Source organism: Limosilactobacillus ingluviei DSM 15946 (assembly GCF_001435775.1).
Lineage (GTDB): Bacteria > Bacillota > Bacilli > Lactobacillales > Lactobacillaceae > Limosilactobacillus > Limosilactobacillus ingluviei.
This window is the reverse complement of sequence record NZ_AZFK01000042.1, coordinates 39,694-95,371: the sequence shown is the minus strand read 5'-3', so window position 1 is coordinate 95,371 and position 55,678 is coordinate 39,694. Positions and strand designations below refer to the sequence as shown.

Here is a 55,678-nt window from a genome sequence, read left to right as displayed (position 1 = left end):
TTGGCATGGTAAGTTAACGCCACCGCGTTTAACTTGATCGTAATCCCCCGTTCCCGCTCTAATGGCATGTCATCCAGGATCTGATTTTTCATTTCCCGCTTACTGATTGTATCCGTCATTTCCAAAATCCGGTCTGCTAAGGTCGATTTCCCATGATCAATGTGGGCGACAATCGAAAAATTGCGGATCCGTTTTTGGCGTTCCTTCATTGCTGCTAAATCCATTTCACCAGGCTCACTTTCTTATCGCATTTTCTAACTATTTAGTATACCAAAATTTAACGGACAAAGAAAAAGGGACCGGTTAAGTCCAGTCCCCAATTCAAATTTAGTCATCAAAGGCATCGCGCAGCTTATCAAAGAAACCGCCTTTGTAACCCTTCACGTCTTCACCAGAAGCCGCCGCAAAGGCCAATAAGGCTTCTTTTTGCCGCTTGTTGAGGTTTTGCGGTGTCTTAACGTGGACGGTAACGTGTTCATCACCGACCCCTTTCCCGTTGACAAATGGCACCCCTTTCCCCCGCAAGCGGAAGTTGGTTTCGGATTCCGTCCCGGCCGGAATCTTTAAATCAACATCACCGTGGACGGTCTTAACCTTGATTTTGTCACCAAGGGCCGCTTGGGTAAACGAAATGTCTTGGTCGACATAAATCGTCGTGCCATCCCGCCGGAAGTCCCGACTTGGCGTCACCCGAAAGACAATGTATAAGTCCCCGTACGGGCCACCGTTTTGGCCAACTTCCCCTTGGCCTTGCAAGCGCATTTGTTGGCCATCGTCAACCCCAGCTGGCACCTTCACCTTTAATTCATGCCGTTCACTCACGTGACCTGCGCCATGACACTTGGTACATTGGTCCCCCGGTTGGACTTCCTGACCGGTCCCATGACAAGTCGGACAAACTTCTTGGGATTGCATCATCCCCATCATCGTTTGCCGTTGGTGCAAGATGTAGCCTTGGCCGCCACATTGGTGACAAGTGACCGGACTCTTGCCCGGCTTGGCCCCAGTTCCGTGACAAACGTCGCATTGGGCATCACGATTGTACTTGATCGTCGTTGCCTTCCCCTTGATCGCGTCCATAAATTCCAGGGTCATCGTGTATTGCAGATCACGCCCTTGTTGTGGCGCCCGCGGATCGCGCCGCCGGCCACCGCCAAAGAGGTCCCCAAAGAGATCAGAAAAATCACCAAACCCTTGCGCACCGCCAAAGCCTTGCCCAAAGCCTTGTCCGCCAAAGCCCCCTTGGGGGCCAGCGGAGCCAAACTGATCGTATTGGGACCGCTTTTGGGCATCACTCAGCGTTTCGTAAGCTTCATTAATGTCTTTAAACTTTTGTTCCGCCCCTGGTTCATGATTGACATCCGGGTGGTACTTCGCCGCTAATTTCCGGTAAGCCCGCTTAATTTCAGCGTCCGAAGCATCCTTTTTGACGCCCAAAATGTCGTAGTAATCTTTCTCTGCCATGCTTTTTCCCCTTCAACTTTGCTGTGATCAATTCCGCTGGTCCTCGCACCACAACTTGATAACTCACAAAAGAGGTTGGGTAGCTACTCAACCTCTTTTGCCTAGCCGGTCACCAGCTTACTTTTGGTCTGGGTTGACTTCTTCAAAATCACCATCAACCGTCTTGCTATCGTTGTTGCCTTGCCCATTGTCATTGCCAGAAGTTGGGTTGCCTTGCCCCGCTGCCCCGTTTTGTTCTTGGGCTTGTTGGTAAAGCTTAACCGTCAAGTCTTGGATAATCTTGTTTAAGTCATCCTTCTTGGCCTTCATGGCTTCAATGTCGTTGGCATCCTTGGCCTTTTGTAATTCTTCCTTGGCGTCCTTGGCCTTTTGAATTTCGTCAGCGGAAACCTTACCGTCCAATTCCTTTAAGGTCTTGTCGGTTTGGAAGAGCAGTTGATCCGTTTCGTTGCGAACATCGGCTTCTTCCTTCTTCTTCTTGTCGGCTTCGGCGTTGGCTTCGGCATCCTTCTTCATCCGTTCGATTTCTTCGTCGGATAAGCCGGAGTTGGACTTAATCGTAATGTTTTGCTTCTTGTGCGTCCCTTGGTCTTCGGCCGAAACATTTACAATCCCGTTCTTGTCGATATCAAAGGTCACCTTGATTTGTGGCACCCCACGTGGTGCAGGCGGAATATCCGTCAATTGGAAGTTCCCCAGCGTCTTGTTGTCCGCTGCCATCGGCCGTTCCCCTTGCAGAACATGGATATCAACGGCTGGTTGGTTATCAGCGGCCGTGGAGAAGATTTGACTCTTGGAAGTTGGAATCGTGGTGTTGCGGTCAATCAACTTCGTGAAAACCCCACCCATGGTTTCAATCCCCAGGGACAGTGGCGTAACGTCCAGCAGAACCACGTCTTTAACGTCCCCGGTCAGGACCCCACCTTGAACGGCAGCCCCTAAGGCCACGGCTTCGTCTGGGTTGATGGAGTGGTTTGGTTCCTTGCCCGTCAATTCCTTTACCATTTCTTGTACGGCTGGAATCCGCGTTGAACCACCGTTTAAGATCACTTCATCGATGTCAGCGAAGGTCAAGTCCGCATCCTTCATCGCGTTGAGGACTGGTTGCTTGGTCCGTTCCACCAGATCGTTCGTCAGTTGGTTGAATTGAGCCCGGGTCAACGTCTTTTCCAAGTGCAGGGGGCCATTTTCACCAGACGTGATAAATGGCAGGCTGATTTGCGCTTCTTGCACCCCGGACAGATCCTTCTTTGCCTTTTCAGCGGCATCCTTCAGCCGTTGCAAGGCCATCTTGTCTTGGGACAGGTCAATCCCGTTTTCAGCCTTAAATTCAGCGACCAGCCAATCCATGATCTTTTGGTCAAAGTCGTCCCCACCAAGGTGCGTGTCCCCGTTCGTGGACAAGACTTGGAAGACCCCGTCCCCTAATTCAAGGATGGAAACGTCAAACGTCCCCCCACCAAGGTCGTAAACCAGGATCTTTTCATCTTTTTCTTGCTTGTCTAAGCCGTAAGCCAACGATGAAGCAGTTGGTTCGTTAATGATCCGCTTCACGTCCAAACCGGCAATCTTCCCGGCATCCTTCGTTGCTTGCCGTTGAGCATCGTTAAAGTAGGCTGGCACCGTGATGACAGCTTGCGTAACCGTGTCGCCAATGTAGTCTTCGGCATACTTCTTCAGGTATTGCAAAATCATCGCTGAAATTTCTTGCGGCGTGTATTGCTTCCCTTCAATGTCAACCGTGTAGCCGGCTTCACCCATGTGGCTCTTGATCGACTTAATCGTGTTCGGGTTGGTAATTGCTTGGCGCTTGGCCACTTCCCCAACTTGAACTTCCCCGTTCTTAAAGGAAACTACGGACGGGGTCGTCCGGCCCCCTTCAGGGTTGGTAATAATCTTTGGTTCGTTACCTTCCATTACGGCAACGGCAGAATTGGTCGTCCCGAGGTCAATCCCGATAATCTTGTTACTTGCCATTTTCTTACCTTCTTTTTTCTAAAATTATTGTGCAACAATCACCATGGCGGGCCGGAGTACCCGGTCCTTTAACACGTAGCCCGCTTGCAGGACTTGGACTACCGTGTCCGGTGTTTGACCATCCGCAACCGGTACTGTTTGAACCGCTTGGGAGGTTTGGGGATCAAACGGCTTGTTAAGCGCGTCGATTTCTGTTACCCCATGGTCCTGCAAAGCTTTTTCCAGGTGATCGTGAACCATTTGAATGCCCTTTTTCAATTGTTGGCCGCTTTCGTCGGTCACTTCAATTTCCAAAGCCCGCTTCAAATTATCTAAGACCGGCAAAATCCCCTTGGCGAGGTCTTGCCCATCGTATTTTAACAGTCCTTCGCGTTCCTTGGCAAAACGCTTGGTCATGTTTTGAATTTCAGCTTGGGCCCGCAAGTACTGGTCGTCTTTTTCCGCGATCTGTGCTTGTAAGTCTGCCACTTGCTTGGCCAAGTCCGTTTGTTGCTCTTCTGCGGATGCGGCTTGCGCTTCGGTCGTTGCTTCCTCGGCTTGCGCCGCAGTCTCTGCTGCTTGAGCGGCGGATTGTTGTGCCGCTTGCTTTTCTTCTGCCATCTAACCCCTCCTAGGAATCATAGTAATGATGATAGTAGTTTAACAACCGTTTTGCAAGTTCATGGCGAAAGGCATCCACCAACCCAATCGTGCGGGCATATGACATTTGCGCCGGCCCTAAGACGGCAATGATGCCTTCCCCATATTGATCAACCTGATACTTCGCCGTGATCAGCGCATAGTCATCTAACAGCTTATCCTTGGCGATTTCCGAACCAATCTTGACGGTTACCTCATCACCCGCGGTATCCAGATCAATCATTGACGACAAACGCTCACTTTGGTCCAGCAATTCATAAATCGCCTTCATCGCTTTGCCATCCTTATGCTCGTCCATTCCCAAGAGATTAAACCGGCCGCCAACGTAAAAGCGCTCGCCGGCAGCCCGGTTCACCACCGTATCAAAGATCCGCAAGAACCCTTCTGGCTGTGCCAAATACTGGGTCAGCTGCACTGGAATGTCTTGATTGAGGCGCTTGACCACTTCAGTCAGTGGCAAGCCCACCAACTGATCATTAATCAAGCGGATCACTGCTTCCAACGCTTCTGGATCAACGCGTTTGGGAATCGTAAAGGATTGGCTTTCAACTTCGCCACTATCCGTCACTAAAATCCCCAAGACGCGGGAATTCCCCAGGTCCACCAATCGAAACCCACTCAACCGCACATTTTGCTGTTCGGGCTTCAGGGTAAACGCGGTATATGACGTCAAGTTGGATAAAATCTCTGCCGAATGGGAAACAATTTCATCAATCTTTTGGAATTCCGTCCCCAAGGAATTGTGAATCATTGCCGAATCCGTTGCGGAAATCATCGCTGGATCCAAGAGGTGATCAACATAATAGCGATACCCCTGCTTGGAGGGCACCCGTCCCGAAGAAGAATGTTCCTTTTTCACCAGCCCTTCATGTTCGAGGACCACCATTTCATTACGAATCGTCGCCGAACTGACTTTAAAAGGCAATACCTCCGCCAAAAGCTTGGAGCCGACCGGTTGACCAGTGACGGTGAACTGACGTACAATCGCCTGGAGGATCAACTCTTGCCGTTGTGTTAGCATCTCATCACTTCCTTTTAGCACTCTTGGTTGCTAAGTGCTAAACACAATTAATAATATACCAACCTCACCGGTAAAAGTCAACAAAAGTCAAAGTATTTGGAGAAATTTTATGTCACAAGAAAAAGCGCGCTATATCAAGCCCCAAAGTGCCGTCGAGGCCATGGAGCTGATTCAAAAGCTCTTTAATCAATACCGTAATGCCCCCCTCACCCAAGAATTACTGACCTACCACCTGAATTTACTGACCCGGCTGCAAACCGACATCAAAACCGCCGCCGAACAAGCCGGCGATCCCAAACTGTTGACGGGCTTGCAAACGATGACGGCAGCGATGCAATCGTGGTCGGGGATTCGCTTTAGCGGGCGGCCCTTTCCCGGGAAGTTGCGCCACTTTAAATTAGACACCGATTCCCACCCGCACTTTAAAACCCAAGTGCACAAGATCAAAGGGACTGCCAGCCACCGTAGTAAGCGGCATTAATAGACTATAAACGCCCAGCCTTCACCACCATGAAAGCTGGGCGTTTGGTTTAAGCGGGTTTCACAATCGTCCAGGTGGCTTCACCTTGGCGATTGACCAGTTGCAAGCGTAATGGCAAAGCCGCTTGCTGGGCAATACTCAGCGCTTGGGGATGGATTACCTGCGCCCCGGCCGAATGCGCCAATTGTTGATAGGTCAAAGTCGTCGTTAACGTCGGCCCCGCGACTTGCTTTAACCGCAGTGACTTCGCCGGACTCACATCGACAAACAAATCCAACCGTTGGGCCCCAAAAGCTGCCGCTAAGACCGCCGCCGTAATGTCCGAGCCGCCCACTTCCAGGGTTGTTAATTGTCCCGCCGCATTTTGGCCTTGAAAGCCGGCCACCACGACGACCTGCGCATCAGACGAAAAGGCCTGTTCAATTGGTTGCTTATCCAAGCGCGCAATTTGGGCTTTTTGATAATGATCATTAGTATAGATCCCCGCTTGCGGCCCGGTTAGCCCTACCACGTTTAAGCCTTGCTGACGCATTTCGTTGACCATCAAGGACATCGCAATCACTTCCCCCGTGCCGACCAACTGGGCTAATTCACGCGGTTGTAAAGCACTAAAGTCACCCCCTACCAACTTTTCCAGGCTGGCCGTTGCATACGGTTGGGCGGGTCCCTTAGGGGCCGAAACCACCGCAATTACCCGGTGGCCCGTCGCGAGGACTTCTTTTACCTGACGGATTGCCAATTGGCGGGTCGTCACGTCTTGCATGACCTTACCACTAAACTTTTGGACAATTAAATTCTCCATCCTGTCATCCCCTTAACTGGTTTTATCCCCATTAAACCCTAAAATTCTAACCACTTTATGGTGCTTTGCTTAAGATTCAATTAATCCCCTGAACGACAACCGGGAGGGCGCCACCACATCAGCGATTACGCCCTCCCGGTTAATAAATTTAAGCTAAAATTTGGCGGGCCGCGCGTTCATCCGCGTGCAATTGTGCCACCAGCCCGGCCACGTCAGCAAATTTCTCTTCGCCACGCAATCGTTGTACCCATTCGACTTTCACGTGCTCACCATAAATATTGGCCGCAAAGTCAAAGAGGTAGACCTCAATGGTCTTTTGATTATGCTCGCCAAAGGTCACGTTATAGCCCACGCTGGCCATGCCTGGGTACCAGTGGCCATCAACCCAAAAGCGGACCGCATACACCCCGACGCTTGGCAAGCGCTCCGCCGGATTCCAAGCCACGTTAGCGGTCGGAAAGCCTAAAGTCCGTCCGCGGGCAAAGCCATGGACGACAATGCCCGTCGTTTGGTAATGATACCCCAGCAAAGCATTCGCTTCTTGCACTTGCCCTTCATCAATCAGGTGGCGGATTCGAGTTGAGCTGATTTTTTCCGCCCCCGCACTTTGTTCGGTCACTTCAATTACTTTAAAGCGCCCTGCCGCATAAAAGGGCAGGCGGGCCATGGTCGCCACATCCTTGGGCCCATAAGTGTGATCAAAGCCCGCAACAACGACTACCGCCCCCATGGCCACTAAGTATTGATCCACAAAGGCTTGCGGGGAGAGGGCCCCAAACCGCGCCGTAAAATCGACTAGGTAGACCCGGTCAACCCCTTGTTGCGCCAGCAATTCTAATTTACGCTCCGGCGTGGTTAGATAATGGACGCCCGCCGGAAAAGCTGAGTAGACAATCCCCGGCAACTTGTCATAGGTCAAAACCGCCAGCGGCAAATTTCGTTGCCGCGCTTCAACTTGCGCGCGTTGGATCACCGCCTGATGGCCCCGGTGAACCCCATCAAAAAAACCCATTGCCAAGACCACCGGTCCCGCTGGCAATTGATCAGTTTGCAAGGGATGATGAATTCGGTATACTTCCATTGCTTAATCCTCGTCTAAATCAATCATCTTCAATGGCTTGTAGACCGTCCCCTTTAGTTGGTACAAGGCCCGCAGCCGCTGTTGATAAAATAATGCCACTTGCGCGGGCCGTTGGTCAAGACTGGCCTGGGGCAACCAGCCCCCGTGCTTTACCGTTTGCCACTGTTCCGGCGTCAATTCGTGGGCGGGCCAGTCACGCACCGCGTAGGCCAACGGATAGAGATTTAGTAATTGAGCACTCATCTGATCTTGGACATCAGCCAAGCTCAAGGTTTGGTCCAGTTCAAACCCTCCGCTTTTTAACCGGGTTAAGCTGGCCATCGTTCCCGGGTAGCCCAAGGCTTTCGCCAGATCCACCACCAAGGTGCGGACGTAGGTCCCCTTGGAACAATCCACGATGAAGCGGACCCGTTGGGTTTGGGTAGCCGGATCATACGATGTCGCCGTCAACTTAAAACTGGTAATCGTCACTTGCCGCTTGGGGCGTTCAACGGTTTCGCCCGCCCGGGCATATTCATACAGACGCTTACCGTTCACTTTCACCGCCGAATACATCGGTGGAATTTGGGTCAGCGGCCCCACCATTTTTTGCATCGCCGCTTCAATCGTGGCGGCCGGAATCGGGGCCGTCACCGGAGCCGTAGCGATGACTTTACCAGTTAGATCCTCCGTCTCCGTCGCTTGGCCGATTAACAGCTCACCGGCGTATTGTTTTCCTGAGGCCATCAACAGGTCAACCAGCTTCGTTGCTTTGCCCACACAAATTGGCAATACCCCGGCCACCTCGGGATCCAAGGTCCCCGAATGGCCAATCTTTTTTTCATGTAAAATGCGGCGCAACCGACTTACGGCATCAAAGCTGGTCATGCCGCGTTCTTTATACAGTGGAATAATTCCGTCCATCTCATTCTTCCTTTCGCTTAAGCAAAAGGCGGTGCCAACCCGCGTCAGCACCGCCTGAATAAGTTAATTAGAGCTCGTTTTTCCGGTGCAATTCCCGCAGCAACTCATCAATGCGATTGCCGTATGCAACGGAAGCATCTTTTTCAAACCGAATCTGGGGCACTTTAAAGATGTTCAAGCGCGGTCCCAATTCACTCCGTACTAAGCCGGTCGCCTTATCCAACCCGGCTTGCGCTTTTTCGTTTACGGAAGCCTTGTCAGACAACAAGCTATAATAAATCGTCGCTTGTTGCAAATCACCGGTCACATCCACCCCGGTAATCGTGACGTCTTGGACCCGGGGATCCCGGACCCGCTTTAACAAAATATCGTCCACTTCACGCTGGATCAATTGCGCCAAGCGTTCTGCCCGGTAACGTTTGTTTGGCATAAGCTGCCTCCCTTCATTTCAAAGTGATTCACTGGTCAATTATTCAACCGGTACTTCTTTCATTTGGTAAGCTTCGATAACATCCATTTCCTTGATGTCGTTGTAGTTTTGAATCGTCAAACCACATTCGTAGCCCTGCTTGACTTCCTTGACATCATCCTTGAAGCGCTTCAAGCTGCCCAGTTCGCCATCGTAGATCACGACCCCATCACGCACTAAGCGCACCTTGGCATCGCGCGTAATCTTCCCGGACGTGACCATCCCACCGGCAATCGTCCCGATCTTGGAAGCCTTGTAAATCTGCCGCACTTCAACTTGCCCGATCGTCTCTTCTTCGTAAACCGGTTCAAGCATCCCCTTCATGGCGTCTTCGACTTCTTCAATCGCCTTGTAGATCACCCGGTGCAACCGAATGTCGATTTGGTTGGCATCTGCTTCGCTCTTGGCATTTGGCGTTGGGCGAACATTAAAGCCAATGATAACGGCGTTGGAGGCTTCGGCCAGGGTCACGTCAGATTCATTGATCGCCCCAACGGCCTTGTGAATAATGTCCACCCGGACCCCGTCAACCTTGATCTTTTGCAGACTTTGGGCCAATGCTTCGACGGACCCTTGGACGTCAGCCTTGATAATGATCGGCAAGGACTTCATTTGGCCCTTTTGCATCGTGGCAAACAGGTTATCCAAGGTAACGTGGCTGGTCCGGGCCCGTTCTTCGTCTTGCGCCCGCTTAGCCCGTTCTTCCCCGGCCGCCCGGGCCGTCTTTTCATCTTCAAAGACCACAAAACGATCCCCGGCTTCTGGGACGGCGTTTAACCCGGTAATTTCCACCGGCGTCGATGGCGTGGCTTCCTTGATCCGCCGCCCATTTTCGTTGGTCATCGTCCGCACCCGACCAAAGGTATTGCCGACCACGATTGGGTCCCCGACGTGTAACGTCCCTTGTTGAACCAAGAGGGTCGCCACAGGGCCGCGGCCTTGGTCCAATTGGGCTTCGACCACCGTCCCGACGGCCCGTTGGTCGGGGTTGGCCTTTAATTCCAACATTTCGGCTTGCAGCAGAATCATGTCCAACAGCTCATCAATGTTCTTCCCAAACTTCGCGGAAATTTGAACAAAGATCGTGTCACCACCCCAGTCTTCCGGAATCAAACCGTATTCCGTCAGTTGGGTCGTCACGTTGTCAGGGTTAGCGCCGGGCTTATCAACCTTGTTGACCGCCACAATAATTGGCGTTTCGGCTGCTTTGGCGTGGTTGATGGCTTCGATCGTTTGCGGCATTACCCCGTCGTCAGCTGCGACCACTAAGACCGTAATGTCGGTGATGTTAGCCCCCCGAGCCCGCATTTCAGAGAAGGCCGCGTGCCCCGGCGTGTCCAAGAAAGTAATCACTTGGTCGTTGTAATTAACTTGGTACGCCCCGATGGCCTGCGTAATCCCCCCGGCTTCTTGGGCCGTCACGTGGGAGTGACGAATGTTGTCCAACAAGGTCGTCTTCCCGTGGTCAACGTGACCCATAACCGTCACAACCGGTGGCCGCGAAACTAATTTAGCTTCATCTTGATCCGCCACGTCAAAGAACCGATCCAAGTCAGCGATATCTTCTTGGACCTTTTCCTTTGCTTCAATTCCGTAATCGGCCGCCAGGATTTCAATCGTGTCCTTTTCCAGGGATTGGTTTTGGTTCACCATAACCCCCAGCATAAAGAGCTTCTTGACAATTTCTGCGGCTGGCCGGTGTAAGACTTTAGCCAAGTCTTGGGCGTTCATCCCATCCGTGTATTCTAATACGTCTGGGAGCGGCTTATCCTTGCGTTGGGTTGGTTGCTTCGGTTGAATATTTTTCATCCGTTGGTTTTGCCGGTTCTTCTTGCCCTTTTTGTTTTTCTTCCCGTTCTTGTTGCCAAACCAGTGAACCCCATTGTTGTTGCCACCGTTGTTGGCTTTCTTATCGTGACCACCCTTGGCCGCCCCATCATGTTTGGCCTTCTTTGGTTGATCAGCCTTTGCCGTTGGCTTGGTTGAGGCTGGTTTTGGCGTCGACTTGGGGGTTGGCTTAGCGGCTGGTTGCATCAAGCTGCGCAGTTGCTTGGCTTGATCCGGCGTCACAGAAGACATGTGGCTTTTCACCGCCATTCCGTGATCATTCGCCAGCTTGACCAGGTCCTTGCTTGGCATTTTGAGTTCCTTTGCCAATTCGTAAATTCGTTCCTTAGCCATAGGTTCACGCTCCCTTTTGATTATTGATTAAGTAGTTTTTGAAACTGGTTTGCAAACCCCACCTGCTTGATCCCAATTACCGTCCGGGCTTGACCAATTGCCCCGCTTAATTCTTGCTTGGTAAACAATTGGCAAACGGGGGCGCCATAGGTTTGCGCCTTGTCAGTGACCTTTTTAGTCGTGGCCGCGCCGGCGTCTTGCGCCAGAAAAACCAATTTGACTTGGTGGGCTCGTAAGCCCTTAATCACTGCGCCTTCGCCCGTGGTGATTTGGCCGGCCCGGCGAGCCAGGCCTAAGAGGTTGAGGATTTTGAGCTGATTATTCATTGCCAAACAGCTTTTGGCGGGCCGCTTGGTGATCAGCGTACTGAATTAATTCATCGTAAAAGTCAGGGTTTAGCGTGACCCCGAAGACCTTATCAAAGGTCTTTTCGCGCTTGGCCCGTTCAGCAATCGCCACATCGATGCCCACGTAGGCCCCACGGCCAGGCTTCTTACCAGTTGGATCCAGCGAAACCTCACCTTCCTTATTCTTTACGACCCGGATCAACTGCCGCTTAGGCATCATCTCACCAGTAACAATATCTTTGCGCATCGGTACTTTTTTCTTTTTCATTCTTTTCACCCCGCTGCTTGCTTGAATAGTTTGTTAATTGAGTGGTTTATTCACCGTCAAAGGCAAATTCATCCGTTTGATCGGCAGGCATTTCCATTTCGGATAATGGCTTAATGTCTAATTTGTAACCCGTCAATTGGGCCGCTAAGCGAACATTTTGCCCCCGCTTCCCAATTGCCAAGGAGAGCTGGTTGTCCGGCACAATCACTGTGCAACCATGGTGCACCCGTTGCCGCACTTCACCATCTTCTCCCATCGGTTCTAATTCTTCCACTTCGCCATTGTTTTCGTCAAATAATACCCCTTTAACTTCAGCAGGGTTGAGGGCATTGCGAATGAACATTTCCGGTTCGTCTTCAAACTTGACGATATCAATGTTTTCGCCCCCTAATTGGTTGACGATGGCTTGGACCCGTGCCCCCCGTGGTCCGACACACGTCCCAACCGGGTCAACATTGGCATCGCGGGAGAAGACGGCGACCTTCGCACGGTCCCCGGCTTCACGAACAATCCCCTTGATTTCAACGATCCCTTGGCTGATTTCTGGGACTTCCTTTTCAAACAAGCGCTTCAACAGGTCGGGCGCCGTCCGAGAAACAAACACTTGTGGGCCGCGGGTTTCTTCCAAGACCCGGGTAACGTAAACTTGGACCCGGTCGTGAACCCGGTAGCGCTCGTTTGGCATTTGGTCGTGCTTGTTCATTGCCGCTTCGACCCCATCACCCAAGTCAACGTAGATGTAACGCTTGTCTTCACGCGCTACTTCACCGTCAACTAAGTCGTCTTGCAGGCGCTTGTACTTTTCGTAAACAATCCGCCGTTCCTCTTCCCGCAGCTTTTGCAGCACGACATTCTTCGCCGTTTGGGCCGCAATCCGCCCGAAGTCCCCGGGGGTAACTTCCTGACGCAAATCGTCCCCTAATTCGTAACCGTGACTGATTGCCATGGCATCCCGCAAACTGATTTCTTCAATTGGGTTGGCCACTTCTTCGACCACCTTTTTGAACACGTAGACCTTAAAGGCCCCCGTCCGGTCGTCGATCACCGCTTCAACGCGGGCATTGTTGTCATCATAGTTCTTCTTGTAGGCGTTGGCTAAGGCATCCGTTAAAGCTTCAACGATCACTTCTTTTTTGATGCCCTTTTCTTTTTCCAACACATCCATCGCTGCCAACAATTCTTGATATTGATTGTTTTTCTTCTTGGCTGCCATTTTTATCTCCTAATTATTCTTCGCATTCCACGATTTGTCACTGCGTTAAAATTTAATTGCCAAGCGGGCCTTGGCGACTTTATCCCGGGGGATTACCACGGTCTTGTGCCGCGTCTTATCAAGGTAATCTAAGGTCAATTCCGTTGCCGTCAAAGCAATCAGCGTGCCTTCGTAGACCTTGTGGCCCTCAATTGCTTGGTAGAGCGAAACGTGGATGTAGTCATTCACGGCCCGTTCAAAATCCCGTTCGTTGCGCAATGGCCGCTCAGCGCCCGGGGAGGAAACTTCTAAGAAGTAAGCTTGCGGAATCGGATCAGGATCACATTCATCCAAGGCTGCGCTCAGCTGATCACTCACCATCGCACAGTCTTCTAACGTAATCCCGCCGTCCTTATCAATGTAGACCCGGAGGTACCAACTCGGCCCTTCCTTTTCAAATTCCACGTCGTAGAGTTCAAATTGGTGGTCAGCCAAAATGGGATTAACCAGTTCCGTAACGGTTTCGATTACACTACTCACAGTTTTTTCACCTCCAGTTTAATTGCAATAAAAAGAGCGAGCATCCCTGCTCACTCCCTTCCGAAGTTATTACCACTTAATAGTTTACCATCGTCCGCGCTGCTTGACAAGCATACGAACCAGTCATTTCGTCCTTAGAACACAAAAAAGTCGGCAGCTCACGCTGTCGACTTTTTCACTATTCAGCATCAGCAACTGGGTAAACTGATACCTTCCGCTTGCTGCGGCCCCAGCGTTCAAACTTAACAACGCCGTCCACCTTGGCAAACAGAGTGTCGTCGCCACCACGACCCACGTTTTCACCTGGGTTGATGTGCGTCCCACGTTGACGGTAGATGATTGAACCTGCCGTTACCATGGAACCATCAGCGGCCTTAGTCCCTAAACGCCGACCAGCAGAGTTCCGGCCGTTCGCAGTGGAACCACCCCCCTTGTGGTGGGAGAAGAATTGAAGATCCATTTCCATAAGCATTACTTTCACCTCCAGCAGTGAATTTTAAATCTCAAACATTTTTACTTCAATGTATTGATCATAGCGTTCCGCAATGTCAATTATGCCATTTTGAAACGCCGCTAACAAGAGTTGCGATTTTTCGTCCATGCCAACTTCCGTGACCTCAAGATAGCCACCGTTGACATTGTCACTTTGCACTTGGGGAACTTGGGACGTAAAGCGTTCCAAGCTATTAACGGTATTGATGGCCAAAGCCGAAACCCCAGCACACACAATATCTAACCCTTCCGTGGCAAAGTCCGCGTGTCCTGTCATTTTAAAACGGGTAATCTTTTGATCCTTAAGGTAGAACGCCGTCTTAATCATCGGAAATTCTACTCACTTAGGCGTTGATTGCGTCAATCATAACCTTCGTGTAAGGTTGACGGTGACCCTTCTTGTTGTGGGTGTGCTTCTTAGGCTTGTACTTGAAAGTTACAACCTTCTTTTCCTTGCCTTGCTTTTCAACCGTCCCTTCAACAGCAGCGCCGTCAACGAATGGCCTCCCAACCTTAACGTCGTCACCGCCGACAAAAACAACCTTGTCAAAAGTTACCTTGTCACCTGCTTGGGCGTCCAGCTTTTCAACGTAGATCGCTTGACCAGCTTCTACCTTGTATTGCTTACCACCAGTAACAATAATTGCGTACATTTTGTGCACCTCCTTAATTCTTAGACTCGCCAGGATAAGCAGCGCAAAGCTTTAAAACTTACCACCGTGCGGTTGTAGTTGTCTGGTTCACAAATACAACATTGAAATTTTAGCAAGCTTGCTCGCCCCCGTCAACCCCTCCCAATAAAAAAACGCTGAAATTTTCAGCGTTAGCAGTTAGGCAGGTTGGATCCCTAATTCAACTTGCAGTTGGGCATCAAAGAAAGTCGTTACCGGGGCCGTCAAGCCTTCGGCCCCATTGAGCATTTTAGCCACGTTAAGCGTCATATACCGGGAAGTGTAGACCAATCCTTGGTCTAACCATCGTGAAATGACGCCTAAGACGGCCGAAACCACGAAATCAATTTGCAGTTCCAAAGGCACCGCACTATGGTCAACCGGGAGCCGGGTTTCGCGCACGTAGGCCATCATTTCCCCTTGCAGGCGCTCAAACAGCTGGTCATAGAACCGCTCGCCAACCGACTTGCCCAACAAGACGGTAAACACATCGGCATTCTGCTCAATGTAAGCAAAGGCACACTTGAGCGAAAAGACCCGGGAAGCACGCCGATCAGGCGGGGTAATCATCACATTGGCAAACAAATCATCAATAAAATCCTGCAGGGCCGTTTGAATAAAGTCCTGCTTGTCCTTATAGTGGAGATAAAAGGTCCCTCGGGTAATGTGCGCCGTCTCGGTAATCTTTTGCACACTGATACTCGACAAGGATTCGCGTTGCATCAAAGACACTAAGGCCCGGCGCAAGTTGTTCCGGGTTTTGATGACCCGGGGATCCATTTTTTTGGTTACCATTGGTTTCCCCTCCGTTCTGCTTGGTTTTCTGCTTGCAGGAGTTAATCAGCCAAGCTACTGGTCACCCCCGTCTTCCTCATCCGTTGTATAAATTGAATTACCGGTTTTATTTGACAATTGGCGGTTTTATAATATACTGATATAAGTTTGGGACGATAGCTCAACCGGATAGAGCATTGGTCTTCTAAACCAAAGGTTGTGGGTTCGATTCCCACTCGTCTCATTTAACCTCGCCCGCCACGTTGGCGTTTTTATTTTTCGATCCATTAAAAGCGCTTTCATCTAGTGATTATTGTAACATATAATTTTCGTAATTGCCATTTGTCATTGGACAATTTTTCCAAATCTGCCCTAACAACGGAGCATTCCTTTGACAATTCGGCGCAAATCTGTTTAAAAAACGGGAGTTGGCAAACTACTTAGTTTACCAGCTCCCGTTTTAGTTTAGCCTTGTTGAATAGCCGTTTCTAACGCAATCTTGATCATATCATTAAAAGTCCGTTCGCGTTCTTCCGCGCTGGCTTTTTCTTCCCCAAAGATCAAATCACTTACCGTCAGCACCGACAAAGCCTTAAAATGCAGTTTGGCGCCCAACAAATACAGGCCGGCGGATTCCATTTCCGTCCCCAAGATCCCGTAATCCGCCAACTTTTGCATGTCCAATTCGTCGTTGTAGAAGCGGTCCGCCGCAAAAATGTCGCCGACTTTGACCTGAATGCCTAACTTTTCGGCTACGTGGTACGCCGTGTCCAGCAATTCAAAGTTGGCCAGGGGCGCATAGTGCACGCCGGGGCCAAAGGTATTGGCGGTCACGGCTGAATCCGTCGTCGAACCAGACGCTAACAAGACATCCCGCACGTGCACATCCGGGGCCATCCCCCCGCATGAACCCACCCGAATAATGGTCTTGACACCATATTCGCGCACCAGCTCATTAATGTAAATCGACATTGAGGGAATCCCCATGCCGGACCCCTGCACAGAAATGCGGTGACCCTGATAAGTCCCCGTGTAACCAAAGGCATTCCGGACCCGGTTAACCTGCTTGACATCCGTCAAGAAAGTTTCGGCAATGTACTTGGCCCGGAGGGGGTCCCCCGGTAACAAAACTGTTTCAGCGTAGTCGCCCGCTTGGGCTTCAATATGCGTACTCATGCTAATTTCCCCCATTCTCAATTAATTCGTCAGCTGGGCTAAGAAACTAGTCCCGACTCCATTGCCGGCCACCCCGAAGTTCGCCAGAATGGTGGCCCCTAAGTCAGCGTAAGTTGCCCGCTGCCCCAGGTCAATGTCTCCATGCTTCATGGATGGAGAATAAGCCAACAATGGCACCACTTCACGGGTATGGTCCGTACCTTGGTAGCATGGATCATTACCATGGTCGGCCGTAATCAGCAATAAATCATCCGGCCGCAAGTTGGCCAAGACCGTCCCCAAGCGCCGGTCAAAGTCCATTAAAGCCTGCCCAAAACCGGCGGGATTTCGGCGGTGACCATACATGGCATCAAAATCGACCAAGTTGGTAAAGCAAAAACCGGTAAAATCGGTCTGCATCACTTCGTCCACGTGATCCATCCCGTCCATATTGCTTTCATTGTGGTAACCCTTGGTAATGCCATGACCCGAGAAGATATCATTGATCTTGCCAATCCCAATCACGGCGAGCCCCGCATCTTTTAGACGATCCAAATCAGTCGCCCCGGTTGGTTCTAATGAAAAGTCGCGCCGGTTGGCCGTCCGCGTGAAGTGATCCTTATCGAGCCCAACGTATGGCCGTGCAATGATGCGACCTACCGTGTATTCCGGCCCGTTGACCAGCGTCCGGGCGAATTCACAAATCCGGTAAAGTTCGGCTAACGGAATTACCTCCTCATGCGCCGCAATTTGCAACACGGAGTCCCCGGAAGTATAGACAATTAAGTCCCCCGTGGCCATTTGTTGTTCACCATAATCTTTGATGACTTCGGTCCCCGAATACGGTCGGTTCACGATTACCTTGCGCCCCGAAAAGGCCTCCAGTTGCTGAATAATGCTGGCCGGAAAGCCCTTGGGGAAGGTCGCTAACGGGCGTTCAACTGGCAGGCCCATCATTTCCCAGTGCCCATCCATGCTGTCCTTGCCCGCAGAAATTTCGACCATCCGCCCGTAGGCCCCCTTGGCCGGGTGGGCGACCGGGACCCCTTCAATTGGGGTCGCATGCAGATTACTCAAGCCCAGTGAAGCCAAATTCGGCAAGGCCAACTTGCCCGCAAAGTGGTGTCCAACGTGACCCAAAGTATCGGCCCCTTGATCCCCAAAGGCGGCGCCATCCGGGGCTGGCCCAGCCCCCACCGAATCCAACACAATTGCAAAAACGCGTTTGTAAGTCATCGTGTCCGCCTTCTTTCGCTACTTACCTGCTGCCAGTGATTCTTCCAAAATTGCTACGGAAGCTGAAACCCCTAACCGATCGGCCCCAGCGTCAATCATCGCTTCGGCTTCGGCCAGGCTGTGAATCCCCCCGGCAGCTTTAATCTTAAAGTCGGGACCAACGGTTTGCCGCATCAACTTAACGTCTTCGACCTTGGCGCCCCACTTCGAGAAGCCCGTCGAAGTCTTCACGAAATCAGCCCCAGCTTGGACCGTTAATTGGCAAGCGCGGACCTTTTCGTCATCAGTTAGCAGGCAATTTTCGATAATTACCTTCAGCAATGCCCCCTTGGCATGGGTTGCTTCAGCCACGGCTTGAATGTCAGCCGCCACCACTTCATCATGACCAGCCTTTAATTCACCGATGTTGATTACCATATCAACTTCCGTCGCCCCGTCATCGATCACTTGGTTGGTTTCAGCCACCTTGATGCTGGTGGCGTTGGCCCCCAGGGGGAAGCCGATTACCGCACATGGGTTTACCGTCGTTTCCGCTAAGGCCGCGCTGACTTTCTTCACCCAGTATGGGTTAACGCAAACCGACGCCGTATTGTACTTGATCGCCTCTTGAATCGTTTGATCAATCATTGCTTCCGTTGCGTCTGGCTTCAGCATCGTGTGATCCATGTATTTTGCTAATTGTGCCGTTGATAATTCCATTTTTTGAAACCCCTTTCAAACTTGGTACCACTCTAGTATAACGAAATCATCGTTAATAATCTAGCAAATTTTGCAAACGATTTCACAAAATTGATCATTACGCAACAATTTGGGGCTTTTGACGGAGCAAATTCTTAACAATTGTTTAAAATCGCCCCCATTTTGGCCTTCTGAATTGCAAACTCGTCCTTTTCGATCGATAATTTATTTATAGCAATAATTTATTTGTGGGGTGATTATAATGTTGCCATTATTTATCATTGTTGCCATTTTAGCCGCCGCACTTGGTTGGCAGTTGCTTTTTGGCTCTTCCCAAGCAAACGAAAAAGAGCACGGGACCCACGGCCAGCAACGCCAGGCTTAATTAATAACAAAGAGGTCGGGAAAAACGCTGTTTTTCCCGACCTCTGTTGCTTTTATTTGACCGCGGTAAAAGTTTCTTGCCCGTCCTTGACGGTGTACATTGCTTGATCGCTATTAGGCGCCATCAAGCTCAAGGAGTACCCAGCCCCTAAAATCTTTTTGAGTTGAGCGGAGGTTTGCTGCAAGGATTTGGTCAGCTTCGGCCAGCCAATCTGCTCGGCCTGACTAGGGTCATCCAAGACAGCTTGCAAGGCCTTTTGCTCATCGCCGGCCGCCGGCTTGATTTGATAAGTCTTGCTGGCTTGATCAAAGCCAACGGTCCCGAGCTTACCATAGGCCTTTTGCAATTGACCAAGGAGGGCATTTTCCTTGCTGCTTTGATCGGCCCCAGCCGTCTTCATCGCTTGATTGCCAACCGCTAATGAGGAAGTGGCCGTTTGGGCGGTCGCTTGACGGCTGGTGGTCGACGAAGAACTGGCCCGGTGGTGACCGGTAAGCGCCCCCCAGGTCCCAACCCCCGTCAGAATCGCGCTGAGCAAGACCAAAAAGGTGGCCCACTTCCATTGTCCATACCGTTGCCATGAATTAAGCAGGTAGAAGATGCTCAACAGCAGCATCAATCCCCCAAAGATCGCTAATAAAATCATTTTTTCACCTTTTTTCTAAATTAACCTTCTTTTTTGCCAACTTCCCGGTACAATTAATAGTATCTTGAAATTGGAGGCATTTACGATGCGAATTTACCTAGCAGGACCCTTCTTCTCACCAGAACAAATTGCCCGGATCGAAAAGGTCGAAGCGGCTTTGCGCCAAAATCCCACGGTCGACAGCTTCTTCAGTCCCCGGCAATCTGACGAAAATGATGCGCCCAGCGCTGAAGTCGGCAGCCCCGCTTGGGCCAAGCAAATTTTTGCCAAGGACGTGGCCGAAATCGACCAAGCTGATGCCCTGGTGGTCGTGGCTGACTACGTGCATGCCAACGTTGACTCTGGCACGGCCTTTGAAGTCGGCTATGGCTACCATGCCCACAAACCGCTGATTATTCTCCAAGAATTAGCAGATGAACCATTAAACCTAATGATTGGCCAAGCCGCACACTACTACACCCAATCAATTGCCAGCTTGGCCACGTATGACTTTTCGACCCTGCCGAGCAATGAATTCACGGGTAAAACCTTCTAGCCCCAAGCCGAAAAAAGCATGTCACCTACTGGTTGACATGCTTTTTTGTTAGTATTCCATCAACGCTTTCACGTCGTAGTCTGCCAGCTTAGCGCGGCCGTTGAGGGCCTTTAATTCAATTAGGAAGGCCGTCCCAACAACGACCCCACCCATTTTTTCGACCATTTCAATCGTGGCCCCGATCGTACCACCCGTTGCCAACAGGTCGTCGACCACCAAGACCCGTTGGCCCGGCTTAATGGCGTCGGCTTCCATTTGCAGAGTCGCGGAACCATATTCCAAATCGTAGCTGGCGCTGACCGCTTCTCGCGGCAGCTTCCCCTTCTTGCGGGCCGGGGCAAACCCCACCCCTAATTCGTAAGCAACTGGGCACCCGACGATAAAGCCCCGGGCTTCCGGACCAACCACCATATCAACGTGCTTATCCCGTGCGTAGGCAACAATTTCATCCGTGGCTTGCTTAAAAGCTTGGCCATCCGCCATTAACGGCAAAATGTCCCGGAAGATAATCCCCTTTTCCGGATAATCCGGCACACTTGCGACATAATTGTGTAAATCTAAAGACATACAGATCTCCTCTAATTGGCTAACGCCTGCTGAACCCAGTGCTGCAACTGCGCCGTACTGCTCGTAAGCAAGACTTGCTCGACTTCTAAGCGGGCTGCCCGCTGGCGATAGCTCATAGTTTGTGTTAAATCCGCCCGTGTAATTTCGTCAACCGGTGCTAAAACACCACTCTTTATTGTAACAAATCTCAACTCTAAAAACACATGAATCATGAAAATTAACTGTTCATTATTCACCCGTAAGTAATTGGCCAGTTGGCTGCCCATTCGATTGAGGTTGACCGCCTGTTGGCGAATGGTCTGATATAAGGCCACAAACTGCTGGCGATTCGGCATCCCGGCCTGATGAAGCGGTTCCCGCGAATAACACAGCCACCGTAATTTCGCCGCGGTCTTGGCATTTTGGATAATCGCCGTGACGGTTGCCAAATCCGGTGGACAATCCACGATGACCACCGTTTGGTCCGTTAAATCCATCGTTTGGGCTTGGTGCGCACTCACCACCTGGCCCGCCGCGTTGCCCGTTAAGTTTTCCCGTAACTGTTGATTAAACGTCACGTAAACCGCGGTTTCGGCAAACATCGGCGCAATCAAGCGGGACACGCGGGCATCTTCGACCACCGGTCCCGTGGTGCGCTGGTCTTCCAGCAACAGTTGCAGACTGGTTTGCCCCCGCCACTGATTCAAGTCCAACTTAACGGCCAGTTCTGGCACCGCAGCTTGAAAGACCGGCGCCCAGTCCGCGTGGTTAAAGGCCACCACGGCCACTTCACCGGCGGGCGTGGGCAGGGTAAATTTGAGGTGCTGCTGCTGTTTGCCCATCGTCTGCACCGCCCCGATTTGTTGCGGCCGCACTAAAAAGACGGGCTGCTCATTCTCCGGACCAAAGGGCGCCAAACGTTGCAATTGCCGATAAAAATCAACCGTCAGCTCTTGGGCCGTCAATTCCCCCGCTAAGGTCAAGGTGGGCTTGGTCTGACCATCAAACTGCTGTGCTGTGGCCGCTGCTTGCAATACCGCTTGTAAGGCGTCCGTTTGTACCACCTCAAACGACAGGCCACACGCCAAGGGGTGCCCCCCAAAGGCGACCAGCAAGTCGCGGTGCGCATCCAAGGCGTCAAACAGGTTAAAGCCCGCCCGGCTGCGCCCGGAGGCCTTAGCAACGGTTTCCCCTTCATTTACGCTGGCAATAATCGTCGGCTTCCCCGTGGCTTGTAAGATATGACTGGCCACAATTCCCAACACCCCTTGGTGCCAGCCGTGGCCGACCAGCAGCAAGACTGGTTGGTCCTTTTGCGCGGGGCTTTGGGCCATCGCCAGGGCCGCCGCCGTCACTTCTTGCACGAGGGCCTGCCGTTTTTGATTGCAGTCGTCAACCACTTGGGCTAACTGTTTGGCCCGGTCTTCGTCTAACGTCGTCAGCAGTTCAACCCCTTGGTTGGCATCTTGCAAACGCCCTAAGGCATTCAAACGGGGGGCCAATTGAAAGCCCACTTCCTGGTCCGTCAGGTGGGCTTCATCCGCATTGGTCAAGGCCAACAGCTCATGCAAGCCAATTCGCGCCCCCAGGCGTAATTGTTGCAAGCCCAAGGCAATCAACGCCCGGTTTTCCCCGGCTACCGACACGACGTCGGCGATTTCGCCGATCGCCACTAAGTCTAACAGCTCCGTTGGAAACTCTTCCAACAGCGCCCAAGCGACCTTAAAGGCCACCCCGACCCCCGAGAGGTCGCCACCCGGGTATTCATCACCGGGATATTGGGGATGGACGATCGCCACGGCTTCCGGCAATTCAGCTGGCAAACTGTGGTGGTCAGTAATCACCACGTCCACCCCTTGGGCGTTGGCGTAGGCGATCGCTTCTTGACCCGAGACCCCATTGTCGACCGTTAAAATCAGCTGGGTGCCAGCTTCAATTAAGCGTTGGTACGCAGCTTGGTTGGGCCCATAGCCGTCCTTAAACCGGTCCGGCACGTAATAATTGACGTTGGCGCCCACCGTTTCTAAGGTTTCCACCATTAACGCCGTACTGGTGATCCCGTCGGCGTCATAATCCCCGTAGACCGTAATTAATTCCCCGGCTTCGATGGCCTGCATCAATCGGTCGACCGCGGGGGCCATATCATGCAAGGCGGTGGGTTCTTTAATCATTTGCAACTGGGGTTTTAAAAATTGCTGCGCCTCAGCTAAGGACGTACAGCCCCGGTGGACCAAAAGCTGCGCCAGTAGTGGCGGCAGATCACATTGCTCTGCAATCTGTGCGGCCAATGGCGTCTTGGTTAACGCTAATTGTTGCCATTCATAATTTGTCTGTGCCAATTCATCACCCCAATTGCTTAGTTACAGTTGCTGCCGATTTTGTTGATAATCAAAGACCTTCTTAATCGTCCAATCACCTAGCCCCGGAAAAACCTGGTAGAGCCACGAAAGTTGCGCCGTGTAAGCCGGGACGTTGATTTCCCGGCGCTTATAGCCCACGCTGTCCCAAATCTGCTTCGCCAGTTTTTCGGGCGAAATAAACATCCAGGCCGGGAAATGGGCCGCAAAATGTTGGTCTGGATCCGCTTGAGCCAAGAAATTCGTCTGCACCGGGCCGGGAGTAACCGTTAAAACCTGGACCCCAAAGTCCGCCACTTCCATCCGTAAGATATTGCTGAAGTGGATTAAGGCCGCCTTGGTGGCCGAATAAACCGCGCTGCTTGGCACCGGAATTTTGCCGCTTAAGGCCCCGATATTGATAATCGCCCCAAACCCTTGGTCCATCATTTGCTTGGCCACGGAGCGACTTAGGTACATGGCGGCCAACAGGTTAACGTTGGTCATCTTGGCCATCGCCGCTTGGGACTGCTTGGTAACTTCCACCAATTCTCCCGTCCCTGCTGCGTTGATCAAGACGTCAATTTCACCAACTTCATGGCGCACTTTGGTCAAGACATCATCAATAGCATCGGGATCCGTTAAGTCCAAGGGAAACGAAAAGGCCGGCCGGCCCGATAAAATCATGCACCGGGTGGCCAATTGGCGCAAAACGGCTGCTTGGCGGGCACACACAATCACAATTGCCCCCCGCCGAGCCGCTTCCAGGGCAATCGCCTGGCCAATCCCCCCGGAACCACCAGTGATCAGTACAACCTTGTTTTTCAGTGAACGCAGTGCTTTTAACCGCCGCATCATGCCTCAGTCACTTCCTTTTACTTGAGTGGAATGTCAATTTCTTCAAAATCCTTGACCACCCGGGTCGCCGGGAAAATTTCCCGTACTTGATAGGCCAATTGGGTCGCCGCTTTGCCAACGTAACGGGCGGAAATATGATTAAGCAGTAATTGCCCCACCTGCGCTTGCTTGGCCACCTGGGCCGCCTGCGCACTGGTGGAATGATAATAGTTATGCGCTAGGCGCGCTTCATTTTTAGCAAAGGTGCTTTCATGAACCAAAACATCGGCGTGCGCGGCTAAGGCCAACGCCGCCTTGGTCTTGCGTGTGTCACCCAAGATCGTCACGATCCGGCCCTTTTGCGGCGCCCCAATAAAGTCGTGGCCATCCAAAGTCCGGCCATCGGGCAGGGTCACCGTTTGCCCGGCCTTTAATTGGCCGTAAACTGGTCCCGCCGGCACCCCGAGGGCCTGCAGTTTTTCAACTTGCAACTCCCCGGGGTGATCGTGCTCTTCAATTCGGTAACCAAAGCAGGCAATTTTATGGTCCAAGCGCTTGGCCGAAACAGTAAAGGTCGCATCCCGGAAAATTTCCCCGTCATCCGTCAATTCCACAAACTTCAAGGGGTAAGACAAGCGCGACTCACTGACCCGCAACGCCACTTGGACATATTCTTTAATCCCCTTGGGGCCATAAATGGTTAACGGCTCATCGCCCCCCTGAAAGGAGCGCGAACTTAATAAGCCCGGCAACCCAAAGATGTGGTCCCCGTGCAAGTGGGTAATAAAAATCTTTTCAATTTTGCGCGGGCGAATTGTCGTCCGCAAAATTTGGTGCTGGGTCGCTTCACCCACATCAAACAGCCAGATTGTCTTCCGTTCTTCTAGCAGCTTCAACGCTAAACTGGAGACATTTCGTTGTTTGCTGGGCGACCCCGCGCCAGTGCCTAAAAATTCAATCTGCATAGCCAACCCTCGTTACTGAATAAATTCAAATGCAAAGTCTTCGATCCGCACCAGATCCCCATCCTGGATTCCTTTGGCCCGTAAGGCTTCATCAACCCCCATGTGCCGCAATTGCCGTGCAAAACGGAGTTGACTTTCTTCGTGCGTCAAGTCGGTCATCTTAAAGAGCCGTTCCAATTTCGCCCCGCTTAAGACCCACGTGCCATCGGGATCGCGGTCGATCGTAAAGTCCGGTTCATTGGTTGTGGCTTCAAAGTCGTAGTTGACGCTTTCTACTTCATCATGACGCAGGCTGTCAAAGGCCGGCGTTTGATCTAAGAGGTTCGCCGTCTTCTTCATTAATTCCTGAACCCCTTGGTGGGTAACCGCGGAAATTTCAAAAATTTCAGGTTGGTGCGCTTCTTGGGCTAAGGCAGCTTTAAACAGTTCCAGGTTGGTCGCGGCCTCAGGCAGGTCCATCTTCGTAGCAACCACAATTTGCGGCCGCTTCAATAATTCGGGGTCATAATTGGCTAATTCATGGTTGATCGCATGGTAGCGTTCAATCACTTGGTCAGGATCTTGACTCCCCATGTCCACCAAGTGCAATAAGACCCGGGTCCGTTCAATGTGGCGCAGGAACTGCAAGCCTAATCCGACCCCCTTAGAGGCCCCATCAATCAACCCTGGCATATCGGCCATCGCAAAGTCGCGTCCGTCTGGCAGCATCACCATCCCCAGGTTCGGCACCAGGGTGGTAAATTCGTACGCCGCGATTTTCGGCTTCGCGCCGGTAACGACGGAGAGCAAGGTCGACTTCCCAACGGACGGGAAGCCCACTAAGCCCACGTCCGCCAGCATCTTGAGTTCTAATTCCAGGTTCCGTTCTTCCCCTGGTTCCCCGTTTTCGGCAATTTCTGGCGCTGGGTTCTTCGCGGAAGCAAAGCGCATGTTCCCCCGGCCCCCGCGACCACCTTTGGCGACGACCAAGGTTTGGCCTTGTTCCACCAAGTCACCTAAAATCCGGCCACTGTCCAGGTCGCGGACGGTGGTTCCTTGCGGCACGGCAATCACCGTATCTTCAGCCGCCGCCCCGGTCATTTGCTTACTCATCCCATTTTGCCCGTTTTGGGCCTTAAAAATGCGGTGGTAACGAAAGTCCATTAACGTCCGTAAGCCTTCATCGACTTTGAGGATGATACTCCCCCCGCGACCACCATCGCCACCAGCGGGGCCTCCGTTCGGCACATACTTTTCGCGCCGAAACGCGACCATCCCATTGCCCCCCTTACCAGCGTGTACTTCAATTTTAATTTGATCCACAAAGGTTGCCATGTTTATTCTCCGTTCTTTTGTCGTTGCTTTCAATTATATGGGAAAAGGCAGACCCCGTCAAAATCAGTCGTGACTGCTGCCCTTGTTGACGGCCGCCTTTTTTTGCAAGGAAACTTTAATTAACTGGGCGGTTTTGGCATTAATCCCCAGCGCCCGAATTTGCTCCACCGAAGCCGTCGCAATCTTATCAATCGAGCCGAATTCTTTCAAAAGTTTCGTACGGGTGCGCGGCCCCACCCCCTTGATCTCATCCAAGCGGGAACTCAAGGAGTGCTTGGTATGGACCCGCCGGTGGAAGGTAATCGCAAAGCGGTGGACCTCATCTTGAATCCGTTGGACCAAGTAAAAGCCCTGACTGCGCGGATCTAAGTGGACCGGGGTCGCCGCTTTGCCAAACAGCAAGTCGGCCGTTTTGTGCTTATCATTTTTGACCATCCCCACCACCGGAATCGCCAAGTCCAATTCGTTTTCCAAGACATCCTGCACCGCCGCCATCTGGATTGCCCCGCCATCCATAAAAATCAAATCCGGCAACGGTTGGCCTTCCTTCAATAACCGGCTGTAGCGGCGCCGGATCACTTCCTTGGTGCTGGCCGTTTCGTCCGCATGATCAATCACCGTGGTCAACTTATACTTCCGGTATAACTTTTTTTCCGGTTCCCCATCAACAAAGACGACCATCGCCGAGACCGGATCGGCCCCCTGGATATGTGAATGGTCAAAGGCTTCAATCGTATGTGCCGCAGGCAAGCCCAGAGCATCGGTAATTTCTTTCATCGCCCCGGTGGTCTTTTGCTTGTCCATCGCGAGCAAGCGGAATTTTTCCTGAAGGGCCAACGCCGCGTTCTTTTCGCCCATGGCCAACAGGTCCCGCTTTTCCCCCCGCTGGGGCGTCCGCACCGGGATCCCCAAAATCCCAGCGATTTCCGCATTTGGCAAGCCCTTGGGCACAAGGAGTTCCTTGGGCAAAATGTTGTTCTTCCGTTGGTAGAATTGCAGAATGAAACTGGTCATTTCTTCGGCGGCACTGTCGACCACCGGAAAAAGCCGTTTTTCCCGCTTCATTAAACGGGCTTGACGAATAAAAAAGATTTGCAGCGACAACCAGCCCTTGTCAAAGTAGTAACTGATGACGTCGCGCGGGGTCTTATCATGGGAAATGATTTTTTGCTTTTCAACCGTCACTTCAATGTAGTGCAACTGGTCGCGCAACTCCGCCGCCCGCTCAAATTCTAGAGCCGCGGCCGCCTGTTCCATGCGCTGGGTTAGTTCGGCCTTAATTTGCTTGGTATTCCCGTTTAAAAAGGACTTCAGGCGTTTGATCTGCGCCGCGTATTCGGCTTCTGGGACCGTCTTAAAGCAAGCCCCCAAGCATTGACCCAAGTGGTAGTACAGACACGGCCGGCCCTGGTAGCCACTGCAGCGGCGCAAGGGGTACACTTTTTGGAGCAAATGGACCGTTTCTTCAGCCGCATAGACATTAGGATAGGGGCCAAAGTAAGCGGCCCCATCGTTTTTGATCTGACCGGTAATCTGTAGCTGCGGGTCCCGTTCGTTGGTAATCTTAATGTACGGATACCCGGTCCCCCGCTTTAATTTAATATTAAAGTAGGGCTGGTGCTTTTGGATCAGGGTAATTTCTAACAGGAAGGATTCCTTATTCGTCGAAGTGACAATCGTTTCAAAGTCGGCCACCGTGGCCACCATTTTGGCGACCTTGCCGGTATGAGAGCTCTTAAAATAGGAGCGGACCCGGTTTTTTAAATTTTTGGCCTTGCCGACGTAGATAATTTCCCCGTGGGCATCCTTCATCAGGTAACAGCCGGGAGCATCGGGCAGCAGGGCCAATTTGTGTTCTAAGTATTCACTTGCCATCGTTTTCCTCGCTTCCCCATAATCTTACTGCCTTTATTGTAACGACTTGCCCGCCGCAGGGCAAAAGCCGGGCTTGTAACCCCCAAAATTAGTCGATGGGCCACAAGCATGATAAAATAGGACCTAGTCAAAGACAATCAGTACCAACAAAGGAGGAATTACATGGGCTTAGTAACACGCCGACAGGACACTTTGGATCGCTTGTTTGAAAACTTCGCCATCGACCCGAAGCATCCTGATAAAACCGCACCCAAGCAACCAGAACAACCAGCTAAGGACGCTAAAAAAGCAGAACCAGCTGAGCACAAACAAGCTTAACCGACCATGAAAAGGGACTGGGAGAAAACACCGTTTTCTCACCAGTCCCTCTTTATTTTTATCCGCCCCCGTTGGCGTGGACAAACGCCCCTATTTGCGGCGATCAAACCCATGCGGGTAACGCTTGTTTAAGGTGGCAATATTGGCCTGTGCGACTTCATCAAACGGAATGTCGGCCCACTCGGCTACTTGCGAAAGGTACCATAAGACATCCCCCATTTCGTGAATCAGCTGTTGCTTATCGAGGGGCTTACCCTTGAAGGTGTAGCTCTTCACCAAATCGACGACCTGGCCACTTTCCCCCGCCAAGCCCAGGGCACAGTTGGTGAGGACCTGTTCATTGCCGTACAAGGTCCGCTTGGCGGCTTCTTGATACTCATTAAATTCCATTGCTACTTAACCCCCGTTTGTTGACTAATCCAATCCCAAACCTGCTCCTTGCCCAGACGGGTTTGGGCCGAAAAGAGGATCAATGGCGCGCCAGCTTGCATTCCCAAGGCTTGCCGCACCTGCTTTTCAATGCGGTTGTACTGACTGGGCTTGAGCTTGTCAACTTTGGTGGCTACCACCAAAGTGGGGACCTGGTAATAGGTCAGCCACTGGTACATGGCAATGTCGTCATCCGTCGGCACATGCCGCCCGTCGACTAATTCAATGACCCCCTTGAGTTGGTCCCGGTTGGTCAAGTAGTGTTCGATCATCTTCCCAAACTTTTCCCGTTGCTTTTTGGAAACCTTGGCATAACCGTAACCTGGCACGTCGACAAAGTACAAGGCTTCTTCTACGTGGTAGAAGTTCAGGGTTTGGGTCTTGCCGGGTTGACTGGAAGTGTGGGCAAAGTTCTTCCGGTTGATCAAGACATTCGTCAGTGAAGACTTCCCCACGTTGGACCGCCCCACCAGGGCAATTTCCGGCTGTTGGTCGGTGGGGTATTGGTCTTCTTGGACGGCGCTAATGGTAAGTTCGACTTGATTTACGTCCATCCTAATCCCCCTATGATGCTTGTTGATCGTCCATCACGTATTCCGGCGCCGCATGTTCCACCACGCTGGCCTTGGTGATGACCACCTTCTTGACATCTTGACGGCTCGGCAAATCAAACATGACATCACGCATGACGTCTTCAATGATCGACCGCAACCCCCGGGCCCCGGTATTACGGGCAATCGCTAATTTGGCCATTTCTTGCAGGGCTTCCGGGGTAAATTCCAACTGGCTGCCGTCTAAGCGAATCAGTTCTTGGTACTGCTTAACCAACGCATTCTTTGGTTCGGTCAAAATCCGGATCAGGTCGGCTTCATCCAGCTTTTCCAGCGCCGTCATGACGGGCAGCCGGCCAATAAATTCCGGAATCAACCCAAACTTTAACAGGTCCTCTGGAATCACGTGTTGCAAGATGTTTTTGTCCGTAACATCATTGATTTCCCGCGAATCAGTCCCAAAGCCGATCGTCTTATCGCCGAGCCGTTCCTTGACGATACTTTCAATCCCGTCAAAGGCGCCCCCGACAATAAAGAGGATGTTTTTCGTGTCGACTTGGATGAATTCTTGTTGCGGGTGCTTACGGCCGCCCTGCGGTGGCACGTTGGCAACGGTCCCTTCCAAGATCTTCAGCAGGGCTTGTTGGACCCCTTCCCCTGAAACGTCCCGGGTAATGGAGACATTCTCGCTCTTCTTGGCAATCTTATCAATTTCGTCGATGTAAATGATCCCTTTTTCAGCCCGTTCTACATCGTAATCGGCGGCTTGGACCAACTTCAGAATGATGTTTTCCACGTCTTCACCGACGTAGCCGGCTTCCGTTAAGGTCGTTGCATCCGCAATTGCAAAGGGCACATTTAAAATCCGCGCCAGGGATTGGGCTAAGTAGGTCTTCCCGGACCCGGTCGGCCCGATCACCGCGATATTGGATTTTTGCAGTTCCGTATCGTTATTATCCCCAGTCGTCATCGCATTGACCCGCTTGTAGTGGTTGTACACCGCTACGGCCAGGGTCTTCTTGGCATCCTTTTGCCCGATCACGTAATCATCTAATTGCGCCATAATTTCGGCTGGCGTTGGCACTTTGAACGTGCCCGTTTGGCTGGCATCGTCGGCTAGCTCTTGGGCAATAATTTGTTGGCAAAGTTCGACACATTCGTCACAAATGTAGACCCCCGGGCCGGCGACAATTTTTCTGACTTCGTCTTGTGATTTGCCACAAAAGGAGCAATGCACATTTTGTTCCGTGTTTGTATCTTCAAACATTCACTTTTCACCTTCCTAATTCCGCGCCGATCCTCGTAAACTGGCCGGCTTCATCCCGGGCCAATTTCAGGCGCTTGATCATGCCTTCTATCTTAGCAAACCCGTCGTTGAAATACTAATAAAGTGGTTTGCGGCTAACATAGAAAAAAGGCTACGACAAGCAGGCTTGCCGTAACCCTTTTTGTTAATCAGCCCTAACGATTCACTAGTCTTCGTCTGCTGGCAAGTCTTGCTTTGCAGAGTCGGCAATCAGGTCAACTGCCTTCTTGATTTCAACGTCGTGGGCCAACATGTCCTTGGACAAGGCCTTTTCAACCGCATCCTTTTCCATGTTGTATTCTTCAGCCAAGTCACTTAATTCTTGGTCGATTTCTTCGTCCGTCGCCTTCAGGTTGGCATCTTCAACAACGGCTTCCAGTACCAAGTGGGTCTTAACCCGCTTTTCGGCCCCATCTTCAAATTGCTTCTTCAAATCATCTTCGGTCGTGCCCGTGATTTGGAAGTACATTTGTGGGTTGATCCCTTGTTGTTGCATCCCAGCCAGGTATTGTTGCATTTGGTTGTTAACATCACTGTCCAACATTGCTTGTGGAATGTCTTGGATCGTGGCATTGGCAACCGCTGCATCAATTGCTGCGTCTTCGATGGCCGACTTCGCCGCAACTTCCTTTTGTTCTTGCAGTTGCTTCTTAGTCTTTTCCTTCAATTCAGCCAGCGTATCAACGTCTTCATCCACGTCCTTGGCAAATTCATCGTCCATTTCTGGCAATTGCTTTTCCTTGACTTCGTGGATCGTAACGGCAAAGTTTGCTTCCTTGCCCGCTAATTCCTTAGCGTGGTAATCTTCAGGGAAGGTTACCTTCACGTCAACTTCTTCTTCAGCCTTGTGGCCAACCAATTGGTCTTCAAAGCCTGGGATAAAGCTGCCGGAGCCTAATTCCAGGGAGTAGTTGTCAGCGGAACCGCCGTCAAACTTTTCCCCATCGATCGTCCCGACGTAGTCAATTACGACCGTGTCGCCGTTTGCAGCGGCTTCTTCCTTGAGGACCAATTCAGCTTGTTGTTGACGCTTCTTTTCTAATTCGCTGTCAACATCAGCATCGCTAACGGCCGTGTCTTGCTTTGGCACGGACATACCCTTGTATTCACCCAGAGTAACTTCTGGCTTCACGAAGATCGTGGCCGAAATCTTCCATGGTTGACCCTTTTCCATACTGTCAATGCTGATTTCTGGTTGAGCAACGGGTTCGATTTCCGTTTCCTTGATTGCCGCTTCGTAAGCGTCTGGCAAGACGGCGTTCAAAGCATCTTGGTACAGGGCTTCTTCACCGTACATTTGGTTGAAGATCGTCCGTGGCACGTGGCCCTTCCGGAAACCAGGCACCGTAATCCGCTTTTGCGTTTGCTTAAAGGCCTTGTCGATTCCCTTTTGGACCGTTTCAGTATCAATTTCGAACGTTAATGTCCCTTTGCTGGCATCGCTTTCGCGTTCCCATTTTGCTGACATTTCATTTCCTCCAATTACAATTCAGTTTTGGCTGGACTGGCCAACCTTACATACTTATTAAGTTTACCGTAGCTACCTTTAGATTTCAACTATTTCAGTGGGATTCTGCGGAATCCGCGGCGAAAAACAGAAAAAGGACCAGGAACTAAATCCTGATCCTTTTCGCCTTGAAAAAAGGTTGATCAACTAATTTAAATTAGTCCAACACTTCGGATACCACACCGGCACCAACAGTGTGCCCACCTTCACGGATGGTGAACTTCAGACCCTTTTCAATGGCAACTGGCTTTTGCAGGGCAACAGTAAAGGTAACGTTGTCCCCTGGCATAACCATTTCAACACCTTCTGGCAATTCGATCGTCCCAGTAACGTCAGTCGTGTGGAAGTAGAATTGTGGACGGTAGTTGGAGAAGAATGGCGTGTGACGGCCCCCTTCTTCCTTGGTCATAACGTAGACTTCACCCTTGAATTCCTTGTGAGTTTGGATGGAACCTGGGGCAGCCAATACTTGACCACGTTCGATTTGGTCGTGGGCAACACCACGGAGCAGAACCCCAACGTTGTCCCCGGCTTCACCAAGGTCAAGAGTCTTGTGGAACATTTCAACCCCAGTAACAGTGGACTTGAGAACGTCTTCCTTCAGACCAACGATTTCAACTTCGTCACCGACCTTAACAGTCCCACGGTCAATCCGACCAGAAGCAACAGTCCCACGACCAGTGATCGTGAAGACGTCTTCAACTGGCATCATGAATGGCTTGTCAGTAGGACGTTGTGGAGTTGGGATGTATTCGTCAACAACGTCGAGCAAGTGCATAACAACCTTTTCTTGTTCTTCGTCGCCTTCGAGAGCCTTCAAAGCGGACCCACGAATAACCGGAATGTCATCGCCAGGGAAGTCGTATTCGGACAAGAGGTCACGAACTTCCATTTCAACCAGGTCAACCAGTTCGTCATCGTCAACAAGGTCAGTCTTGTTTAAGAAGACAACGATGTATTGAACACCAACCTGACGAGCTAACAGGATGTGTTCACGGGTTTGTGGCATAGGACCGTCAGTTGCGGCAACAACCAGGATAGCACCGTCCATTTGAGCGGCACCAGTGATCATGTTCTTAACGTAGTCCGCGTGCCCTGGGGCGTCGATGTGAGCGTAGTGACGCTTTTCCGTTTCGTATTCAACGTGGGCAGTGTTGATAGTGATACCACGTTCCTTTTCTTCTGGAGCAGCGTCGATGTCAGCGTAGTCAGCTGCGTTGGCAAGGCCCTTTTCGGACAATACCTTCGTGATAGCTGCGGTCAAAGTAGTCTTACCGTGGTCAACGTGGCCGATAGTACCAATGTTAACGTGCGGCTTAGTACGTTCATAATGTTCTTTTTCTGCCATTAATGAAACCCTCCTAGTAAATTACAAGTATCATGCCTGGCCCGCCAATGGCTGACCAGACACACCCTTATATCTTATTGTACTACTTCTGATTGCTAATTCATAGTCCTAAATTAACTGATCAGAATTCTTAACCATAATATCAGTTCACCCTTGATTTGTAAACGGATTTGCCCAACTTTTTCGCGTGGAAAGCATTTAGAGACCCAACTGCGCCAATTGGGCATTTAACCGCCGCTGCCAGCGCCTAATCGTCTGCTCAGTTGGTGTCGCGGCCGGGCCTTGATGTGGCTGGCTCATTTCATCAATCCAGCGGCCGGGATCAATCATCGCCTTATCCACAAAGGGGTACAACAAGGCCAGGTGCAAGTTGAAGGTTTGCAGCCGGGCCTGGTAAGTCAACGGATCCGAATTGGCAAAGCGCTTGGCCAATTCAGCGTAGCCAGCCTGGACGACCGGCATTGCTTCCAAAGGCAAACACGCGGCGGGGGTAAAGGGGTATTCGTGGTCGTCGAGCCATAGCATGGTCAGTTCTTGGTCGACTTTTAATTGCACCAGGCTTTGCACCACGGTACTCTTCACCAGGGGTTTGACAAAGGGATCGCGCAAAACAAAGCGGCTGCCCTGAATAAATTCGGCCAGCGGCAACCGCAAAGCTTCAGCAAAGCGGCGCTGTTGGGCCAGCAAGCCACCATCCCCCAGGTGATAAAAATGCTGCAGGCGCGTGTGCAAGGTTTGCGGCGCCTGGGCTTTGAGCGTGGCCTCGGCATCCGCAATCTGGGCTTGGGCCGCCCCTTGCCGCGGGGCGGGCAGTTGCCAGGCTAATTGGCGGGCCCTGATAAAGCCATGGTTGGCCAGTTCGATCGTCAGCAATTGTTCCTGCAAATCAGCCGAGGCCAAATAGGCGGCGCGCTGCTCGTTGGCAATTGTCAGGGCCGTGCCATACTGTTCCACGGCCAGCAGCGCCCGGGTCAGTTCCCGGTTGACCGCAAAGTCATCCGTTTGTTCATACAAAGTTTGCAGTTCTTGAACCGCCGCCTGGTTGGCACCTTGGGCCAATAAGCGGCCGGCATGGTGTAATTGGTCGAGTTGGGTTGGCGTCATGCTCATTCCTCCATTGAATAAAGAGGCCGGAAAATTTTTCCGGCCTCTTTTGACGTTCAAACGTAATCAGTTAGTTTTTGGTTACCTTGGCATTCGTGGCTTTCGCCCGCTTCTTGCCCCGGCCCCGGGAAGGCCGGTTGCTTTGCCGCTTGGCTTTGCCACCTTCCTTGGGCTTGGCTGGGGCTGGCGTTGCCTTTGATTTATTCTTGCGCTTGGGGTGTTGATTAATTTCCATAATCACCGGCAAAATGACCGGGTGGCGCTTGGTTTGGTTAAATAAGAAGCGGTTTAATTTGTCACGCACGTTTTGCTTTAAGTGGCTCCAGTCGAATTCCTTTTGGTCCAGGTCTTCTTGGATCACTTCTTCCACTAATTCGGCACTTTGCTTCATTAACTGCCGGTTAGTCTTGACAAAGACAAAGCCCCGGGACGTAATTTGCGGCTTGGTGACGATCTTTTTCTTCTTGCGGTCAATCGTGGCCACCACAACAAAGATCCCGTCTTCTGATAAGACCCGCCGGTCCCGCAAGACGATATTGCCAATGTCGCCAACGCCAATCCCGTCAATCATCGTATTACCGACTTCTACCCGGTCACCTAAGTGGAAGCGGCCGTCTTGGTAGGTTAAGACGTCCCCCTTGCTGGTCAAGAAGATGTTTTCCGCTGGAATCCCCACTTCTTCGGCTAAAATCGCGTGTTGATCCAACAAACGGTATTCCCCCTGGATCGGCATGAAGAAGGTTGGCTGCATGAAGTTGAGCATCAGCTGCTCGTCATTTTGGTTCCCGTGACCGGAAGGATTTAAATCCTCAGCGATAAACTTCACCTCGGCCCCCGTCCGGTACAGCATATCGGTCACCTTTTGGACCACGGCTTCCATTGCATATGAGGGGGTCGTCGCCACAAAGACCAAATCGCCTTCCCCGAGGGTCACTTCCGGATCGTCACCATTGGCGATTTCTTGCAGGGCCTTGATCGGCGCCCCCATCTTGCCCGTTTCTAAGATCACAACTTCTTCTGGTGCCAAATCGGCGGTGTCCGCCATCGTCACCAGCAAGCTCGGATCAAAGTGCAGTTTACCCAGGTTCATCGCCGTGCTGACGATTTGTTCTAAATCTTGGCCCCCGGATAAGACGACCTTGCGGCCACTGGCAGCCGCGGCATCAAAAATCTGTTGGACCCGCATGATGTTGGAGGCCACACTGCCGACCACAATCCGGCCGTTATGATTTTCAAAGACATCCAAAATGTAGGCCGCGATGTCTTTTTCCCGGGTCGAGGCTGCCGTTAACGCCGCCCCGGCCGAATCACTCAATAGCAATAAGACCCCGGCTTGGCCGACTTGGGCCAGCTTAGCCAGGTCAGTCCGGTAGCCATCACGGGCGGTTTGGTCAAACTTAAAGTCCCCGGTGTAGACGATCGCCCCTTCATCGGTGTGCAAGACGATCCCCAGCGTGTTGGGCAGGGTGTGGGTCGTCGCAAAGAAGCTGACCGTCACATTTTGAAAGTCAATTTCCGTGGCGGGGTCAACTTCATGGAAGTCATTGAACTTCTTGACCTGCTTGTGCTGCTTCACGGCCAGCTTGGCCAATTCAATCGTCAAGCGGCTCCCAAAGACCGGCACCTGGAAGTCCATCAAAAAGTACGGCAAGGCCCCAATCGCGTCGGCGTGACCGTGGGTTAAAAAGACCCCGGCAATCTTGTCGGCGTGTTCTTTTAAGTAGGCCCAGTCGGGAATCACCACGTCGATGCCCATCAATTCATTTTCGGGGTACTTCAGGCCGCAGTCCAAAATAAAAATCTGGTCGTTCACTTCCACGGCATACATGTTCTTACCGTTTTCGCGCACGCCCCCAAAGGGAATTACATTGATTTTTGTCACAAATCTGTCTCCTTTTACCTTTAATTCAACTGTTAATTGGCAACTGGGTAATGGTTGGGTCCCGTTGTCATTATTTTTCCAGAGTTATGATATTCCTATCTTACCACACCCCAGCCGCGCAATTCAAAAGCTCGCCCCGCCTTTTTGACCAGCGTATAAAAAAAGACCCCAGCCAGCGCTGAGGTCGAAAGGATTTAAGCTGATTACCGCCGCAAACCAAGGCTCTTGATCAGTTCCCGGTAAGCAGGCAGGTCCGTCCGCCGGAGGTAAGCCAACAGGTTCCGCCGGTGACCGATCTTCTTCATCAAACCACGTTGGGAGTGGTAGTCGTGCTTGTGCGTGCGGATGTGTTCGTTCAATTCGTTAATGTCCGCCGTCAAAACTGCCACTTGCACTTGCGTGGAACCAGTGTCCCCTTCGTGCGTTGCATATTGCTTGATGATTTCGTTCTTCTTTTCCTTTGAAATAGCCATAACTATTTTCCCACCTTTCAATTTTTAACCCCCGCTGCTAAGTAAGACGTCGGTGAGGATCGTCAAACTGAGGAGCGGGCTGATCGCTTTTGCGACCCTAGCTAATATACTAAACTTCCCTGGCAATTGCAAGTTTTCTTTTTCCATTCGGGAATCCCTATTGCATTGCATGGCATGATTCGGTATAATGACAAATGTTGAAAATTCTGGTCAACCGATACCAAGAGGTACGGAGGTGAAATTGAAATGCCAATTATTAAGTCAGCAATCGAACGCGTCCGCGTTAACGAAAAGGCAGCAGCACGCAACGCTTCCCAAATGAGCGCTATGCGGACTGCCATCAAGAAGTTTGACAAGGCAAAGTTAGCCGGTGCAGACAACGTTGAAGATCTGTACAAGCAAGCAATCTCTGCCATTGACCGCGCCCACTCCAAGGGCTTGATCAAGGCTAACAAGGCTGCCCGTGACAAGTCACGTCTGGCTGCCCGCCTTGCAAAGTAATGAAATAAGAGCGTCGGGAATTCACCCGGCGTTTTTTATTACCTAATAACAAGCGCGCTGAGCGAGGAATTCCTCACCCAGCGCGCTTGTTTAGTTTAATTAACTAACCTTTTGGCTGTATTGTAATAAGAACAATTGAAAGAGCAATTCCGGCGTCCGGTTGGTCGTCTTGAGCGCTTTTTCAATCCGGACCAAACCGAGATAAGCTTGGCTCAAGGCCGGTAAGGTAAAGCGCTGGACCGTTTGGGCGGCCAATTTGACCCGGTACGGGTGGACCTTGAGTTGCTTAGCCAGGGTCGCCTGACTCAGCCCACGGGCCGTCAAAATTTTCACCTGCAATAACAAGCGGAACTGACTGACCAGGACCGCGTTGATCTGCAGGGGCTGTTGTTGGGCGGCCAATAATTCCCGGTATAAGCCCAGCGCCTGCTCTTGGTGCCGCTGCAAGACCGCCGTCACCAGATCAAAGACGTTTTCATCCAACGATTGCGCCACCAGCCCTTGCACGCTGGCCGCATCGATTTCCTTGCTCTGGTAAGCCAAGAGTTGCAACTGCGGTAAATGAGCCATCATCAGACCATAATCGGCGTTCGTGCGCCGCACCAGTTCATCCAAGGCTCCGCGGCCAAAGTGAAAGCCGGCTTGCTGCACCCGGGCCTGGATCAACCGCCGGGCGTCTTGTTCACTCAACGGCGCGGCACTGACCTGCACGGCCTGCTTTTTTAGCGCCTTGACGACGGCCTTGCGCCCATCGAGCTTTTCATAGGGCGCTAAAATCACCAGCACCGTCGATGGTTGCGGGGCCTTCAGGTAGTTTAACAGCAAATCCGGATCCTGCTTGACCTTCCCCCGGCCGCCATTTCCGGTTAAAAAGGCCGGCTTGTTTAACAAGACTAACCGCCGTTCCCCAAAAAAGGGCGCCGACTGGGCATCGTCCAAAGCCGTCGCCAAATCCGTCTCTTCCAAATCATAACTGCCGACGTTCATGACCCGCTCTTCTTCTGGCACTAGGGCCAAAAAAGCAGCCCGGGCTTGATCCAATAAGACCTGCTGGGTCCCTAAGACCAGGTATAGCGGGGCAGGGTGGGCATTTTTTAATTGCGTGCGTAAGGTGGCAACATCCACGTCAGTTCACTCCCTTTCAATTTCGTCGTCCACTTGCCGTGGTTTCCCCAGTAGCGATAGGTAATCATCCCCCGCTGTTGGGTGGACCAAAAGGGGATGTGCTGGCGCTTTAAGGTCTGGATGGTGGATTGGTGGGGATGCCCGTAGCGATTCTTGCGGCCCGCGGAAATAATCGCCAGCCGCGGGCGCAACTGGCGCAAGACCGCGGGATCACTCGCCGTTTGGCTGCCGTGGTGCCCCAATTTTAGGACCTCCACTTGCAGCTGGGGATAACGGTGAAGGACGGCCCGCTCCCCGGCCCGGTCTAAATCACCGGTAAACAAGAAGCGTTGGCCGCCAAATTTCCCCCACAAGACCATTGAATCTTCATTCTTCCCCTGCCCGGGGCCAAAGGGGTGCAGGACCGCCAGGGGCAAGCCCACGGGCTGGGAGCGATCCGTGACCGGAACCACCGGGACTTGGGCGGGAAGTTGCCGGGTCAGCTTCGGCAGTTTTTCCATCCCCTGGGGTACCAGGATCGCCTTGACTTGCAGCTGTTGGACGACCGTGGTTAAGTAACCGATGTGATCAGCATCACGGTGGCTGAGGCACAAATAGTCCAGCCGGTGAATCCCGTGGCTCTTCAGATAGTTGACGCTGGTCGTCAGGGCCCGGTCCCGCTGGGCCGGTTGGCGCTTTGCCCAGCCGGGTGGGCGAAACTGCAGCTGGCCGCCGGTGTCAATCATGATCACCTGGCGGTTCAACGGGGTGCGAATCAGGGCACAGTCCCCCTGCCCGATGTCGACAAAGGTGACCTCGCCGCTAAGCGGACAGTGAATCACCCCAAAGCACAGCAGGTAGGCCCCCATCAACCACGGCCAGCGGCGGCGAAAACGGACTTCCTCCTCGACCAAAAGCAAGGTGACCAGCAGTAAGCCGACGACCACCACCGCAGCCGGTTTACCGAAGTAACAGTTGCCCGGCAGCGCCGCGAGACCCGTCAAAGCAGCTTGCAACCCCTGCAAGCCAGCGTTTGCCAGGCTTACCACCCCACTAAAGCCCGGCCCCAGCAGGGCAATGACCAAGAGGCCCGGTAAGACCACACTGGCAAACAAGGGCACCAGTAGCCAGTTGGCCAGCAGGCTCAAAAAGTGGAATTGGTAGGCCGCATATAATAAGGGCGGCAGGCCGATTAACTGGATCGCCACCAAGCGGCGCCAGGCCGCCTGAAACTGGCAGCGACTGATTCCCCAGGCCAGCAAGTACGACAGCTGACCGCCCAGCGACAGCAGCACCCCGGGCTGCAAGAGCGAGTGGAGAATCAAACTCACCTGCCAACTGACCCGACTGGAGCAACCGGCCTGCCGAGCCAGTAATTGGAATTCTAACATCAAAATCGCCCGGGTCAGGCTGGTAGCACCCCCGCCCAGCACCCACAAGAGGGGCAGGGCAATAATTTCCAGCCAGGTGGTAGTCTCTCTGGTCACATGCAAGGCCAAAAGTCCCCCACGCAGCAAGGCTACAAAGACAAAGGCGTGCAACCCCGACAAACAAAAGAGGTGAATCACCCCGAGGGTCTGGGCCGCCGTAATGGTGGGACCCAAGGCCGGATCATTTTGGCCTAACAACAAGCGCTGACAATAGCTGGCCAGGGGCTGGGGAAAGCGCGCCAAGCGATGCGTCAGCCGGGCGCGCCAGCCGTGAATGACCGCCCAGGGGCTAGCCGGGGCCAGCGGGGTCAACGCCCCGCGACCGCGCACCTGGTTGGCCACCCCCTGGGCGTTTTCATATTTTTGATAATCGAATTGGTTGACGTTGGTGGCGGGCAACAGGGGCCCCTTTTGTCCGGTGACCGTAGCGACCACCGGCGTCGTCAACTGCTTGATTTGCTTGACTTGGGCCGGTGAGGTCAACTGCAGACTGACCCGCACTGGCTCTTTGCCCAGCCGTCCGGTTGCTAAGGCCAGTTGGCCATTGACCTGCCACGCGTCCGGCTGGACCACGACTTGGTAGGTCCCCATCCGGGCCGCCGGCAGGGTCCGCTGCTGAATGACGGTCTGATGCAGCAGGCAACGCCCCACCATCGCCAGGGCCAGCAGCCCCACCCACCGCCGGCCGCGGGGGCAGTGCCAAGTCGTCAATCGCCAAGCTAAGTAGGCCAGCGCCACCCCGGCCCAGAGCTGGTGCCCCAACAGCAAGGCGGCCACCAAGGCGACCGCCACCGCCGCAAAGAAACTGCCAATTTGAAGCGTACGCTTAGTCCTTTAAGTGGATGTATTGGTCTAAATTGACCTCATCCAGGATATTGGCATCGAGTTTAATCTGGTGAAGTTTGACCCCTTTTAAGGTAATCAAGCGCATCGCGTAGTCATCGTTGTGGTAATTGCGCAGGTAATTGATCTGGGTAATGCCGGCCTGCAGCAGACTCTTGGTACATTGCAGGCACGGGAAATCGGTCACGTACACGCTCGCGCCATCCGTTGAGGTCCCAAAACGGGCACATTGTAAGAGGGCGTTCATTTCCGCGTGAATCGTGCGGACACAGTGACCATCGCGCAAGCAGCAATCTTCATCGATGCAGTGCACGTCGCCGGCCACCGACCCATTATAGCCACTGCCGATAATCCGCTTATCGCGGACCAGCACCGCCCCGACGGAGAGGCGCTTGCACGTCGAGCGCGACGCCAGCAAGGCCGCTTGGATCATAAAATACTGATCCCAATCAATTCGTTTCTTCATCGTTCTCCCCCCTTTTACTGGTTTGAGTAAACATCAATAGTACCAGTATAGCAAAGTTTTGGGGTCACACCAGGTTAAACCGCAAGTTGGTCCTTTAATTTTGCGACGGTCTTTTCACCAAAGCCATCCACGTTTTGCAGTTCCTCAATCGTTTTGAACTGGCCGTGGCTTTGACGGTAGGCCAGGATTTTATCGGCCTTTTTATCGCCGATCCCGCTGATTTTCATCAAACCTTCCTTCGTGGCCTGGTTCAGGTTGATCTTTTCCTGATCAGCGGCCGTTCCCCCGCCAGCCCCCGCCGAATCGAGCGGGGTTGCGACCTGTTCACCCTGGCTCGGGACGTAGACGACTTGTTGGTCGACCAATTGCTTGGCTAAATTGACCTGGCGCATGTCAGCCGCCGGCGTCTGGCCCCCGGCGGCTTTGATCGCCTCTTGGACCCGCTGGCTCTTGGCCAGGGTGTAGACCCCCGGGTGGTTGACCGCCCCTTTGACGTCCACGACCACCTTGCCGGTATTAGCCGGCGCAGATTTGACCGGAGCCGACTGACGCTGTGGCAACACCGGCGGCGCACTCATCGTCTGGTGATACCAATAGCCACCCCCACCAAGGACGAGGGCCAAGCCGATCAACCAGGCCGTTTTATGCATCTCCCAGCTTTCCTTGAGCTGGGTTAAGAGTTGTTCCATATTTTTCACCCCCTTATCTTATATATACGTCAAAGCGGGCGATTTTTAACTTTTTAATTTGGAATTAGGGGGTTTTTTTCTGCCCTCCCCCAAAAGAAAAAGCACCACGGTGTTTTCACCATGGTGCACAAAACTTAATATGGCGCCGTGTCCTTGAACAGCATCCCGGTCGCGTGGAGCAAGATCTGGCTGGCCTGCCCGTTTTGGTACACGATCTGCGGGGTGAACTGTAAGCCCATGACCCCGTCGGCCAATTCGATCTGGGCGCGAGAGCTCAATTTGTCCTTGGCCGTTTCGTACAGTTCCTCATAGACCTGGGCGTCTAATTTCGTCAGCGTCAAGTCCCGCTCGACAACGACCGTGAGCAATTCCTGCCGTTCGTAGCGTTGCGGGTCAAGGATGTTAGTCGTCAACATTAACCGCATTGGTTCCCCCTCCTTGTTAGCGATGAGTTTGTAAGTACTTAACCGCGTCATTGAACGTTTTAACCGGCACGACCTTCATCTTCGGCGCGTATTTTTGCGCCGTTGCCTTCGCCAACTGGTAGTTTGTTTGGTGGCCTTCTTCGTATTTTAAGACCACCTTGGTCGGCTTGACGTAGGGCGCAAAGAAGACCGTTGCCCCTGCCTTGTGGGCGGCAATCACCTTTTTGTCGATCCCGCCGATTTCACCGACCTGACCCTTGGCATTGATCGTCCCGGTCCCGGCGATCTTGCGGCCGTGGCGCAGGTCCTGTTGGGTCAGTTGCTCGTATACTTGCAGGGCAAACATCAACCCACCTGATGGACCCCCGATCTGACCAGGATCAATCTTGGTCTTGATCTTGGTCGTGACCTTGACGTTGTCAGTCAGGATAATCCCGATCCCGGGCTTGCCGGTCGCGATTTTGACCAGCTTTTGGGTCGCCTGCTTGGTGCGACCGTTATGCAGGTAAGTCACCGTCAGGCGGCTGCCGACCGGGCGGTGGGCGATGTATTGCTGGTAGCCGGCCGCGTTGTCAAAATGATGGCCGTTGACCGCCGTGATCGTATCGCCAACCTTGACTTGGTGCTTGAAGCGCGAATTCTTTTGTACCGACAGGACGTAAATGCCCAAATACTCCTTATGGTATTCCTGGTGGGCCGCCTTAAAGGCCACCGCGATCGCTTCATTGATCGCACTTTGCATGTAGAAGTCCTGCACTTTATTGTAGGTCCGACTCGACTGGCCGCCCGTGACCGCCGCGGCTGATTCAATCGTCGTGTGCGGGGTCAATTTGGCCCAGATCCAAGTCGCCGGCCGGGCCTGTTGCAAGTAGACCGAGGTAATCATAAAACTCCCCTTGCCCCGATCGGGGTGATCTTTGACCTTAACGTAGGCCTTGAGGTCGTCGGCGGTGCCGGGACTCTCAATGTAGCTGTTTAAAGGCCAAAAAAGGGCCCAGGCCACAAATAAAATGGCAAGCAGGCCCCCCAAGATCCGGCGGAGAATCCGCTTATCTTGTTTCGTGTTCATTTATTTTTCCTCCGTGGCTTGCCCCTGGTTGCGGGCGCTGATCCGGGCCTCTTCGCGTTCGTGCATCCGCTTGGCCAGGTCCGCCGAAATATTGGACGGCAAGAGGGCATCGATGTCGCCGCCAAAGCGGGCCACTTCCTTGAGCAGGCTCGAGGAGAGGTGTTGGTACTTCGGGTCGGCCAACAAGAAGACCGTTTCAACTTGATCATCCAAGAATTGGTTCATCGCCGCAATATCGCGTTCGTACTGGAAGTCATTGGTATTGCGCAGCCCCCGCAAGAGGTAGTCCGCCCCAATCTTGTTCATTAAATCAACCGTCAAGCCCTGGGTGGTAATCACCGTCACGTTGTCAAAGCCACTGGTGGCCCGCTTGACTTGTTCCACCCGCTCTTCGACGGTAAAGAGCGGTTCCTTGGCGGTATTGGTCATGACTGCGACCGCCAACTGGTCAAATAAGACGCTCCCCCGCTTGATCAAATCGAGGTGGCCCAGGGTCAGGGGATCAAAGGTCCCCGGAAAAATTGCTACTTTCATGTTTATCCTTCTTTCCCGTTAAAATGATAAATCGTCAGCACCGTAATCCCGTAATCGTGGCGCCGCACCAGTTCAAAGCCCGGCAAATCCGCTGGCAAATTGGCTTCCTGATTGGTTTCCGCCACAATTACCGCCCCCGGATTAAGCAGGTCTAAGGCCACCATCGTCGTCAGGTTGGCGACAATTTTTTGCTTGGCGTAGGGCGGATCGAGGTAGACCAGGTCAAAATGCTCGTCGTGGGCGGCTAACAGCTTCAGTGCCTTTTCCGCATCCTGCTTAAACACGTCAAATTTTTCCGGGTGCTTGGTCGCGGCGATATTTTTTTGGATCGTCTTGATCGCCGCGTACTGGCGGTCAATCAAGACCGCGCGTTCAATCCCGCGGCTGACCCCTTCAATACTGAGGCCACCGCTGCCGGCAAACAGATCTAAGCTGACCCCGCCATCAAAGTAGGGGCCGATGATATTAAAGAGGGACTCTTTGACTTTGTCCGTGGTCGGACGGGTCGCCATCCCCGGGACCGCACTTAACTTGCGGCCGCGAAATTCTCCTGCAACTACTCGCATCGTTTATTCATCCTCATCTTGTGATTTATACAGGCCGGTCGATTTCAGATCCACCACGTCGGGATCCAGCGTTTGCCAGGGCGACAGTTCCACCCGTTTGACGTTGCGCAACTGCTTGATTTCCGGCAGTACCTTGGCCACTTGGGCTTGATTCACGTACATCATGACGTAGTGAAAGTGCTTGGACACATATTGGATCCGGCCGTAATGGCGTAGGACCCGGACCACGCGGCGGCTGGTAATGTAGACAACGAGCCCTTGACGCTCAGTCAACTCAAACATGGGCCATCTCCCCTTCCAATTTTGCCAGGGCCGCCCGCTCCTTTTGGCGACGGCTGACATTTAAAATCAAGCCTAAGGAGGCACTTAAGACCAGCATACTGGACCCCCCGTAAGAAATAAAGGGCAAGGTCACCCCGGTAATCGGCAAGAGCCCGGAGACCCCACCGACGTTAAAGGCGGTTTCGACCGCTAAAAATGTCGCCACCCCGTAGCAGAGCAGGCCTTCGTACATCTCATTGGTCCGCGCTCCTAAAATAATAATCCGGCAGACTAAGATCGCCAGCAAGACTAAAATCAAAGCGACGGCCACAAAGCCGAGTTCTTCGGCAATCACCGCCAGGATAAAGTCGGTGTTGGGTTCGGGCAGATAACCCATCTTTTGAATACTATTGCCCAGCCCAGCCCCGGTCAGCCCACCGTTGCTGATCGCGTAGTAGGAATTGACCAGCTGGGCCCCGGCCCCATTCTTGGTCCCAAAGGGATTCATGTAGGCAACAAAGCGGGCCGCCTTATAGCTACCAGACCAGTGGTCAATAATCCAATTTGACGCCAGGGGTAAGCCGATCATTATGACCGCCAGGGCCGATGATAAAATCAGCGAGCCGATTTTCCAGGCCGTCGCACCGGCCAAAAAGATCACAAAGGCAATCGCGGCATTGATCGCCATCCCCCCGGTATCGGGCTGAATCACAATCAAGAACAGCAAAGCCCCCGTTAGGAGCGCCGGGCGCGTATACATGTGCTGGTGACTGGCCTCTGGGTGTTCATCGTAATTGGCAAAGTGGTTGGCCAGGTAAATAACCAGGTAGAACTTGACCACTTCAGCCGGCTGGATGCTGATGATCCCTAGGTTGATCCACCCCTGGGCCCCATTGACGGCCGCCCCAAAGCCCTTCACAAAGATCAAACTCCCTAACAGGGCCAAGGCCGAATAACCTAGGAGCCGCGCGTCGCGAAAGACGTTCAAATTCATGTTGGCAATCAAGAGCGCCCCACTGACCCCCAATAAGACGTAGATCGTCTGCTTGAACAAATAGGCCGTCGGCGAGCCCCCGGTCTGCATCCGAATCGCGGCGCTGGCCGAGTAGACCATCACAATCCCGATCGCACACAAAAGCAGGTAGGGCACCAGCAGCCACGGGTCGAGCTGGCGCATTTTTTCCTTTAATCTTCGCATAAAAACCCCCTTCTCGGGCACGTGTTGCCAAAATTATACCGCGAAACGGCGCAATGTCACGGAATTTTACACCATGCAAAAAAAGAGGAGCGAAGGGGCCGCCTCCGTTCCTCTTAATCCGCTTGGCTTACTTGCTTTGCGCTTGCTTCTTGCGCTTAGCTGCCTTTTCCCGTGCGTTGGTGTTCAAGATTTGCTTGCGCAAGCGCACGTTTTCCGGCGTGATTTCACAGTATTCGTCGTCGTTTAAGAATTCCAGGGATTCTTCCAAGGACAAGTGAGTTGGCGTCTTGATCCGGGCCATTTCGTCAGACCCCGCGGCCCGCACGTTGGTCAGGTTCTTCCCCTTGGTGATGTTAACCGTGATGTCGTTTTCCCGGCTGTTTTCCCCGACGATCATCCCTTCGTAGACTTCCGTCCCTGGATCGATCAAGAGGGTCCCACGGGATTCAATCCCCATCATGGCGTAGGTCGTCGCCTTGCCGGCGTTCATGGAAACCAAGGTCCCCTTTTGACGGCCTGGGTTCCAGTTCTTGATCACTGGGGCGTACTTTTCAAAGGTGTGGTTCATGATCCCGTACCCACGGGTCAAGGACATGAATTCCGTCGAGTAACCGATCAGGCCCCGGGATGGTACCAAGTAGATCAAGCGGGTTTGCCCGTTGTCGGTTTGTTCCATGTTTTGCATTTCCCCCTTGCGCTTGTTCAGGGAGTCAATCACGGAACCAGTGTATTCATCCGGCGTGTCGACTTGCACTTCTTCAAATGGTTCGCATTCCACGCCGTCGATTTCCCGGTAGATAACTTGTGGCCGGGAAACCGCCAGTTCGTAACCTTCGCGCCGCATCGTTTCGATCAAGATCGAAAGGTGGAGTTCCCCCCGGCCAGAAACGGTCCAAGCACCCGGATCGTCCGTGTCGTCGACCCGCAGGGAAACGTCGGTGTGCAATTCAGCCCGCAGCCGGTCTTCCAATTGCCGGGAAGTGACGAATTGCCCTTCGCGACCAGCAAACGGCGAGTCGTTGGTCCGGAAGGTCATTTGCAGGGTCGGTGGATCAATCCGCAGTGGGGTTAAGGCTTCTGGGTGTTGGGCATCAGCGACCGTTTCCCCAACGTTGATGTCTTCCATCCCGGAAACGGCAATCAGGTCCCCGGCTTGGGCTTCTTCGATTTCTTCGCGCTTAAGCCCGAAGAACCCGAACAGCTTGGTTACCCGGAAGTTCTTAGTCGAACCGTCCAGCTTCATCAACGTTACTTGGTCGCCGACCTTGATCCGGCCACGCACGACCCGACCGATCCCGATCCGACCCACGAAGTCGTTGTAATCCAGGATCGCCACTTGGAATTGCAGTGGTTCGTCGGAGTTGTCGACTGGGGCGGGAATCGTCTTGACAATCGTGTCAAAGAGTGGCTTCATCGTGTGTTCTTGGGTCGCGATGTCAGAGTCGTAACTGGACGTCCCGTTCATGGCCGAAGCGTAGATCACTGGGAAGTCGAGTTGGTCTTCGTCCGCCCCTAATTCAATGAAGAGATCGAGCACTTCGTCGACAACTTCTTCTGGGCGAGCCCCCTTGCGGTCCACCTTGTTGATAACCACGATTGGCACCAGGTGTTGTTCTAAGGCCTTCTTGAGCACGAAGCGAGTTTGTGGCATCGTCCCTTCAAAGGCGTCGACGACCAGCAGCACCCCGTCAACCATCTTCATCACCCGTTCCACTTCCCCACCGAAGTCGGCGTGGCCGGGGGTGTCTAAGATATTGATTTGGTACTTGCCGTACTTAACGGCCGTGTTCTTGGAGAGGATCGTAATCCCCCGTTCCCGTTCAATGGCGTTGGTGTCCATTGCCCGGTCTTGGATGTCAAAGTGTTCTGGCAAGGTATCGGATTGCTTCAGCATTTCGTTAACCAAGGTCGTCTTACCATGGTCAACGTGAGCAATAATCGCAATGTTGCGGATATCATCACGCGAGGTCAAGTCTAATCTTCCTTTCTTCTCGATCGAATCGGTATTAACTCATAAAAAAACTGTGACGTCATGGTCACAGCAAGCCGGCTAATTGACAAGGGCGAAGACATCGTCCGCCACTTGCTTCGTCGCTACTAATACAAGGTTAGATGATAACACATCGAGTCCTTTTTCGTCAATGGCTTTTACCACTAATCCCAAGCCCTCAGCCAAGGCCCGGCCAGCGGCCAAATCCCACGGCTTGAGGCGGGATAAATACAGGCCTAAGCGCCCTTCTAAGACGTTGATGATCTCCAGCCCCGCACTGCCATACAAACGCAGGCCGCTGGCGTTTTTGATCACTGCCTGGACGTTGTGGTGATTGGTAAAGAGCAGGCCGTAATTAACATCGACCAGCGAACCACGCAGGCCGCGATCGACCGGTGGGGTCAGGGGGTGGGCGTTTTTAAAGACGCCCACGCCAGGGCCACCGTGATAAAGGGTCTGGTTCATCACGTCCATAATGTAGCCCAATTTGGGCTGGCCGTCTTCGTAGCAGGCCAGCATCGTCGCAAAGTTGGTCTGCTGCTTGACAAAGTTCAAAGTCCCATCGACCGGATCGACGATGTAGACCCGGCCGCTGAGGTCGTGGACCTCATCGCCGAAACCTTCTTCACTGATGATTTGGGCGGTCGGGTCAATTTCTTTGAGCCGGGCGGTAATGAAGCGCTCGGTTTCCTTATCCACCGTCGTCACCAGGTCGTTGAAGGTCGTCTTGGCGTCAACTTCGTAGTGGTCGGCCATCAAAGCCAAGGTCTTTTCTCTCGCCGCCCACATCAGGGTTTGTAATTGTGCATCCAAAGCTGCCATTGATCTACCCCCGTGCGGTCAAAGCAACCCGCCCCTGCGGATTGGCCAGCGCCGCTTGGACCACCTCGTAGAGCTGGTAGCCACTGGCCCGGGCAAAGTCGCGGCCGAGCCGTTTTTCCTCGCTCTTGGCTGGCACGACCCGCTTAAAGGCTTGGTAGGTCGCTTGGACCTTGGCCGCGGCCACGCCCCCTTCGTAGGCCGCTTCGACCGTATTCAAAAAGGCCATTACCGTTTCAATTTCGGCTACCGACCAGCTGGGGTCGAGCGGGTATGCATAATTTTGCTCCATGACGCCACGTCCTCTCAATTGCAATTTCTAATTATTTTACCATTTTTCCGGGCGCAAGAGTTAATCACACGCTTAATTCCCGGTAAATTTTGCCGGGATCCAGCGAAATCTTTGGCCCCCTGCCAATTTGTGATAAACTTGAAGAAGCAAGGTGCGCCCCTGGGCCACCATTACCAATCACTTTGGAGGGATTCAATTGTTTTTAATGAAGGATATTACGCGGGATGGCAATCCAGTCCTCCGCAAGCGGGCCGCCAAGGTCGAATTTCCGCTGTCCGCTGAAGACCGGGAATTAGCCCGACAATTAATGGAATACTTAGAAATCAGCCAAGACGAAGAACTCTGCAAAAAGTACGGGCTGCGGGCCGGCGTCGGCCTGGCGGCACCACAAGTCGGTGTCTCCAAGCAAATGGCCTCCGTCTTGGTCCCCGCCGAGGAAGAAGGCGGCAAGCCGGTCTTTAAGGACGTAATCATCAACCCGGTGATCGTCAGTGAATCAGTCCAATACGGGGCCCTGACCGAAGGGGAAGGTTGCTTGTCCGTCGATGAAGACGTTCCGGGCTACGTGCCCCGGCACGACCGGATCACCCTCAAGTACACCGACGTCGATGGCAACGACCACACCGTCCGCTTGAAGCACTACCCGGCGATCGTGTGCCAACACGAAATCGACCACTTGAAGGGGATCCTCTTTTACGACCACATTAATAAGGACGCGCCGTTTGAAGCCCCCGAGGGCACGGTGATGTTTAGCTAATTTGCTTCTTTGAAAAAAGAGGGTTCCGCATGAGAACCCTCTTTTTTCGTGGTATCAAATGGATAACACCAATCGCGTAAGCCTAGAAGCAAGGCCTCCCCTTCCCTGACTGCGAGACTACTTTTAAACCGTTTGACGTCAAATAACTATTGCCCCTGCCGCGCGTACTTGGCTTCGACTGCCGCCTTTTCAGCTTTCCACCAATCGCGGTGCTCAGTATACCAGTCGATCGTGTGCTGGAGCCCAGTTTCAAAATCAGTGAATTCTGGTTTCCAACCCAGTTCAGTCCGCAGCTTTGTGGCATCGATCGCGTAGCGCAGGTCGTGACCCGGCCGGTCCTTAACTTGGTCGTAGGCATCGGCCGGCTGACCCATCATTTGCAGGATCAACTCGAGGACGTCCTTATTGTTCTTTTCGCCGTCGGCCCCGATCAGGTAGGTTTCACCGATCTTGCCCTTGGTCAGAATTTGCCAAACGGCCCGCGAGTGATCGTTGGTGTGGATCCAGTCGCGGACATTCTTGCCGGTCCCGTAGAGCTTTGGCCGAATTCCGCTTAAGATATTGGTAATTTGGCGCGGAATGAACTTTTCGATGTGTTGGTACGGCCCGTAGTTGTTCGAGCAGTTCGAAATCGTCGCCCGCAAGCCAAAGGAGCGGACCCAAGCGCGGACCAGCAAGTCGGAGCTGGCCTTAGAAGACGAGTATGGACTTGACGGCCGGTAAGGGGAATCCGGCGTGAACTTTTCGCCCGGCCCTTCCCCGTGGCCCGGCAGGTCTTCGCGTAGCGGCAGATCACCGTAGACTTCGTCGGTCGAAATGTGGTGGAAGCGGACATCGTACTTGCGGGCAGCGTTGATTAGTACCGAAGTACCGACAATATTGGTTTGAATGAACGGTGTCGGGTCAAGGAGCGAGTTGTCGTTGTGGCTTTCCGCCGCGTAGTGGACGATCGCGTCGGCGTCCTTGACCAGGGAATCAACCAGGTCCACGTCGCAGATGTCGCCGACGACTAACTTCACCCGGTCCTCCGGTAAGTCGGCCAGATTAGCCTTGTTACCGGCGTAGGTCAGCTTATCTAAGACGGTCACGTGAACCCCCGGGTGGTTGTTGACAACGTAATGGACGAAGTTGGAGCCGATGAAGCCGGCGCCCCCCGTCACGATGATGTTTTTGTACATAAATCATGCCTTACTTTGTTTGATTTAAAGCGGTTAAATCAGAATCCTTATCTAATATAGTCGACTTGGGGTGAAATTACAAATCTCGTTGCGACAAAAAAGCTTAGTTTCAGTCTGCGCCAAAACTAAGCTCCTCGCTACTTAATTCTAATCTAATCGGCCAGCCACTTGTTGCACGACCAAGGCCGCCAAATGATTCCCAAGTTGAACGGCTTCATCAATCGGCTGACCTAATGCTAATCCCGCAAGCACACCACCGCAATGCGTATCGCCCGCTCCAATCGTATTGACGACGTTGACTTTTTCTGCGGGAATAATTCGTTCCCCCTGGTCATCAAACAAGCAGGTTCCTTGGGCCCCTAAGGTCAGCATTACTGGCTGTTGCGTTAGGTGATACAACGCTTTTAACCGGCTTTGCCGATCAGTTTCCTTAGCCATAAAGGCTAGCTCATCCTGATTACAATGAATCATCACCCCTGGTGACAACAGTCGGGCTAAGATCGCTGGCTGGATGTGTTTGATCCGCGGTGACGCATCAAATAAGAGCGTTGCTTGCGGCGCTTTTTGCGCCAGCACATCTAGAATTACCGTGGTCGCTGCTTCATCTTCCGCTTCATAGCCACTAAGATAAACATAGTCATATTGCGATAGCGGTAGCTTTTCAAACCACGCCGGCTCCCATTTTTGTTCAACCCCAGGCACCGTCAGAAAAGTCCGCTCGCCATTGGGTTCCACCATGCATAGATCCCAACCATTATCCACCCCCTGAACTTGAAGGAGCAATGGAATGTGCTTAGCTGCCATGGCTTGACGGACTACCTCTGCATACTGTCCTTGGCCGACTGGTACTAACAGATCACTCGAAACTTCAGTCCGCCGTAAAGCACCATCAACATTAAAAGCACATCCACCAACAACTGAGCTAACTGGCATCCCGGTAACATCGCCACCCGCCGTTGGCAATTGAGGGACATTAACAATTACATCGACAAAAGCAGCCCCGATTACTAACACTCGTTTAACCATGTGACGCAGCCCCCTTTAGTTTAGAAATAATCGTAAAGAGGCCCATGACAACAATCGCAACTAGGCCGGCCATGAAGACAGCCAGGCTACTATTATCGGCAAAAATCCCCCGAGCAAACAAACCCCGGTATAAACTGTTGCTAGTAAACAAGAAACCAGTAATAGTTGCAATCACCCATGAAATAATCCCGGGCCAATTGTAATGGACTTGCGAATCAGCTCGCATTAAATTAATATCATAGCCCCGTTGACGGTAAAGAACTGAGTCAACCAAGAAAATCGCCACCCAAGCGGCCAAACAAATCCCCAGGAAATTTAAGAAGAGCTCAAAATTACCCAAGAAGTCTCCTGAAATAAACAGGACATAGACCGAAATAACAACGATGATAATCCCATGTAAGGTCAACGAAGTCCGCTGCGAAACTTTAATTCCAACCGTCGCCAAATTGATCCGGGCCGAACGGAAAGAAACCAAACACTGGGGGATTAGACCACCAGACGCAACTAAGAAGTACAGCGCCCCAAACCAAGCGGGGACCGCTTCGTACATTACTTGATACGGGTCACTCGCCGATGCCAAATGCGGCGAAATCGTGCTTAAGAGGACCCCACCCGCCATTAATACGAACAGCGGGATCGCTGAACCTAGGGTTGTGTTCCAAAAAGTCGCGGCGGGTTTGGTTTGCGGATTTACATACGCTCCCCAGTCAGCTGCTGCCATCGACCACGAAATACTGGATCCGGCTGCGATAAATGCCACCGCTGGCAACCAACCTGTAAGCCAATTTCCGGCTGGCATCCTCATGGCCACGTCCCAATTTGCCCGGATCAAAAAGAAACCCAAAATCACTAGGGTTAGCAAACCGAAAATCCAGCTTAACCAAGTTTGAATTTTCGCCAAGGTCTCCTCTTTAAAAATCCCCGATAAAATTACTAAACTGGCAAAAACCACCAAGCACAGCAACTTCGTAAAATTATTTTGGGGTAAGTGCATGGTTTTCAGCATTGCTGAGAATAGTAAGGTCCCGGTAATTACGTTAACTGATAGCCAACCAACCATGTTGAGCCAGGCCATCGCATTAGGAATCTTATTTCCGTGAGTGCCATAAGCCGCCCGACTGAGTTTAAAGGTTGTGACGCCTTCGCGTTGGCCAATCATAGCCACCCAGCCCGGAATCACAAACGTCAGCGCCCCAATTAATGCCGCACTCAGGGCCTGCCAAAAAGACAGGTGAAAGCTAACTACAATTGCCCCATAGACAAAACCCATGATCCCGACATTTGCCGCAAACCAATTGTAGAATAACTTACCTGGACTCAACGTCTTGTCTTGCTCCGCAACTTTGATCGTTTCTGCTTCCATTATGAATGCCTCCATTCATTTTGCATCAAGCTTGAAAAGCCAGCATTTGTTCCGCGAATCTGTGAATATTGTGTTGGGGATTTTTTTGATCAATTAACTGCCGCCAGGCCACTGGGATCTTATTGGCCCCTTGTTTAGCACCGCAAATCGCCGTTGCCATCGCCCCAATCGTATCAGTATCGCCACCCAAGTTCGTACATAAGTAAGCACACTGCTCAACATCACGGGTGAAGTAGGCAATTGCCACGGCGGCCGGAATGCTTTCCGAAACCATGGTACCTGTCCCTAACGTCTCATAAATCGCCTGACTAAAGCCAGCCGGATCATTCGCATGTTCTTTGGCCAGCCGCAAGCCGAGTTGCAACCGTTGATGGGTCTTAGCCGCCCAGGTTGGTGCTCCAAGTTTAAACGCTTCGTCGTTTACTGCTGAGGCATACGCTATGATTTGATCCCAATCATAGTCCGCCACTGCAGCCGTCACTGCGCCGGCAATCATCGCCGCCCCGCTGATGGCAACATCACTGGAATGGGTAATCTTGGTTACTTCGTAGACCATTTTAATCAATTCGGCCTGTTGAGATGGTTCAAAGAGCGCCCCGATCGGCGCAATCCGCATCCCGCAACCATTAGTCAAAGCGGTCTTGGTTACTTCATGCGGATCCTTGCCCTCCTTTACCAACGTCAAGGCCGCCTTACTGCTTGGTCCCAAAACGTTGTTGTCCCAAGCGCCAACTTGATTTGCCCAATCCATAATATGCTTGACTAAGACTTGTTGGTTAGGCTGCCAATTTGTTTCAATCAAGGCATCCAAAATTGCGAAGGCCTGATTGGTATCGTCCGTGTATTCGCCCGCCGTAAAATGCTGGGCAATGTCGTTATCGCTTGTACCATCCAAGAATTCAGTGATGTGGCGGCCAAACTTCGCCCAAATCTTTTCTAAGGGCCAGAGTTCAGTCGGCATCCCCATCGCGTCACCAATTGCCTGGCCGTAAAGGGTCCCTAAAATTTTATCTTTATTCCGCATTAATTTTCCTTCTTCACTAATCCTCTGTTCTTCGACTTTTGTGAATCGATTCACAATATAAATCATCAAGCGCTTAAATATTAAGATATCACTTTTAATGCCGTTAACAATATTTTTTTGTAAATAATACTGATTATTGTTCAAAATAGGACCGTTAATATCTTCGGTATGATATGATGTAAGACATGAAAAAATTAAATGAAATCCAACTAAATTAAATTGAAAAGCATCTGACGCAAGAAACTGATACCAAGCATTATCGTAAGTTGCTCACTGTTAAGTTGTGGGGCCAAGGGAAAAGCCAACACGAAATTCTAGAGATTACTGGCACTCCACAAAGTACACTTCAACGTTGGGTGAATACTTACAAAACACAAGGTATCAAACAATTGCTTCAAGATCGTCGTGGGGGACGGCATCATCAAACCGTAACGGCAACCCAAGAACATGAATTTTTCAAGCAAGTTGAAGCAGAAGCCAACCAAGGATATTTCGTAACTGTCCACGAATTGTGGTGTCGATTTAATCAGACCTTCGATTGTTCAATAGCCAAGTCAACCTTTTATAGTGTTCTGAAACGGAATAATTGGCGTAAAGTTACCCCTCGTAAAATCCATCCTAATACTAATTAGCCATCAAAATGGGTTAAACCCATTTTGATGGCTAATTAGTATAAATAACGATCATAAGTATGTGAAGTTCACCACCATCTTTTTCAGGACCTGGGCTTTAATTATTTAATTTCCCGAAATGTCAATTTAAGTTAGAAAAAAAGTAGTTGCTCATCAGTGACATACTTTATGAATACCTCGTAAGGTGTTTGATAGCCCAATAACTTGCGAGGAATGTTGTTCCGGTAGCTCATTATTTGAGCAACCTCTTCATCAGCTAGGTGGCGGAGATCGCGACCTTTGTGGAGTCCATCGCGCCGCAGAAGGCCGTTGTTGTTCTCGTTTAACCCCCGTTGGTTAGGTGCCCCCACCTCGGCAAAGTAGGTCTGGAGGTCAAATTGGTTGGCAATTGCTCGCCAGTCAGCGAACTCCTTCCCATTGTCGAAGGTAATCGACTTGAAGTAGTGGGGTGGAAACTTTGCCAGCCATTCCTGTAAGTGCTGGATCACACTGGTGGCCGTCTTACTATGGACGTTAAGAATTACTTCGACTTTGGAAGTCCGTTCTACCAAAGTCATAACGGCGCCCTGATGTCCCTTGCTCTGGACGGTGTCGGCTTCAAGGTGGCCGAATTCACGGTTAAAGTTGGGAAAGTCGACAGCCCGTTGGTGAATGCTTTGGCCAAGTTGACCGGCCTTCCCCCGCCGTTCTACGTAACCATTGGGGCGACGTTTGCCTTTCATCGGCAAAGTCCGCACATCGTCAAAAAGGCGGTAAAGCGTCCGCATACTACAGCTGAGTGGT

General features: G+C 52.2%; 61 protein-coding genes, 1 tRNA gene and 1 other annotated feature (1 of these 63 cut by a window edge). Of the genes, 8 read left to right on the top strand and 54 right to left on the bottom strand.

Annotated elements, in window-relative coordinates:
• The 5 genes from lepA to hrcA form a co-directional block, all read right to left on the bottom strand.
• A protein-coding gene (lepA, locus tag FC43_RS05975) for a translation elongation factor 4 (protein ID WP_056954897.1) crosses the window boundary here: on the bottom strand, nt 1-224 show its 5' end (the start). 1,612 nt of this gene lie to the left of the window's left edge; 224 of the gene's 1,836 nt are visible here — the first part of the coding sequence; the start codon lies at nt 222-224; the stop codon falls past the left edge of the window.
• A gap of 103 nt (nt 225-327) precedes the next feature.
• Entirely contained in the window at nt 328-1,464 is a 1,137-nt protein-coding gene (gene dnaJ, locus FC43_RS05970) for a molecular chaperone DnaJ (RefSeq protein WP_019205842.1), read from the bottom strand.
• A 117-nt stretch (nt 1,465-1,581) separates the two neighbouring features.
• Nucleotides 1,582-3,441, bottom strand: coding sequence for a molecular chaperone DnaK (gene dnaK, locus FC43_RS05965; protein ID WP_056954895.1), 1,860 nt, complete (start codon nt 3,439-3,441; stop codon nt 1,582-1,584).
• A gap of 24 nt (nt 3,442-3,465) precedes the next feature.
• Nucleotides 3,466-4,041, bottom strand: a complete 576-nt coding sequence (grpE, locus tag FC43_RS05960; protein ID WP_056954893.1) for a nucleotide exchange factor GrpE — start codon at nt 4,039-4,041, stop codon at nt 3,466-3,468.
• A gap of 10 nt (nt 4,042-4,051) precedes the next feature.
• Entirely contained in the window at nt 4,052-5,101 is a 1,050-nt protein-coding gene (gene hrcA, locus FC43_RS05955; RefSeq protein WP_056954891.1) for a heat-inducible transcriptional repressor HrcA, read from the bottom strand.
• A 109-nt stretch (nt 5,102-5,210) separates the two neighbouring features.
• On the opposite strand from hrcA, the gene FC43_RS05950 reads away from it, so the two are divergent.
• The gene (locus tag FC43_RS05950) at nt 5,211-5,582 is read left to right on the top strand and encodes a hypothetical protein (protein WP_019205846.1); all 372 of its coding nucleotides are present in this window, start codon (nt 5,211-5,213) and stop codon (nt 5,580-5,582) included.
• 49 nt (nt 5,583-5,631) lie between these two features.
• Here the strand turns inward: FC43_RS05950 and FC43_RS05945 are convergent, their stop codons facing one another.
• The 13 genes from FC43_RS05945 to FC43_RS05885 all read right to left on the bottom strand — a co-directional run bounded on the left by FC43_RS05945 (nt 5,632) and on the right by FC43_RS05885 (nt 15,323).
• Nucleotides 5,632-6,384 carry an amino acid kinase family protein gene (locus FC43_RS05945; RefSeq protein ID WP_056954889.1) on the bottom strand — a complete coding sequence of 251 codons (753 nt, stop codon included), beginning with the start codon at nt 6,382-6,384 and terminating at the stop codon, nt 5,632-5,634.
• A gap of 148 nt (nt 6,385-6,532) precedes the next feature.
• Nucleotides 6,533-7,465 (bottom strand): riboflavin biosynthesis protein RibF, encoded by a 933-nt coding sequence (ribF, locus tag FC43_RS05940; RefSeq protein WP_056954887.1) that lies wholly within the window; start codon nt 7,463-7,465, stop codon nt 6,533-6,535.
• Nucleotides 7,466-7,468: 3 nt separating this feature from the next.
• On the bottom strand, nt 7,469-8,368 hold the full coding sequence (truB, locus tag FC43_RS05935; protein ID WP_056954885.1) for a tRNA pseudouridine(55) synthase TruB: 900 nt from the start codon (nt 8,366-8,368) through the stop codon (nt 7,469-7,471).
• 67 nt (nt 8,369-8,435) lie between these two features.
• Nucleotides 8,436-8,798, bottom strand: a complete 363-nt coding sequence (gene rbfA, locus FC43_RS05930) for a 30S ribosome-binding factor RbfA (RefSeq protein WP_019205850.1) — start codon at nt 8,796-8,798, stop codon at nt 8,436-8,438.
• A 39-nt stretch (nt 8,799-8,837) separates the two neighbouring features.
• A complete protein-coding gene (infB, locus tag FC43_RS05925) occupies nt 8,838-11,018 on the bottom strand; it encodes a translation initiation factor IF-2 (protein ID WP_056954883.1) in 2,181 nt (726 codons plus the stop codon).
• Between the two features lie 20 nt (nt 11,019-11,038).
• A complete protein-coding gene (locus tag FC43_RS05920; RefSeq protein WP_019205852.1) occupies nt 11,039-11,344 on the bottom strand; it encodes a L7Ae/L30e/S12e/Gadd45 family ribosomal protein in 306 nt (101 codons plus the stop codon).
• On the bottom strand, nt 11,337-11,633 hold the full coding sequence (rnpM, locus tag FC43_RS05915) for an RNase P modulator RnpM (RefSeq protein ID WP_040469722.1): 297 nt from the start codon (nt 11,631-11,633) through the stop codon (nt 11,337-11,339). Before rnpM ends, FC43_RS05920 begins: the two co-directional genes overlap by 8 nt.
• Nucleotides 11,634-11,679: 46 nt before the next feature.
• Nucleotides 11,680-12,846 (bottom strand): transcription termination factor NusA, encoded by a 1,167-nt coding sequence (nusA, locus tag FC43_RS05910; RefSeq protein ID WP_056954881.1) that lies wholly within the window; start codon nt 12,844-12,846, stop codon nt 11,680-11,682.
• A 45-nt stretch (nt 12,847-12,891) separates the two neighbouring features.
• On the bottom strand, nt 12,892-13,365 hold the full coding sequence (rimP, locus tag FC43_RS05905) for a ribosome maturation factor RimP (protein ID WP_019205855.1): 474 nt from the start codon (nt 13,363-13,365) through the stop codon (nt 12,892-12,894).
• Between the two features lie 178 nt (nt 13,366-13,543).
• On the bottom strand, nt 13,544-13,831 hold the full coding sequence (rpmA, locus tag FC43_RS05900; RefSeq protein WP_040469917.1) for a 50S ribosomal protein L27: 288 nt from the start codon (nt 13,829-13,831) through the stop codon (nt 13,544-13,546).
• Nucleotides 13,832-13,861: 30 nt separating this feature from the next.
• Nucleotides 13,862-14,185 (bottom strand): ribosomal-processing cysteine protease Prp, encoded by a 324-nt coding sequence (locus FC43_RS05895; protein ID WP_056954879.1) that lies wholly within the window; start codon nt 14,183-14,185, stop codon nt 13,862-13,864.
• A 16-nt stretch (nt 14,186-14,201) separates the two neighbouring features.
• Nucleotides 14,202-14,510 (bottom strand): 50S ribosomal protein L21, encoded by a 309-nt coding sequence (gene rplU, locus FC43_RS05890; protein ID WP_056954877.1) that lies wholly within the window; start codon nt 14,508-14,510, stop codon nt 14,202-14,204.
• 12 nt (nt 14,511-14,522) lie between these two features.
• Nucleotides 14,523-14,594, bottom strand: a sequence feature (ribosomal protein L21 leader region).
• A gap of 93 nt (nt 14,595-14,687) precedes the next feature.
• The gene (locus tag FC43_RS05885; RefSeq protein ID WP_019205859.1) at nt 14,688-15,323 is read right to left on the bottom strand and encodes a TetR/AcrR family transcriptional regulator; all 636 of its coding nucleotides are present in this window, start codon (nt 15,321-15,323) and stop codon (nt 14,688-14,690) included.
• 149 nt (nt 15,324-15,472) lie between these two features.
• Here FC43_RS05885 and FC43_RS05880 point away from each other — a divergent pair.
• A tRNA-Arg gene (locus tag FC43_RS05880) sits at nt 15,473-15,546 on the top strand.
• Between the two features lie 221 nt (nt 15,547-15,767).
• On the opposite strand, the gene deoD is transcribed toward FC43_RS05880, so the two are convergent.
• From deoD to deoC, 3 genes are read right to left on the bottom strand one after another with little or no spacing between them, the layout of a single operon-like run.
• Entirely contained in the window at nt 15,768-16,478 is a 711-nt protein-coding gene (gene deoD, locus FC43_RS05875; protein WP_019205860.1) for a purine-nucleoside phosphorylase, read from the bottom strand.
• Between the two features lie 21 nt (nt 16,479-16,499).
• Complete coding sequence (locus FC43_RS05870; RefSeq protein WP_056954875.1) at nt 16,500-17,693, bottom strand: phosphopentomutase; 1,194 nt, start codon at nt 17,691-17,693, stop codon at nt 16,500-16,502.
• Nucleotides 17,694-17,711: 18 nt separating this feature from the next.
• A complete protein-coding gene (gene deoC / locus FC43_RS05865; protein ID WP_056954873.1) occupies nt 17,712-18,392 on the bottom strand; it encodes a deoxyribose-phosphate aldolase in 681 nt (226 codons plus the stop codon).
• Between the two features lie 241 nt (nt 18,393-18,633).
• On the opposite strand from deoC, the gene FC43_RS11490 reads away from it, so the two are divergent.
• The gene (locus tag FC43_RS11490) at nt 18,634-18,756 is read left to right on the top strand and encodes a hypothetical protein (protein WP_019205863.1); all 123 of its coding nucleotides are present in this window, start codon (nt 18,634-18,636) and stop codon (nt 18,754-18,756) included.
• 52 nt (nt 18,757-18,808) lie between these two features.
• Here the strand turns inward: FC43_RS11490 and FC43_RS05860 are convergent, their stop codons facing one another.
• Complete coding sequence (locus FC43_RS05860; RefSeq protein WP_056954870.1) at nt 18,809-19,402, bottom strand: hypothetical protein; 594 nt, start codon at nt 19,400-19,402, stop codon at nt 18,809-18,811.
• 85 nt (nt 19,403-19,487) lie between these two features.
• Here FC43_RS05860 and FC43_RS05855 point away from each other — a divergent pair, with 85 nt between their 5' ends.
• Nucleotides 19,488-19,937: a nucleoside 2-deoxyribosyltransferase gene (locus tag FC43_RS05855; protein ID WP_056954868.1), complete on the top strand. Its 450-nt coding sequence runs from the start codon at nt 19,488-19,490 to the stop codon at nt 19,935-19,937.
• 48 nt (nt 19,938-19,985) lie between these two features.
• Here FC43_RS05855 and FC43_RS05850 read toward each other — a convergent pair whose 3' ends face one another.
• The 6 genes from FC43_RS05850 to uvrC form a co-directional block, all read right to left on the bottom strand.
• Complete coding sequence (locus FC43_RS05850) at nt 19,986-20,504, bottom strand: adenine phosphoribosyltransferase (RefSeq protein ID WP_019205866.1); 519 nt, start codon at nt 20,502-20,504, stop codon at nt 19,986-19,988.
• 11 nt (nt 20,505-20,515) lie between these two features.
• Nucleotides 20,516-22,822 carry a single-stranded-DNA-specific exonuclease RecJ gene (gene recJ, locus FC43_RS05845; protein WP_056954866.1) on the bottom strand — a complete coding sequence of 769 codons (2,307 nt, stop codon included), beginning with the start codon at nt 22,820-22,822 and terminating at the stop codon, nt 20,516-20,518.
• Between the two features lie 21 nt (nt 22,823-22,843).
• The gene (locus tag FC43_RS05840) at nt 22,844-23,677 is read right to left on the bottom strand and encodes an SDR family NAD(P)-dependent oxidoreductase (RefSeq protein WP_056954864.1); all 834 of its coding nucleotides are present in this window, start codon (nt 23,675-23,677) and stop codon (nt 22,844-22,846) included.
• 17 nt (nt 23,678-23,694) lie between these two features.
• The gene (gene rnz, locus FC43_RS05835; RefSeq protein ID WP_056954862.1) at nt 23,695-24,621 is read right to left on the bottom strand and encodes a ribonuclease Z; all 927 of its coding nucleotides are present in this window, start codon (nt 24,619-24,621) and stop codon (nt 23,695-23,697) included.
• A 12-nt stretch (nt 24,622-24,633) separates the two neighbouring features.
• Nucleotides 24,634-25,935 carry a GTPase ObgE gene (gene obgE, locus FC43_RS05830; RefSeq protein ID WP_056954860.1) on the bottom strand — a complete coding sequence of 434 codons (1,302 nt, stop codon included), beginning with the start codon at nt 25,933-25,935 and terminating at the stop codon, nt 24,634-24,636.
• Nucleotides 25,936-25,998: 63 nt separating this feature from the next.
• A complete protein-coding gene (gene uvrC, locus FC43_RS05825; RefSeq protein WP_056954858.1) occupies nt 25,999-27,810 on the bottom strand; it encodes an excinuclease ABC subunit UvrC in 1,812 nt (603 codons plus the stop codon).
• Nucleotides 27,811-27,972: 162 nt separating this feature from the next.
• Between uvrC and FC43_RS11250 the strand changes: the two genes are divergently transcribed.
• Complete coding sequence (locus tag FC43_RS11250; protein ID WP_164478921.1) at nt 27,973-28,128, top strand: SPJ_0845 family protein; 156 nt, start codon at nt 27,973-27,975, stop codon at nt 28,126-28,128.
• 90 nt (nt 28,129-28,218) lie between these two features.
• On the opposite strand, the gene FC43_RS05820 is transcribed toward FC43_RS11250, so the two are convergent.
• The 8 genes from FC43_RS05820 to rpsO form a co-directional block, all read right to left on the bottom strand.
• Nucleotides 28,219-28,518, bottom strand: a complete 300-nt coding sequence (locus tag FC43_RS05820) for a nucleoside triphosphate pyrophosphohydrolase family protein (protein WP_019205873.1) — start codon at nt 28,516-28,518, stop codon at nt 28,219-28,221.
• Between the two features lie 2 nt (nt 28,519-28,520).
• Nucleotides 28,521-29,111 carry a ribosome biogenesis GTP-binding protein YihA/YsxC gene (gene yihA, locus FC43_RS05815; protein WP_056954856.1) on the bottom strand — a complete coding sequence of 197 codons (591 nt, stop codon included), beginning with the start codon at nt 29,109-29,111 and terminating at the stop codon, nt 28,521-28,523.
• Nucleotides 29,112-29,121: 10 nt separating this feature from the next.
• Nucleotides 29,122-30,375 carry an ATP-dependent Clp protease ATP-binding subunit ClpX gene (gene clpX / locus FC43_RS05810; RefSeq protein WP_056954854.1) on the bottom strand — a complete coding sequence of 418 codons (1,254 nt, stop codon included), beginning with the start codon at nt 30,373-30,375 and terminating at the stop codon, nt 29,122-29,124.
• Nucleotides 30,376-30,580: 205 nt separating this feature from the next.
• Nucleotides 30,581-31,882 carry a trigger factor gene (gene tig, locus FC43_RS05805; protein ID WP_019205876.1) on the bottom strand — a complete coding sequence of 434 codons (1,302 nt, stop codon included), beginning with the start codon at nt 31,880-31,882 and terminating at the stop codon, nt 30,581-30,583.
• 196 nt (nt 31,883-32,078) lie between these two features.
• On the bottom strand, nt 32,079-33,269 hold the full coding sequence (tuf, locus tag FC43_RS05800) for an elongation factor Tu (RefSeq protein ID WP_056954852.1): 1,191 nt from the start codon (nt 33,267-33,269) through the stop codon (nt 32,079-32,081).
• A gap of 198 nt (nt 33,270-33,467) precedes the next feature.
• Nucleotides 33,468-34,373 (bottom strand): hypothetical protein, encoded by a 906-nt coding sequence (locus FC43_RS05795; RefSeq protein ID WP_056954851.1) that lies wholly within the window; start codon nt 34,371-34,373, stop codon nt 33,468-33,470.
• A 70-nt stretch (nt 34,374-34,443) separates the two neighbouring features.
• Complete coding sequence (locus tag FC43_RS05790; protein ID WP_420865133.1) at nt 34,444-36,201, bottom strand: ribonuclease J; 1,758 nt, start codon at nt 36,199-36,201, stop codon at nt 34,444-34,446.
• A 257-nt stretch (nt 36,202-36,458) separates the two neighbouring features.
• The gene (gene rpsO / locus FC43_RS05785; protein ID WP_019205880.1) at nt 36,459-36,728 is read right to left on the bottom strand and encodes a 30S ribosomal protein S15; all 270 of its coding nucleotides are present in this window, start codon (nt 36,726-36,728) and stop codon (nt 36,459-36,461) included.
• A gap of 246 nt (nt 36,729-36,974) precedes the next feature.
• Here rpsO and rpsT point away from each other — a divergent pair, with 246 nt between their 5' ends.
• Entirely contained in the window at nt 36,975-37,229 is a 255-nt protein-coding gene (rpsT, locus tag FC43_RS05780; protein ID WP_019205882.1) for a 30S ribosomal protein S20, read from the top strand.
• Nucleotides 37,230-37,328: 99 nt separating this feature from the next.
• Here the strand turns inward: rpsT and holA are convergent, their stop codons facing one another.
• The 13 genes from holA to FC43_RS05715 form a co-directional block, all read right to left on the bottom strand.
• The gene (holA, locus tag FC43_RS05775) at nt 37,329-38,354 is read right to left on the bottom strand and encodes a DNA polymerase III subunit delta (RefSeq protein ID WP_056954847.1); all 1,026 of its coding nucleotides are present in this window, start codon (nt 38,352-38,354) and stop codon (nt 37,329-37,331) included.
• Nucleotides 38,324-40,555, bottom strand: a complete 2,232-nt coding sequence (locus FC43_RS05770) for a DNA internalization-related competence protein ComEC/Rec2 (protein ID WP_156648303.1) — start codon at nt 40,553-40,555, stop codon at nt 38,324-38,326. Before FC43_RS05770 ends, holA begins: the two co-directional genes overlap by 31 nt.
• 34 nt (nt 40,556-40,589) lie before the next feature.
• A complete protein-coding gene (locus FC43_RS05765) occupies nt 40,590-41,072 on the bottom strand; it encodes a ComE operon protein 2 (protein ID WP_019205885.1) in 483 nt (160 codons plus the stop codon).
• Nucleotides 41,073-41,146: 74 nt separating this feature from the next.
• Complete coding sequence (locus tag FC43_RS05760) at nt 41,147-41,761, bottom strand: helix-hairpin-helix domain-containing protein (RefSeq protein WP_056954843.1); 615 nt, start codon at nt 41,759-41,761, stop codon at nt 41,147-41,149.
• Nucleotides 41,762-41,895: 134 nt separating this feature from the next.
• Nucleotides 41,896-42,186 carry a hypothetical protein gene (locus tag FC43_RS05755; protein WP_019205887.1) on the bottom strand — a complete coding sequence of 97 codons (291 nt, stop codon included), beginning with the start codon at nt 42,184-42,186 and terminating at the stop codon, nt 41,896-41,898.
• 16 nt (nt 42,187-42,202) lie between these two features.
• Nucleotides 42,203-43,255 carry a SepM family pheromone-processing serine protease gene (locus FC43_RS05750; RefSeq protein ID WP_056954841.1) on the bottom strand — a complete coding sequence of 351 codons (1,053 nt, stop codon included), beginning with the start codon at nt 43,253-43,255 and terminating at the stop codon, nt 42,203-42,205.
• On the bottom strand, nt 43,256-43,789 hold the full coding sequence (gene coaD, locus FC43_RS05745) for a pantetheine-phosphate adenylyltransferase (RefSeq protein WP_056954839.1): 534 nt from the start codon (nt 43,787-43,789) through the stop codon (nt 43,256-43,258).
• 2 nt (nt 43,790-43,791) lie between these two features.
• Complete coding sequence (gene rsmD, locus FC43_RS05740; RefSeq protein WP_056954837.1) at nt 43,792-44,355, bottom strand: 16S rRNA (guanine(966)-N(2))-methyltransferase RsmD; 564 nt, start codon at nt 44,353-44,355, stop codon at nt 43,792-43,794.
• Between the two features lie 3 nt (nt 44,356-44,358).
• The gene (locus FC43_RS05735) at nt 44,359-44,637 is read right to left on the bottom strand and encodes a DUF2129 domain-containing protein (protein WP_056954835.1); all 279 of its coding nucleotides are present in this window, start codon (nt 44,635-44,637) and stop codon (nt 44,359-44,361) included.
• A complete protein-coding gene (locus FC43_RS05730) occupies nt 44,630-45,814 on the bottom strand; it encodes an FtsW/RodA/SpoVE family cell cycle protein (protein WP_235807597.1) in 1,185 nt (394 codons plus the stop codon). Before FC43_RS05730 ends, FC43_RS05735 begins: the two co-directional genes overlap by 8 nt.
• A gap of 127 nt (nt 45,815-45,941) precedes the next feature.
• Nucleotides 45,942-47,786, bottom strand: coding sequence for a translational GTPase TypA (gene typA / locus FC43_RS05725; protein WP_019205893.1), 1,845 nt, complete (start codon nt 47,784-47,786; stop codon nt 45,942-45,944).
• Between the two features lie 78 nt (nt 47,787-47,864).
• A complete protein-coding gene (locus FC43_RS05720; protein ID WP_056954831.1) occupies nt 47,865-48,626 on the bottom strand; it encodes an inositol monophosphatase family protein in 762 nt (253 codons plus the stop codon).
• A gap of 4 nt (nt 48,627-48,630) precedes the next feature.
• Nucleotides 48,631-48,915: a UPF0223 family protein gene (locus tag FC43_RS05715; protein ID WP_056954829.1), complete on the bottom strand. Its 285-nt coding sequence runs from the start codon at nt 48,913-48,915 to the stop codon at nt 48,631-48,633.
• Between the two features lie 196 nt (nt 48,916-49,111).
• Here FC43_RS05715 and def point away from each other — a divergent pair, with 196 nt between their 5' ends.
• On the top strand, nt 49,112-49,672 hold the full coding sequence (def, locus tag FC43_RS05710; protein WP_040469922.1) for a peptide deformylase: 561 nt from the start codon (nt 49,112-49,114) through the stop codon (nt 49,670-49,672).
• Nucleotides 49,673-49,818: 146 nt separating this feature from the next.
• On the opposite strand, the gene rfbB is transcribed toward def, so the two are convergent.
• The 4 genes from rfbB to FC43_RS05690 all read right to left on the bottom strand — a co-directional run bounded on the left by rfbB (nt 49,819) and on the right by FC43_RS05690 (nt 54,263).
• A complete protein-coding gene (gene rfbB, locus FC43_RS05705; RefSeq protein ID WP_056954827.1) occupies nt 49,819-50,850 on the bottom strand; it encodes a dTDP-glucose 4,6-dehydratase in 1,032 nt (343 codons plus the stop codon).
• Nucleotides 50,851-50,997: 147 nt separating this feature from the next.
• Nucleotides 50,998-51,876 carry a PfkB family carbohydrate kinase gene (locus FC43_RS05700; RefSeq protein WP_056954825.1) on the bottom strand — a complete coding sequence of 293 codons (879 nt, stop codon included), beginning with the start codon at nt 51,874-51,876 and terminating at the stop codon, nt 50,998-51,000.
• Nucleotides 51,869-53,239, bottom strand: coding sequence for a purine-cytosine permease family protein (locus tag FC43_RS05695; protein ID WP_056954823.1), 1,371 nt, complete (start codon nt 53,237-53,239; stop codon nt 51,869-51,871). Before FC43_RS05695 ends, FC43_RS05700 begins: the two co-directional genes overlap by 8 nt.
• Nucleotides 53,240-53,264: 25 nt before the next feature.
• Nucleotides 53,265-54,263: an ADP-ribosylglycohydrolase family protein gene (locus FC43_RS05690; RefSeq protein WP_056954821.1), complete on the bottom strand. Its 999-nt coding sequence runs from the start codon at nt 54,261-54,263 to the stop codon at nt 53,265-53,267.
• Nucleotides 54,264-54,481: 218 nt separating this feature from the next.
• Here FC43_RS05690 and FC43_RS11570 point away from each other — a divergent pair, with 218 nt between their 5' ends.
• Nucleotides 54,482-54,895, top strand: a complete 414-nt coding sequence (locus tag FC43_RS11570) for a helix-turn-helix domain-containing protein (RefSeq protein WP_082611468.1) — start codon at nt 54,482-54,484, stop codon at nt 54,893-54,895.
• A gap of 131 nt (nt 54,896-55,026) precedes the next feature.
• On the opposite strand, the gene FC43_RS05685 is transcribed toward FC43_RS11570, so the two are convergent.
• The coding region (locus tag FC43_RS05685; protein WP_235807596.1) for an IS30 family transposase at nt 55,027-55,678 on the bottom strand (652 nt) is incomplete at its 5' end.

Excerpts from the sequence above, each read along its gene's own strand:
- FC43_RS05870 (WP_056954875.1), bottom strand. The coding sequence starts at position 17,693 with ATGACTTACAAACGCGTTTTTGCAATTGTGTTGGATTCGGTGGGGGCT.
- FC43_RS05855 (WP_056954868.1), top strand. The coding sequence starts at position 19,488 with ATGCGAATTTACCTAGCAGGACCCTTCTTCTCACCAGAACAAATTGCC.
- rsmD (WP_056954837.1), bottom strand. The coding sequence starts at position 44,355 with ATGCGAGTAGTTGCAGGAGAATTTCGCGGCCGCAAGTTAAGTGCGGTC.
- rnpM (WP_040469722.1), bottom strand. The coding sequence starts at position 11,633 with ATGAAAAAGAAAAAAGTACCGATGCGCAAAGATATTGTTACTGGTGAG.
- FC43_RS05795 (WP_056954851.1), bottom strand. The coding sequence starts at position 34,373 with ATGACGCCAACCCAACTCGACCAATTACACCATGCCGGCCGCTTATTG.
- yihA (WP_056954856.1), bottom strand. The coding sequence starts at position 29,111 with ATGGACGTAAATCAAGTCGAACTTACCATTAGCGCCGTCCAAGAAGAC.
- FC43_RS05860 (WP_056954870.1), bottom strand. The coding sequence starts at position 19,402 with ATGATTTTATTAGCGATCTTTGGGGGATTGATGCTGCTGTTGAGCATC.
- FC43_RS11250 (WP_164478921.1), top strand. The coding sequence starts at position 27,973 with ATGGGCTTAGTAACACGCCGACAGGACACTTTGGATCGCTTGTTTGAA.
- obgE (WP_056954860.1), bottom strand. The coding sequence starts at position 25,935 with ATGGCAACCTTTGTGGATCAAATTAAAATTGAAGTACACGCTGGTAAG.
- FC43_RS05945 (WP_056954889.1), bottom strand. The coding sequence starts at position 6,384 with ATGGAGAATTTAATTGTCCAAAAGTTTAGTGGTAAGGTCATGCAAGAC.
- rnz (WP_056954862.1), bottom strand. The coding sequence starts at position 24,621 with ATGCAGATTGAATTTTTAGGCACTGGCGCGGGGTCGCCCAGCAAACAA.
- FC43_RS05690 (WP_056954821.1), bottom strand. The coding sequence starts at position 54,263 with ATGCGGAATAAAGATAAAATTTTAGGGACCCTTTACGGCCAGGCAATT.
- FC43_RS05950 (WP_019205846.1), top strand. The coding sequence starts at position 5,211 with ATGTCACAAGAAAAAGCGCGCTATATCAAGCCCCAAAGTGCCGTCGAG.
- FC43_RS05750 (WP_056954841.1), bottom strand. The coding sequence starts at position 43,255 with ATGAACACGAAACAAGATAAGCGGATTCTCCGCCGGATCTTGGGGGGC.
- rpsO (WP_019205880.1), bottom strand. The coding sequence starts at position 36,728 with ATGGCTATTTCAAAGGAAAAGAAGAACGAAATCATCAAGCAATATGCA.
- FC43_RS05820 (WP_019205873.1), bottom strand. The coding sequence starts at position 28,518 with ATGGAATTTAATGAGTATCAAGAAGCCGCCAAGCGGACCTTGTACGGC.
- FC43_RS05840 (WP_056954864.1), bottom strand. The coding sequence starts at position 23,677 with ATGATGCGGCGGTTAAAAGCACTGCGTTCACTGAAAAACAAGGTTGTA.
- infB (WP_056954883.1), bottom strand. The coding sequence starts at position 11,018 with ATGGCTAAGGAACGAATTTACGAATTGGCAAAGGAACTCAAAATGCCA.
- rpmA (WP_040469917.1), bottom strand. The coding sequence starts at position 13,831 with ATGGAAATGGATCTTCAATTCTTCTCCCACCACAAGGGGGGTGGTTCC.
- deoC (WP_056954873.1), bottom strand. The coding sequence starts at position 18,392 with ATGGAATTATCAACGGCACAATTAGCAAAATACATGGATCACACGATG.
- rbfA (WP_019205850.1), bottom strand. The coding sequence starts at position 8,798 with ATGCCAAACAAACGTTACCGGGCAGAACGCTTGGCGCAATTGATCCAG.
- ribF (WP_056954887.1), bottom strand. The coding sequence starts at position 7,465 with ATGGAAGTATACCGAATTCATCATCCCTTGCAAACTGATCAATTGCCA.
- FC43_RS05755 (WP_019205887.1), bottom strand. The coding sequence starts at position 42,186 with ATGCGGTTAATGTTGACGACTAACATCCTTGACCCGCAACGCTACGAA.
- tuf (WP_056954852.1), bottom strand. The coding sequence starts at position 33,269 with ATGGCAGAAAAAGAACATTATGAACGTACTAAGCCGCACGTTAACATT.
- FC43_RS05760 (WP_056954843.1), bottom strand. The coding sequence starts at position 41,761 with ATGGAACAACTCTTAACCCAGCTCAAGGAAAGCTGGGAGATGCATAAA.
- uvrC (WP_056954858.1), bottom strand. The coding sequence starts at position 27,810 with ATGGCAAGTGAATACTTAGAACACAAATTGGCCCTGCTGCCCGATGCT.
- deoD (WP_019205860.1), bottom strand. The coding sequence starts at position 16,478 with ATGAGTACGCATATTGAAGCCCAAGCGGGCGACTACGCTGAAACAGTT.
- clpX (WP_056954854.1), bottom strand. The coding sequence starts at position 30,375 with ATGTTTGAAGATACAAACACGGAACAAAATGTGCATTGCTCCTTTTGT.
- rpsT (WP_019205882.1), top strand. The coding sequence starts at position 36,975 with ATGCCAATTATTAAGTCAGCAATCGAACGCGTCCGCGTTAACGAAAAG.
- FC43_RS05715 (WP_056954829.1), bottom strand. The coding sequence starts at position 48,915 with ATGGAGCAAAATTATGCATACCCGCTCGACCCCAGCTGGTCGGTAGCC.
- grpE (WP_056954893.1), bottom strand. The coding sequence starts at position 4,041 with ATGGCAGAAGAAAAGCAAGCGGCACAACAATCCGCCGCTCAAGCAGCA.
- FC43_RS11490 (WP_019205863.1), top strand. The coding sequence starts at position 18,634 with ATGTTGCCATTATTTATCATTGTTGCCATTTTAGCCGCCGCACTTGGT.
- dnaJ (WP_019205842.1), bottom strand. The coding sequence starts at position 1,464 with ATGGCAGAGAAAGATTACTACGACATTTTGGGCGTCAAAAAGGATGCT.
- truB (WP_056954885.1), bottom strand. The coding sequence starts at position 8,368 with ATGGACGGAATTATTCCACTGTATAAAGAACGCGGCATGACCAGCTTT.
- FC43_RS05790 (WP_420865133.1), bottom strand. The coding sequence starts at position 36,201 with ATGTATGCCGTGGAAGTGAACGACCAGATTTTTATTTTGGACTGCGGC.
- FC43_RS05920 (WP_019205852.1), bottom strand. The coding sequence starts at position 11,344 with ATGAATAATCAGCTCAAAATCCTCAACCTCTTAGGCCTGGCTCGCCGG.
- coaD (WP_056954839.1), bottom strand. The coding sequence starts at position 43,789 with ATGAAAGTAGCAATTTTTCCGGGGACCTTTGATCCCCTGACCCTGGGC.
- FC43_RS05735 (WP_056954835.1), bottom strand. The coding sequence starts at position 44,637 with ATGTTTGAGTTGACTGAGCGTCAAGGGCTCGTTGTCTACATTACCAGC.
- FC43_RS05730 (WP_235807597.1), bottom strand. The coding sequence starts at position 45,814 with ATGCGAAGATTAAAGGAAAAAATGCGCCAGCTCGACCCGTGGCTGCTG.
- dnaK (WP_056954895.1), bottom strand. The coding sequence starts at position 3,441 with ATGGCAAGTAACAAGATTATCGGGATTGACCTCGGGACGACCAATTCT.
- FC43_RS05700 (WP_056954825.1), bottom strand. The coding sequence starts at position 51,876 with ATGGTTAAACGAGTGTTAGTAATCGGGGCTGCTTTTGTCGATGTAATT.
- FC43_RS05720 (WP_056954831.1), bottom strand. The coding sequence starts at position 48,626 with ATGGCAGCTTTGGATGCACAATTACAAACCCTGATGTGGGCGGCGAGA.
- tig (WP_019205876.1), bottom strand. The coding sequence starts at position 31,882 with ATGTCAGCAAAATGGGAACGCGAAAGCGATGCCAGCAAAGGGACATTA.
- nusA (WP_056954881.1), bottom strand. The coding sequence starts at position 12,846 with ATGGCAGCCAAGAAGAAAAACAATCAATATCAAGAATTGTTGGCAGCG.
- FC43_RS05765 (WP_019205885.1), bottom strand. The coding sequence starts at position 41,072 with ATGAAGAAACGAATTGATTGGGATCAGTATTTTATGATCCAAGCGGCC.
- FC43_RS05895 (WP_056954879.1), bottom strand. The coding sequence starts at position 14,185 with ATGATTAAGACGGCGTTCTACCTTAAGGATCAAAAGATTACCCGTTTT.
- FC43_RS05885 (WP_019205859.1), bottom strand. The coding sequence starts at position 15,323 with ATGGTAACCAAAAAAATGGATCCCCGGGTCATCAAAACCCGGAACAAC.
- rfbB (WP_056954827.1), bottom strand. The coding sequence starts at position 50,850 with ATGTACAAAAACATCATCGTGACGGGGGGCGCCGGCTTCATCGGCTCC.
- hrcA (WP_056954891.1), bottom strand. The coding sequence starts at position 5,101 with ATGCTAACACAACGGCAAGAGTTGATCCTCCAGGCGATTGTACGTCAG.
- FC43_RS05850 (WP_019205866.1), bottom strand. The coding sequence starts at position 20,504 with ATGTCTTTAGATTTACACAATTATGTCGCAAGTGTGCCGGATTATCCG.
- FC43_RS05695 (WP_056954823.1), bottom strand. The coding sequence starts at position 53,239 with ATGGAAGCAGAAACGATCAAAGTTGCGGAGCAAGACAAGACGTTGAGT.
- rplU (WP_056954877.1), bottom strand. The coding sequence starts at position 14,510 with ATGTACGCAATTATTGTTACTGGTGGTAAGCAATACAAGGTAGAAGCT.